Raw genomic sequence first — 57343 nt, forward strand, 5'->3', positions numbered from 1 at the left:
GATCGCGAGGTCAAACTTGTCGAGTGTTTCCATAATTGGCAATTTTAAGCAAGAATCTTGCTTAAGGCGAGTTAAACAAGGCATAAAAAGCAAAGACTTATCTGGCCATCGCGCCTACACTTTGCTCCTATATAGAGGCATCACCCTATCCGGGTGTGAGCCTCTTCGCGCTGCCCAAAAGGCGGTGTCAGCCCCACGACTGGAGACAAGATGAACGCACCCCTGCCCGAACACATCCGCAAGGCCCTGGAAACGGTGACCTTGGACGACAAATACTCGCTCGATTACGGTCAGGCCTTCATGAGCGGCGTGCAGGCCCTCGTCAAGCTGCCCATGCTGCAGCGCCAGCGCGACGCCCTGCAAGGCAAAAACACCGCCGGCTTCATCAGCGGGTATCGCGGTTCCCCGCTCGGTGGTTACGACCAGGCGCTGTGGAAAGCGTCCAGCTACCTGAAAGCGCAGAACATCGTGTTCCAGCCGGGCGTCAATGAAGAGCTCGCCGCCACCGCGCTGTGGGGCACGCAGCAGCTGGGCTTTTCGCCACCGGGCACCAACAAGTACGACGGCGTGTTCGGCATCTGGTACGGCAAGGGGCCGGGCGTGGATCGCTGCTCGGACGTGTTCAAACACGCCAACATGGCGGGCACCACCCCTTGGGGCGGCGTGATTGCGGTGGCCGGCGACGACCATGTGGCCAAGAGCTCCACCGCCGCGCACCAGAGCGACCATATTTTCAAGGCCTGCGGCTTGCCGGTGTTTTTCCCGACCAATGTGCAGGAAATTCTGGACCTGGGCGTGCACGCGTTTGCCATGAGCCGCTTCTCGGGCGTCTGGGCCGGCATGAAGACCATCCAGGAAATTGTCGAGTCCAGTGCCACGGCGATGATCGACCCTGAACGCGTGCAGATCAAGATCCCGCTTGATTTCCAGATGCCGCCGGGCGGTGTCCACATCCGCTGGCCGGATGCGGCGCTCGACCAGGAAGCGCGCCTGTTCGACTACAAGTGGTATGCCGCGCTGGCCTACATCCGCGCCAACCGGCTTAATTACAACGTCATCGAAGGCCCGAACGACCGCTTTGGCATCATCGCCAGCGGCAAGGCCTACAACGACACGCGCCAGGCCCTGATCGACCTCGGGCTGGACGATGCCACCTGCCGCCAGCTTGGCATCCGCCTGCACAAGGTGGGTGTGGTCTGGCCGCTGGAAGCGCAGGGCACGCGCGAATTTGCCACCGGCCTGCAGGAAATCCTGGTGGTCGAGGAAAAACGCCAGGTCATCGAGTACCAGCTCAAGGAAGAGCTCTACAACTGGCGCGCCGACGTGCGGCCCAACATCTACGGCAAGTTCAACGAGGTCGAGGGTGACTTCAGCGGCGGCGAATGGTCCATGCCGAACCCGACGGCCAACACCCTGTTGCGCGCCAACGCTGACCTGTCACCTTCGCTGATCGCCCGCGCGATTGCCCAGCGCGTGCGCAAGCTGGGCCTGGACAGCGACATGACGGCGCGCATCGACGCGCAGCTGGCCATCCTCGAAGCCAAGGAACGCTCGCTGCAGGTGCTGGAAGTCAAGGCCGACCGCCAGCCCTGGTTTTGCTCCGGCTGTCCGCACAACACCAGCACCAAGGTGCCCGAAGGCTCGCGCGCCATGGCCGGCATCGGTTGCCATTTCATGGCATTGTGGATGGACCGCAGCACGTCCGGTTTCACCCAGATGGGCGGCGAGGGCGTGCCCTGGGTCGGCCAGCAGCCGTTCACGACCGACCAGCATATCTTTGCCAACCTCGGTGACGGCACCTACTTCCACAGTGGCTCGCTGGCGGTGCGCCAGTCGATTGCCTCGGGCGTGAACATCACCTACAAGATTCTCTACAACGACGCGGTGGCCATGACCGGCGGCCAGCAGATCGGCGAGCGGCCGGAAGGCCTGTCGGTGGTGCAGATTGCCCAGTCCATGCGGGCCGAAGGGGCGGCCAAAATTGTGGTGGTCACCGACGAGCCGGAAAAATACGACGGTGTGGCACTGGCCGAAGGCGTGACGGTGCATCACCGCGACGAGCTCGACACCATCCAGCGGCAGTTCCGCGAGATCAAGGGCACGACGGTCATCATTTACGACCAGACCTGTGCCACCGAAAAGCGCCGGCGCCGCAAGCGCGGCACCATGGTCGACCCGGCGGTGCGCGTGGTCATCAACGAGCTGGTCTGTGAAGGCTGCGGTGACTGCAGCGTGCAGTCCAACTGCCTGAGCGTCGAACCGCTGGAGACCGAGTTCGGCCGCAAGCGCCAGATCAACCAGTCCACCTGCAACAAGGACATGTCCTGCCTGAAGGGCTTTTGCCCGAGTTTCGTGACCGTCGAGGGCGGACAACTCAAGAAGAAGGCCAAGGGCAAGGCGGCTTCACCGTTTGAGATGGACGCCCTGCCGCAGCCGCAGATCCCCGCGACACAAGGTGTCAACGGCGCTGTCTGGGGCATCGTGGTGGCCGGCGTCGGCGGCACCGGCGTCATCACCATCGGGCAGTTGCTGGGCATGGCCGGGCACATCGAAGGCAAGGGCATCGTCACGCAGGACGCCGGTGGCCTGGCACAGAAAGGCGGCGCCACCTGGAGCCATGTGCTGATAGGCGCGAGCCAGGACGATATCCGCACCACGCGTGTCGGCATGGCCGGCGCCGACCTGATCATCGGCTGCGACCCGATTGTGACGGCCGGCAAGGAAACGGTGCTGCGCATGCGCGAGGGCCGCACCCACGTGGCGCTCAATTCCCACAGCACGCCGACGGCGGCGTTTGTGCACAACGCGAACTGGCAGAACCCGGCCGAGGCCTGCGCCGCGGAGATCGCCAAAGCCGTGGGGCTGGCCGGTGTCGGTGCCTTCAATGCCGACGCAGCGTCCATCAAGCTGATGGGTGACAGCATTTACACCAACCCGATGATGCTGGGCTACGCCTGGCAAAAGGGGTGGATCCCGCTGGAATACGCGTCGCTGATGCGTGCCATCGAGCTCAATGCGGTCGCGGTGGACAACAACAAGACGGCTTTCGAATGGGGCCGCCGCGCGGCCCACGACCTGCCCTCGGTGGAAAAGCTGTTTGCCTCCGCGCAGGTCATCAGCATGCCGGCGCCGCGCCAGGGCCTGCCGGAGCTGGTGGCGCGCCGCGTGGCCTTTCTGACGGATTACCAGAATGCGGCGTATGCAAAGCGCTACGAAAGTTTCGTGAACCGCGTCCAGCAGGCGGAATCGGCACTCGGAAAAACGCTGCTCACGCAAGCGGTTGCGAAGTACCTGTTCAAGCTGATGGCCTACAAGGACGAATACGAAGTCGCGCGTCTGCACACCGACCGCAGTTTCCTGGACAAGGTCGACGCGATGTTTGAGGGCGACTTCAAGCTCAACTATCACCTGGCCCCGCCCATGATTGCGAAGCAAAACGACAGGGGCGAGCTGCAAAAGCAGAAATTCGGCCCCTGGATGCTGACGGGCTTCAAGCTGCTGGCCAGGCTCAAGGGCTTGCGCGGCACGGCGCTGGACCCGTTCGGACGCACCGAAGAACGCCGGATGGAGCGTGGACTGATTGCCCGGTACGAGGCCAGCATTGAGGAAGTGCTGCGCACGCTGGATGCGGACAACCATGCCGCTGCCCTTGACCTGGCCCGTATTCCGGAGCTCATCAAGGGGTATGGCCACGTCAAGGCGCGCCATGTCGAGGCTGCCCAGCAACCATGGAGCGCGGCGACGGCGGCATTCCGCCAGCCGGTCGCCGGCGAGCGCCAACTGGTTGCCTGAGGACCCGGCGGGCGGGGCTGGAGGTCGCGTCCGGCCTGAAAAAGCTCGGCTGGCCGCATTTGCCGGCCGACAATGGACGGTAAGGGCCTGCAAAGGGCGAAAACCGGTAGGGTTACAAGTCCTGACATCCACCCGCCCGCATACAATCGGCCTTCCGCGCCCCCGCTGTGACCAGTGGGAGCCTTACTTATTGTTGTGGAGTCTGCCGTGTTTATTTCTTCCGCGTTTGCCCAAACCGCCCCAGCCGCTGCTGCCGAAGGCGGCATGTTGTCTTCGCTCACCAGCATGCTGCCGCTGGTGCTGATGTTTGTGGTGCTGTATTTCGTGATGATCCGCCCGCAGATGAAAAAACAGAAAGAGCATCGCGCGATGATTGACGCACTGGCCAAAGGCGACGAAGTGGTCACCGCCGGTGGCCTGCTCGGCACGGTCACCAAGCTGGGCGAGGCCTACCTGAGCCTGGAGCTTGCCACGGGCGTCGAGGTCCAGCTGCAGCGCAGTGCCATCGTCCAGGTCCTGCCCAAAGGCAGCATCAAGTCCTAGTCGTTTCTCCCGGCCGGCCGGCATGGACCGGCTTTTTCAGCCCCTCAGTTTCCCAGGAACAGCACGCTCATGAATCGTTATCCGGTCTGGAAGTACGCGATCATCGTCGTCGCCCTGTTGATTGCCGCCCTTTACACGCTGCCCAACTTTTTTGGCGAGGCGCCTGCGGTGCAGGTTTCCGCTGCCAGGTCCAGCGTCAGGATCGACGAGACAACAGTCGCTCGCGTCGAGAAGGCGCTCAAGGATGTCAATATCGTTGCGGAGGCGGTGACTTTCGATGTCACGTCGGTCAAGGCACGTTTTGGCGACACGGACACCCAGCTCAAGGCCAAGGACGCGATTGAAAAAGCGCTGCTGCCCGATCCGGCCACACCGTCTTACATCGTGGCCCTCAATCTGCTGTCACGCTCACCCGCCTGGCTGACCGCCCTGAACGCCCGGCCCATGTACCTCGGCCTGGACTTGCGCGGCGGTGTGCATTTCATGCTGCAGGTGGACATGCAGGCGGCACTGACGAAAAAGGCCGAGTCGCTGGCCGGAGACATCCGCCTGGTGTTGCGGGAAAAGAACATCCGCCACGGCGGCATCAACCGCAACGGCCAGGTCATTGAGGTCAGGTTCCGTGACACGGCCACGCTGGACGCCGCCAAACGCCTGATCCAGGACCAGTTTGCCGACCTGCAACTGGCGGACGCGCCCGACGGAACCGAGTACAAGCTCAATGCCAGCATCAAGCCCGAGGCGGCCCGTCTGGTGCAGGAGCAGGCACTCAAGCAGAACATGGTGACGCTGCACAACCGCATCAACGAACTCGGTGTGGCCGAGCCGGTGATCCAGCAGCAGGGTCTGGACCGCATCGTGGTGCAGTTGCCCGGTGTGCAGGACACGGCCAAGGCCAAGGATATTCTGGGGCGCACGGCCACGCTGGAAATGCGGCTGGTCGATGAAAGCGCCGAAGGCCGCGCGGCCGAAAGCGGCGCCAGTGCCGTCCCTTTTGGCTCGGAGCGCTTCCTGGAACGCGACGGCCGACCTGTGATTGTCAAGAAGCAGGTGATCCTGACCGGCGAAAGCCTGACGGATGCCCAGCCGGGGTTTGACTCGCAGAGCCAGCAGCCCAAGGTGGACCTGACCGTGGACGCCAAGGGCGGACGCATCATGCGCGACGTGAGCCGCGAAAACGTCAAGAAGCGCATGGCGATCGTGCTGTTTGAAAAAGGCAAGGGCGAGGTGCTGACGGCCCCGGTGATCCAGAGTGAGCTCGGTAACCGCTTCCAGATTTCCGGCTCCATGAGCGTGACGGAAGCCAATGACCTGGCATTGCTGCTGCGTGCCGGATCGCTGGCTGCCCCCATGGAAATCATTGAAGAACGCACCATCGGCCCCAGCCTGGGCGCTGAAAACATCGCCAAGGGCTTTCACAGCGTGGCCTGGGGCTTTCTCGTGATCGTCGCTTTCATGGCCGTTTACTACATGCTGTTCGGGCTGTTCTCCGGTCTGGCTCTGGCGGTGAACCTGCTCCTGCTGGTGGCGGTGCTGTCCATGCTGCAGGCGACCCTGACACTGCCCGGCATGGCGGCCATGGCGCTGGCGCTCGGCATGGCGATTGACTCCAATGTCCTGATCAACGAGCGGGTGCGCGAGGAGTTGCGCAATGGCGTGGCACCGCAGGCCGCCATCCATAGCGGCTATGAGCGCGCCTGGGCCACCATTCTGGACTCGAACATCACCACGCTGATTGCCGGGCTGGCCTTGCTGGCCTTTGGTTCCGGACCCGTGCGCGGATTCGCCGTGGTGCACGTCATCGGCATTTTGACAAGCATGTTCTCGGCCGTGTTCTTCTCGCGCGGGCTGGTCAACCTCTGGTACGGACGGCAGAAGAAACTCAAATCGGTGTCCATTGGTACCGTCTGGCGACCCGCCGGAAACACTGCTGTGCCTGCCAAGCCTGCAGCGTCGGCCAACTAGACCACAGAACAACGGACAGAAAACGCCATGGAATTCTTCAAAATCCACAAAGACATCCCGTTCATGCGGCATGCCTTGATCTTCAATGTGATTTCATTCACGACCTTTGTGCTGGCCGTGGTTTTCCTGTTTTCGCGTGGCCTGCATCTGTCGGTGGAGTTCACCGGCGGCACGGTGATGGAGGTCAGCTATTCGCAGCCCGCCGATGTCGAAAAGGTCAGGGGTACCGTGGCGGGCCTGGGCTTTACCGATGTGCAGGTGCAGAATTTCGGCACGGCGCGTGAAGTGATGATCCGGCTGCCTGCACAAAAAGGCGTGACCACCGCCCAGCAGAGCGAGAAAGTGATGGCGGCGCTGAAGGCGGATGACCCGCAGATCGCCCTGCGGCGGACCGAGTTTGTCGGCCCCCAGGTGGGCGAAGAGCTGGCCCAGGATGGCCTGAAGGCGCTGGCCATGGTGGTGGTCGGCATCATGATTTACCTGGCGTTTCGCTTCGAATGGAAGTACGCGGTGGCGGCCATCATTGCCAACCTGCACGACGTCGTGATCATTCTTGGTTTCTTCGCATTTTTCCAGTGGGAGTTTTCGCTCTCCGTGCTGGCCGCCGTGCTGGCCGTGCTGGGCTACTCGGTCAACGAATCGGTGGTGATTTTCGACCGGATACGTGAAAATTTCCGCCGTTACCGCAAGATGAACACCGTGCAGATCATCGACAACGCGATCACCTCCACCATCAGCCGCACCATCATCACGCATGGTTCCACCCAGATCATGGTGTTGTCGATGCTGCTCTTTGGCGGACCGACCCTGTTTTACTTTGCGCTGGCCCTGACGATTGGCATCCTGTTTGGCATCTATTCTTCGGTGTTTGTGGCCGCAGCGATTGCGATGTGGCTGGGCATCAAGCGCGAAGACCTTGTCAAGCCATCGGGGAAAAAGGAAGAGGACCCCAACGACCCGAATGCCGGGGCAACGGTTTAGGCAAACCGCACCAACATCTATACGGACGTGGCCGCAAACACCAAAAGAGACCTTCTTCTTGCCCGGCAGGCGCGCGAACGGTTTGTGAGCCACGCCGCGCGCATCCTGCCCGAGCTGGCTGGCGCCATCCGGCAAAAACTGTCGACCCTGACCGAGCAGAGCGGCAGTGCCCGCGACATGCAGGATCGCCGTGACGCCTGGTTGTCCTTTCAGGATTCGGAAGCGGTCTGGGTCAACGCCACCATCGCTGCCTGGAAAAATGCACTGCTCCCGGCGGCCGCGCCAGCTGGCATGGCGGTGGATACCGGCAAGTTCGAGCTGATGGGCAACGAAGTGATGGAGAACAGGATTCTTGCCTCCCGCCTGGCTTTGCGCCTGCTGGACAGTGCCAGTTGGGAGCTCAACGACCTGCGTCTGCGCGTCCAGAGCCTTGAGGGAGTTTCCGAGCTCGCCAAGGAAGACATTCTCCGACCCGAAGTCCTCTCGCAAAAGATGGTGGAGCAATGGACCCTGGCTCCCCTGTCGCGCGAGGTGTGGCTGACGGTGCAGGACCTGATCCAGCAGCAGTTGACCGAGCATCTGCTGGAGGCCTACCGCGCCGCCAACGAGTTCCTGATCAAGGAAAACGTGATGGTGGACATCGATCTGCGGGCACTCGTCAAACGCACGCCCTCTGCAAACAGCCCGTCACCCGTGCGCGCCAAACCCAAGCCGGAGGGCCGTCGCGCCACGGCGCCGGTCGGGCAGGCGTCCGGTGAAGCTGGCGTTGAAGGGGGCTCTTCGGGCGTTGGGGCCGGGGGCGGCGGACGTTCAGGTTCAGGTTCAGGTTCAGGTTCAGGGCGTGGAGGTAGCGGTGGCGGTGGCAGCTCGTCGGGTGCTACGGGGGGGGCCGCAAACTCCGCCGCAGCCAGGGAAGCGATCCAGGACGAGACACGCATGCAGACCGGGACGTCGCCACTGGCACGGGCGCGCATGCGGGCGCAGGGGGTGATGGGGCATCTCAAGCGCCTGCTGTCCGACCACGCCGTTGATTTTGATCACACCCACGCCAATCAGCCCTCACCCCAGCTGGCGCAGGCCCTGTCCAGGGTGCAAACCCGCGCCGCGACGGGCAATGCCTACGAAGGCACCTTGATCGATGCACCCGGTCAGGTTTATGGTGCCGTCGATGTGGAGCAGGCGGCAGGCGCCTTGCGCCAGCGCACCAGCGACCTCAAGCAGGCGGCGAGCACATCCAGTGAAAAGGCCACCATCGAAATCGTGGCGCTGATGTTCCAGAGCATTCTGGCGGAAGACCGCATTCCGCCTGCCGTGCGGGTGTGGTTTGCCAGGCTGCAGATGCCGGTGCTGCGTGTTGCGATTTCAGAACCGGAATTTTTCGGTTCCCTGCAGCATCCGGCACGCCGGCTGATCGACCGCATGGGCTCCTGCGTGCTTGGTTTTGATGCGACGATCTCGGGCGGTGCGCTGGAGATTGAAATCAAGCGCATCGTGCAGGTCATCGAGCAATACCCGGAGACCGGCAGGCGGGTGTTCCAGCTGGTGTATGACGAGTTCCAGAAATTCCTTTCGAAATTCCTGTCCGGACAAGGCAGCGCCGCGCGCGTGGTCAGCGTGGCCCAGCAGATGGAACAGAAGGAAACCATGGCCATCCAGTACACCATCGAAATGCGCAACATGCTCAACGACATGCCTGTGCGCGAAGAGATCCGTGAATTCCTTTTCAAGATCTGGGCCGAGGTGCTGGCCATTGCAGCCATGAAAAACGGGCCCCAGCACAAGGACACGATCACGCTCAAGCAGGCGGCGGCCGATCTCGTCTGGGCCGCCAGCGCCAAGCCCAACCGGAATGACCGGGCCCGCGTCATTGCCGACCTGCCCAAGCTGCTGCACCTGCTGCGTCTGGGCATGTCCATGCTGGGCATGACCGCGCCGGTGCAGGACCAGCACCTGAAGATCATCAGCGATACGCTGGCGGACGCCTTCATGTCCAAGACCGATGCCATCTCCCTGGAGCGCATTGAGGAAATGTCCAGGCGGCTGGCGAATCTGGAGGACTACCTGTCGGACGAGGATGTCGGCGACCTGCCGCTGGACACCGAAAGCCTCGTCATGATGATCGGCATTGATGCCTCGGAAATCGAGGTGATTACCGACGGTGGCAGCCAGCCCAGCGAGGCCATGCGTTCCTGGGCGCAGGAGTTGCAGCTCGGGTCCTGGTTCACGCTGGACCACAACGGCCAGGTCAGCCATGTGCAGTTTGCCTGGCGCAGTGACCGCAAGCAGTTGAACCTGTTTGCATCGACCGACGGCCGCAACTTCCTGATCCAGGCGCGCCGTCTGGCGGCCTACCTGCAGGCCGGTCTGCTGGTGCCGACCGAAGACGAAGCCCTGACCGTGCGCGCCACCCGCGATGCGCTGGCCAAGCTCGATGCCAATCCGGAGCGCCTGCTGGGCTGATCGCCAGCGCGGTGAGGAGCCTTCTTTACCAGCAGGGGCCGCGGGTCCGGCTGTGCCGGCCCGCAGGCGCAGCGCCCCCTCGGGGGGCAGCGAGCTACACGCAGTGAGCGAACGTGGGGGCTCTAATGCGCCACGCGGAAGTCCGCGTCGTCGCAGAGTTCGTCCAGGACCAGTGCATCGGGCTCTTCGCCAAAGCTCCAGTACACCATCAGCACAATGATCTTGAGGTCGTCCAGCGCAAGGGGGTCTCCCGGTGCGGCCATTGCCCGGTCGATCACGATTTCCCGCATGTGGGATGGCAGCACACCCGAAGACTCCAGGAAACTGACGAAGCCCAGGGCCTGGGCGCCGAGGTGGTCCTGCTCTGCCACTGAATAAACACGCAGGCTGCCGGCCGACTGGGGCTGGAAGCCCGGCGGTGTGGTGGCCGTTGCGGGGACAGGGGGGGCGCTGGCCGGTGATGCGGCAGGCATACCAACCTGGGTGTTCTGCGCGGCGATGTTCAGGCCGTTGAGCCAGACCAGCGCCGCCTGGATCTCGTCGGCCTCAAAACCGACCGCCGTGAGTTTGCGGCTCAGCTGGTGCAACTCGGGGCAGGCGTCGCCTTGCCAGTAATTTTCGTAAACGTACACCAGTACTTCAAACATGCACTCAATATAACGCAGTTGGGAACGGTGTGACCGTTGTACGCCGCCGAAGGCCCTTGACCCGACGTAACCGTAGGCGTCAACCCCTCGCCATGCGCTGAAATAGCCCGCCCTGCAGCCTGGCAACCTCCCCGGCCATCTCCAGCGCCAGCAGACGGGCCTGTAATTCGGCGGTTGCCAACCCGGTGCGCGCCTGCAGGGCGTCGAGGCTGACGGGCTCGTACCCCATCGCCGCAAACAGCGGGTCGTCTGCAGGCTGTCCGTCCGCATCCGGTTCTGCGGTCAAGGCAGTCGAAAGCTGAGGCAGGTTCAACTCTTCCAGCACGTCCTGGGCGGACTCGACCAGCTTGGCGCCCTGTTTGATGAGGGCGTGGCAGCCCCGCGACTGGGGGGAGTGGATGGAGCCGGGGATGGCAAACACCTCCTTGCCCTGTTCCGCGGCCAGGCGCGCGGTGATGAGCGAGCCCGACTTGAGCGCCGCTTCGACGACCAGCGTGCCTTGGGACAGACCGGAGATCAGGCGGTTGCGCTTCGGGAAGTTGGCGGTGAGGGGCGGTGTGCCCAGCGGGAATTCGCTGATGACCAGGCCATTTTCAGCAATGCGGTGAGCCAGCGCCAGGTGCTGCTTCGGATACACCCGGTCCAGCCCGGTGCCGACCACGGCCAGGGTGGTGCCGCCGCCGAGCAGGGCGCCGTCGTGAGCTGCGCCGTCCACGCCGAGCGCCAGCCCCGACACCACACAGAGACCGGCTTCACCGAACACCCAGGCAAATTGCCGGGCATTGCTTTCCCCCTGCGGCGTCGGGTTCCGGCTGCCCACGATAGCGAGGCAGGGAGCTGCGCTATTGATAGCTGCCGGCGCCCAGGGATCGAGGGATCCAAGCATATAAAGCATGGAAGGTGGGTCTTCGATGTCGAGCAGCGCGGGCGGGTAGCCGGCATCGCCCAGCGTCACCACACGCCGGTTGTCGGCGCCCTGCAACCAGTCCAGGGTGGTTTGCAGTTGGGCGGCCAGGGTGGCGGGCTCGGTCAGTAGCGCATCGGCCAGGCGGTCGGAGCCGAGCTGCCGCAAGGTGCTTGCGTCCTGTTCAAAGATGGCCTGGGCTGACCCGAACGCGGCCAGCAGCTGGCGGGCTCCCGCGTTGCCGATACCCGGGGTCAGCGACAGGCGCAACCAGGCGCCGAGTTCAGCAACGTCCATGGAAGGGTCGGATTCAGGCGGAGGCGGCAACGCAATTCATGCAGACGGTCTGCACAAGCTGGCGCTGATGCTTAATTGGGATTTTCGAAGTGGTCGCCCACTTTTACGCCTTCGCTTACCTCCAGGACCAGCGCATAGGAGAGCTTTTCAAAAGTGCGGAAGACAATCAACAAGCCGTTGCGTTCGTTGGGCAGCTTGATCTGTGTTCTGGCAGAGTCCGTGCGGTCGGTGATCCGTTCCCCGCTTCGCAAAATTGCCATGACATGGCCCCGCTCCAGACCGTCCCGGATGCCGCGGTTGATCACAACAACCTGGTTGCCCGCCGCATAACGCACGGCACTGCCATAAATCGAGACAATCTGGCCCTCAATGGGGAGCTGTGGCGCGCGCGGTACATAACTGAGCAGTTCGCGCGGCGGTTCCGGCACCAGCCGGTCACCGACGCGCATTTCTTCCTTCGCGACGAGGATGTCGATGGTGGCCGGGATGATCTCATCGACGAGCTTGCCGTCCTTGCCCTTCACGCTGGCGGTGGACTCGCCGCGCACCAGCTCGGCCTTGCCAAGAAACTGTGCTTCGTAGCCGAGAATTTCGCCGGTGGTGGGGTCTTTCAGCGGTGTCGCATTGCGGAAGACCCGATAGTCCAGCGGCTCACCTTTGGCTGTGCTCAGCGGCTTGCCGGTGTCCTTGTTTGAGTAAACGCCGCGTGCGTAGGCGCGGTCGCCTCGGCTGAGCAAGACACGGCCTTCCTGGGCGGCCACAATGCGCGGGGCGGTCAAAAACGCGGCTTCATCAACGATCAGGGCTTCCGACAGAAAGGGCTCAATGGCCTGTGGCGACAACGTCGGGATGGCTGCGTCGGCCAGCGATTCGTAACGCGTGCGCGGCGATACCCGCACGGTGCCGGGCTGGCCGTCGCCGTCGCCCGCGCGCCGGGCCCGCAAAGTGGCGCGGCCGCCGGATTTGTCCAGATACAGCTGCTGGCCGGGATAAATCCGGTGCGGATTGCGGATGTCATCCAGATTCATGCCCCACAACTCGGGCCAGCGCCACGGGGTTTTCAGGAACATGCCCGAGATGGCCCACAAGGTGTCGCCGCGCTTGACGGTGTATTCGTCGGGGGCATTGGGGGCCAGATCGCTCAGCGGCACGCCGGTTTGGGCCACCTGGCTGGCCGTGGCTTTCTGGCCGGCGGTGATCGGGAAATTCTGTGCGTGCAGACCTGCGGTGGATGCCAGCAGAGCGGCCGCTATTGAAATCTGACTGAACCGACCAAAAATATGTTGCATCTTGAGGCCCTTGGGGCTGGCGCGGCCTTGGGCATCAAGGCCGGACGCCGCGTTTGTATCTTGATAAATCACTAGCGATTTTGTACTTAAGCCCTTGATTAGGCAACGAATATGCCATTTCGCGACAGCGGGGATGCTGAAAAATGGCGAAAATTAGCGAAAATAGCGACATCTGATTGCCTGCCACCATGACCCAACTGACCATCCTTCGTTACCCTGACCCGCGTCTGCACACCGTTGCCAAGCCCGTGGCGGCGGTGGACGCGCGTATCCGCACTTTGGTGGGGGACATGCTGAAAACCATGTATGCCGCCGAGGGGATCGGCCTGGCCGCCAGCCAGGTCAATGTTCACGAAAGAGTCGTTGTGATCGACGTCAGCGAGGGCCGCGACCAGCCGCTGGTACTGATCAACCCCGAAATCATCTGGTCCAGCCCGGAGACCCAGGTCAACGACGAAGGCTGCCTGTCAGTGCCCGGCGTGTATGACGGGGTGGAGCGCGCCAGCGCCATCAAGGTGCGGGCGCTGGACCTGCAGGGCCAGCTGCAGACCCACAGCGCCGAAGGCCTGCTGGCGGTGTGTGTCCAGCACGAGATGGACCACCTGATGGGCAAGGTGTTCGTCGAGTACCTGTCGCCGCTCAAGCGCAACCGCATCAAGACCAAGATGATCAAGCAGAAAAAGGACGAGGAACGGGTCTGAGTACAGTCCCCACGCTCGCTCACTGCGTGTAGCTCGCTGCCCCGAGGGGGCGCTGCGCCTGCGGCCCGGCAAAGCCGGTTCCGCGGCCCCGGCTGGTTTGAAGAGAAGTCACGGCGCATCTCCGCCAAGCAGGCCTCTGAAAAATTGGACGGTCCACTTTTCCAGGCCGGTACTCGGCGAAAATCCTCCGATGCGCATTATTTTTGCCGGTACCCCCGAATTCGCCCGTGTGGCCCTCGCGCAGCTGCATGCTGCGGGTTTTGAAATTCCCTTGGTCCTGACCCAGCCGGACCGTCCCGCCGGGCGCGGCATGAAGCTGCAGGCGTCCAGCGTCAAGCAGTTCGCCCTCGACCACCACATTCCCGTGGCGCAGCCGCGCAGCCTGCGGCTGGACGGCAAATATCCCGAAGACGCTGCCGCAGCACGCGCCGCCATCGAGTCGGCACAGGCCGACGCCATGGTGGTGGCGGCCTACGGCCTGATCCTGCCGCAGTGGGTGCTCGACACGCCCCGGCTGGGCTGCTTCAATATCCATGCATCCTTGCTGCCGCGCTGGCGCGGTGCGGCGCCCATTCACCGCGCCATCGAGGCCGGCGACAGCGAAACCGGCATCACCATCATGCAAATGGACGTCGGGCTGGACACCGGAAACATGCTGCTGGTGGAGAAAATCGCGATTCTGCCGACCGACACCACCGGCAGCCTGCACGACCGGCTGGCGGCCCTGGGTGGCCGGCTGATGGTCGAGGCGCTGGAGCTGGCGGCCTGCGGCGGGCTGACCCCCGTGCGCCAGCCTGAGCAGGGAATCAGCTACGCCCACAAGATTGAAAAACACGAGGCCACCATCGACTGGACGCAAAGTGCGGCGGTGATCGCACGGCGTATCCGCGCCTTCAATCCCTTCCCGGCCGCAGCCAGTCCGGTGGCCGGTGAAATCCTCAAGATCTGGGAGGCGGCCGTGTGGCCGGGGCCCGTGCCGGCCGGCGCCCGGCCGGGCGAAGTGCTGGCCGTCAGCGAGCAGGGGGTGGATGTCGCCGCGGCAGACGGCGTACTGCGCCTGACGCGCCTGCAGAAGGCGGGCGGCAAGGCGCTGGAAGCCGCGCAGTTCCTGCGTGGCTTCGCGCTGGCGCCTGGCATGGTGTTTGGTGCAGACCCGGAGGCCGCACCATGAATACCCCCAAAGAGCCGCTGTGGCGCCACCCCGAGTTCCGCCAGGGCGTGCGCGACATGGCGCCCATTGCTGCCGGCACCGCCGCCTGGGGCCTGATGACCGGCGTGGCCATGGTCAAGTCGGGGCTCAGTGTGTTCGAGTGCGTGCTGATGACGGTAGTCGTGTTTGCCGGCAGTTCGCAGCTGGCGGCGGTGCCGCTGATTGTGGCCGGCGCGCCCATGTGGGTGATTCTGGCGACCGCTGCCTGCGTGAACCTGCGCTTTGTCGTGTTCAGCGCCCACCTGCGCCCGTACATGATGCACCAGCCGCTGTGGCGCCGCATGGCCGGCGGGTACTTCACGACCGACCTCAGTTATGTGATGTTCACCGCCCGACATCCGAAGCCGGTGCCGCCCGATGATCTGCCGACCCTGCGCGCGCAGGAGGCCAGCCTGGCGGGCAACTGCGCCGTCACCTGGGTCGCCTGGGTGGTGCCCAGCCTGCTCGGCATCGCCATGGCCAACGCCGTGCCGCTGCACTGGGGCTTGGGGTTTGCGGGCATCCTGGCCTTGCTGGGCATCACGCTGTCACTGGCAAGCAGCCGGCTGCGCCTGATCTCGGCCGGTGTGGCCGGCGCCGCAGCGGTGGCGGCCTTTGCCCTGCCGCTCAAGCTCAACATCCTGGTCGGCATCGCAGCGGCCGTGGCGGTCTGCCTGATGCTCGAAAAGCCCGCCAGGCCAGACGCAGGCCGTCCCAAAGCCGGGGAGGCCGCATGATGCAGACCGATGGCTGGACTGTGGTGACCATCCTGGGCCTGGCGGTGGTCACCGTGATCACGCGCTCTTTCTTTTTCCTGTCGAGCAAACCCTGGACATTGCCGGATTGGGCCCAGCGCGGGCTGCACTATGCGCCGATTGCTGCGCTGGCGGCGGTGATCGTGCCCGAGATCGTGATGACGCAGGGATCTTTGATCAGCACCTGGCGGGACGCGCGCGTGTTTGCCGCGCTGGCGGGCGCTGCCTGGTTTTTCTGGCGCCGCACCGTGCTCGGCACCATCGTGGCCGGCATGGCGGTGTACCTGCCGCTGCATGTCTACCTCGGCTGGTAGGCTTCACCGGACCCGCTCCTACAATCACTGGCACACCGATTTTTACCTTCTGTTTCCTTGCGAGCCCCCATGAAATTCATCCGTTTCTCCGATCTGTGCGCCCAAGGCCTTGTCAAGGGCCGGCGTGTCTTCATTCGTGCCGACCTCAATGTGCCGCAGGACGATAGCGGCCACATCACCGAGGACACCCGCATCCGCGCCTCGATTCCCTGCATCCAGATGGCCCTCGACGCCGGCGCCGCGGTGATGGTGACCTCGCACCTGGGCCGGCCCACCGAAGGGCAGTTCAAACCCGAAGACTCCCTCGCGCCGGTGGCGCAGCGCCTGGGCGAACTGATGCAGCGTGAGGTGCCGCTGAAGTCCGGCTGGGTCGACGGCGTGGACGTCGCGCCTGGTGAACTCGTGCTGCTGGAGAACTGCCGCGTCAACCCCGGCGAAAAAAAGAACGACGAGGCGCTGGCGCGCAAGATGGCGGCGCTCTGCGATATTTTTGTGCACGATGCTTTCGGCACGGCGCACCGCGCCGAAGCCTCGACCTACGGCATCGCGCAGTTTGCCAAAACGGCCTGCGCCGGCCCGCTGCTGGCGGCCGAAATGGATGCGATTTCCAAGGCCCTGGCGAATCCGAAGCGCCCGCTGGTCGCCATCGTGGCCGGCAGCAAGGTATCGACCAAGCTGACCATTCTCCAGGCACTGGCCGGGAAGGTGGACCAGCTGATTGTGGGCGGCGGCATTGCCAACACCTTCATGCTGGCCAACGGCCTGCCCATCGGTAAAAGCCTGGCGGAACGCGAACTGCTCGACGAGGCCCGGGCGGTGATGGCGGCCATGAAGGCGCGCGGCGCCGAGGTGCCTGTTCCGACCGACGTGGTGACCGCCAAGACCTTCAGCGCCGATGCGCCCGCCACCGTCAAGGCAGCCACCGAGGTGGCGGACGACGACCTGATCCTGGACATCGGCCCACAAACCGCGAAAAAGCTGGCCGATCAGCTGATGGCCGCCGGCACCATTGTCTGGAACGGCCCGGTGGGCGTGTTCGAGTTTGCCGCCTTTGAGGGCGGCACGAAAGCCATTGCGCAGGCGATTGCCGCCAGTCCCGCTTTCAGCATTGCCGGCGGCGGCGATACGCTGGCCGCCATTGCCAAATACGGGATTGAAAAAGACGTGGGCTACATCTCCACCGGCGGCGGCGCCTTCCTCGAAGTGCTGGAAGGCAAGACCCTGCCGGCGTTCGAGATCCTGCAGAAGCGTGCAGCGGGCTGAGCCGGAGCGACATTTGCTATTAAAAATATAGCTCTCTGCGCAATCAGGGCAAGGGGTGGAGGCCGTTTTTGCTTGAATTTTTTCGGATCCACGGATAGCTGCCGGGAGTTTGCAGATGACGGATTTTCACGGTGTTTTTCCTTATCTGGTGTCGCCCATTGACGCCGACGGAGAGGTCAGCGCGCAGGTCCTGACGCGCCTTTGCCAGGACCTGATGGCGGCCGGTGTGCATGGCCTGACGCCTCTGGGGTCGACCGGCGAATTTGCCTACCTCAACCCGGCGCAGCGGCGCCGGGTGGTGGAGGTGGTGGTGCAGGCCGCCGGCCGCCGGGTTCCGGTGGTGGCCGGTGTGGCGGCCACCACCATCGTCGACGCCGTCGGTCAGGCCCGGGAGTACGAACGTATGGGCTGCGACGGCATCCTGGCGGTGCTGGAAGCGTATTTCCCTGTGGACGACGAAGGTGTCTACCAGTACTTCAAGGCAATTGCCGATGCCGTGTCGCTGCCAGTGGTGATCTACACCAATCCGAATTTCCAGCGCTCCGACCTCAAGCTGCCGGTCATCGAGCGGCTCAGCCACATTCCCAACATCCGTTATATCAAGGACGCTTCCTTCAACACCGGGCGCCTGCTGTCGATCATGAATGTGGTCGAGGGCCGAATGGAGGTTTTCGCCGCGTCGTCGCACGTGCCTGCGACCGTCATGCTGATGGGCGGCGCGGGCTGGATGGCCGGGCCTGCCTGCCTGGTTCCCCGGCAGAGCATCGCGCTGTACGAGCTGTGTCGGGCCGGCCGCTGGAGCGAGGCCATGGCCTTGCAGCGCAGGCTCTGGAGCATCAACCAGGTGTTTGCCACCTTCAACCTGGCGGCCTGCATCAAGGCCGGCCTTGTGCTGCAGGGGTATGAGGTCGGCCATCCCTTGGCCCCGCAAGCACCGTTGTCGCCGGAGGGTGTGGAAACCGTGCGTCGGGTCCTGCACGAACTGGGCGCGCTGTAGCCAGTGCAGTGCGCCGGTGTACCCGGCCTGTAACCGGTTCCGTGTGAGAATCGTCTACAAATTACAGGAGACACTCATGCCACGCCGCGCCACCAAAATTGTTGCCACCCTGGGCCCCGCCTCGAGCGATCCGGCGCTGCTTGAAAAAATGATACGTGCGGGCGTCAACGTGGTGCGCCTCAATTTCAGCCACGGCACGGCGCAGGACCACATCGACCGGGCCGGGCTGGTGCGCGAGGCGGCCCAGCGCGCCGGCCGTGAGGTGGCCATCATGGCCGATCTGCAGGGGCCGAAAATCCGCGTCGGCAAATTTGCCGAGGGCAAGGTCACACTGGTGCCCGGCGCCAAGTTCGTGCTCGATGCCTCGCGCACCGAGCCGGGCGACATCAAGGGTGTGGGTCTGGACTACAAGGAGCTGCCGCGCGACGTGAAAGCCGGCGACCTGCTGCTGCTCAACGACGGCCTGATTGTGCTGACCATCGACGCGGTGCGCGGCGAGGAGGTCCACACCACCGTCAAGCTGGGCGGCGAACTCTCCAACAACAAGGGCATCAACAAAAAGGGTGGCGGCCTGACCGCGCCCGCGTTGACCGCCAAGGACATGGAAGACATCCGGACCGCCATGAGTTTCCAGGCGGACTATGTCGCGGTGAGTTTTCCGAAAAACGCCACCGACATGGAAATGGCGCGCCAGCTGTGCAATGTGGCCGCCGCGCCCTACAAACACAAGCCCGGCCTGATTGCCAAGATCGAACGCGCCGAAGCCATTCCCAACCTGGAAGACATCCTGCGGGTCAGCGACGGCATCATGGTCGCGCGTGGCGACCTCGCGGTGGAAGTCGGCAACGCCGCCGTGCCGGCGCTGCAAAAACGCATGATCAAGATGGCCCGCGCCATGGACAAGGTGGTCATCACCGCCACGCAGATGATGGAAAGCATGATCCTCAACCCGGTGCCCACGCGCGCCGAGGTCAGCGACGTGGCCAATGCCGTGCTCGACGGGACCGACGCCGTGATGCTGAGCGCAGAAACGGCCGCAGGCAATTACCCGCTCGAGACCATCGAGGAAATGGCCAATATCTGCCTGGAAGCGGAAAAAGCCGAATACACGGCGCTGGACGCCGACTTCAGCGGCAAGACCTTCACGCGCATCGACCAGTCGATCGCCATGGGGGCGCTGTTCACGGCCCACCACCTGGGCGCCAAGGCCATCGTGGCGCTGACCGACAGCGGTTCCACGCCGCTGTGGATGAGTCGCCACGACATCCGCGTGCCGATCTACGCACTCACTCCGCGCCTGGCGACGCAGCGCAAGATGGCGCTGTACCGCAATGTGCGCCCGCTGTTGATGGACACCAGCGCCGACCGCGACACCGCGCTGGAACAGGCGGAAGGGCACCTGCTGCGCCGCAACATCGTGCAAAGCGGCGACGTGTATGCCATCACCTGCGGCGAACCCATGGGTGCCCCTGGCGGCACCAACATGCTCAAGATCTGCCGGGTGGCCTGAGCCAAACCTGTAAACCTGCCGGGCTGCGTCGCCCCGATGGCCGACGCCGGCCCCGGTCCTCAGTGACCAGGAACCTCTGCCTGAGGGCGTGCCGGCCTTTGTGACGTCTGGCGGGTGACCCAGGTGACGCCGAGGTCCAGGCCGGCGGCGGTGGTCCAGCAGAACCAGGCGGTCCAGAAGGTGTGACTCATGTAGTGGGCGCCGCGCACCTGTTGCGCCAGCCCCAGCAGCAGGCCGGCCAGCATGGAACCCAGCAACCAGCGGCGAGCCGTGGTCGGCAGGACATGCCGGAAGGCAAAAAAGCCGCCGACAAATGCAAAACCCGCCGAGGCATGACCGGCCGGAAAGCAGCCACCGTCCCCGCCGTCCCGCACGCCCCAGGCCCAGTGCGAGACATGGCTGGCCACACCGCCGAATTCCTGCAGGCTCCAGGGGCAACTGCTGTGGCTGTGCAGCTTGATGTCGGAAACCACCAGCAGCGCCGCCAGCGTGGTCAAGGCCAGCTGGACGCGGCGCGACACTGGCAAGCGCCGCAGGGTGCCGACAGGCCGGGCGATGCCAATCAGCAGTGCCCCTTCGAGCAACCAGGGCAGCGGTCGCATGTCGTCATGCAGCACGCCGCGCCAGAACCAGTGGTTTTCGAGGGCAAAGCCGCTGGCGGACCCGAACCAGCGCGCCAGGGTCAGGTCCAGTCCGGAAGCGTCCCAGGCCAGCAACAGAAGAAGGCTGGCCAGTGACCAGAAAAATAGACGCGACGGGCTGGAAATGGCTGGACTGCGGAAGGCGTGCATGGGGAGCGTGTTGGGCGCAAGGAAGGCTGGACGATAGCCCTGTACGCCTTAAATCAGGCTTAATGTCGGCGTCTGGCAAAGGTGCGCAACGGTCCGGGGCGGGCTTGTCCTACACCTTTGCCCCTTCAAGGCTGACGCAGGAAGGCTGTCCAGAGGCGGCCCGAGGGCTCCGTGGGTCGGCGCGGCGGGTAAAATGAAAGAAGTTACCGGTCAGTTACCGAATCCACCGAATCCGTTCAACCTTCCTGGGGATATCTCTTATGGCACTCGTTTCCATGCGCGAGCTGCTGGACCATGCGGCAGTCAATACCTACGGCATTCCAGCTTTCAACGTCAACAACCTGGAGCAGGTCCAGGCCGTGATGGCCGCCGCCGACGAGGTGGGGGCGCCCGTCATTCTGCAGGCCAGCGCAGGCGCGCGCAAATACGCCGGCGAAGCCTTCATCAAGCACCTGATCCTGGCGGCCGTCGAGGCCTACCCGCACATTCCCCTGGTCATGCACCAGGACCATGGTCAGAGCCCGGCCGTCTGCCAGGGTGCGATTGACCTGGGCTTCAGCTCGGTGATGATGGATGGCAGCCTGGAGGCCGACGGCAAGACCATCGCCAGCTTCGACTACAACGTCGAGGTCACCCGCAAGGTGGTGGACATGGCCCACGCCACCGGCGTGTCGGTGGAGGGCGAACTGGGCTGCCTGGGCAGCCTGGAAACCATGCAGGGCGACAAGGAAGACGGCCATGGCACCGACGCCGTCATGACCCACGACCAGCTGCTGACCGACCCCGAGCAGGCCGCCGACTTCGTCAAGCGCACCCAGCTCGACGCCCTGGCGATCGCCATCGGCACGAGCCACGGCGCCTACAAGTTCTCGCGCAAGCCCACGGGCGACATTCTGGCGATCGAACGTGTCAAGGAAATCAACCGCCGCATCCCCAACACCCACCTCGTCATGCACGGCTCCTCCAGCGTGCCACAGGACCTGCTGGCCATCATCAACCAGTATGGCGGCAAGATGAAGGAAACCTACGGCGTGCCGGTCGAGGAGATCCAGAAGGCCATCAAATTCGGTGTGCGCAAGATCAATATCGACACCGACATCCGCCTGGCCATGACCGGAGCGGTGCGCAAGTTCCTGGCCGAGAACCCCGACAAGTTTGATGCCAGAGAATGGCTCAAACCTGCGCGCGAGGCCGCCAAGGCCATCTGCAAGCAGCGCTACATCGAGTTCGGCTGCGAAGGCCAGGCCGGCAAGATCAAGGGTGAAGCACTGAGTGTTGTCGCCGCCAAATACGCCAGGGGCGATTTGGCCCAGGTGGTGCGTTAACCCGGAAAATCCTCGCCGTGTCGAACGGGCGATAATTCAAAGCTCGCCGCTACCGGCGGGCTTTTTTACTTTTGGCAAGCATCCCATGACCTCCGCTCTCCACACCTCGGCCCTGACCTCCCTGCCCCTGCTCGCGCGCGGCAAGGTTCGCGACAACTACGCTGTCGGCAAAGACCGGCTGCTGATGGTCGCCAGCGACCGGCTCAGCGCCTTCGACGTCATCATGGGCGAGCCGATTCCGGGCAAAGGCGTGTTGCTCACGCAGATGGCGCTGTTCTGGTTCGACAAGCTGGACCATATCTGTCCGAACCACCTGACCGGCGAAGCGCCCGAAAGCGTGGTGACAGCCGCCGAAGTGCCGCAGGTCACCGGCCGTTCCATGCTGGTCAAGCGTTTGAAGCCGATTCCGGTCGAGGCCGTGGTGCGCGGCTACCTGGCCGGCAGCGGCTGGAAGGAATACCAGGACAGCCAGTCGGTTTGCGGTGTGCCGCTGCCAGCCGGCCTGAAAAACGCCAGCAAGCTGCCCGAGCCGATTTTCACGCCGGCGGCCAAGGCGGCGGTGGGCGAGCATGACGAAAACATCAGCTACGAGCAGGTGGTCCAGGTCGTCGGCCCCGAACTGGCCGCGCAGATCCGCGACCTCAGCCTGCGCATCTACAAGGAGGCGGCGGCCTTTGCCCTGACCAAAGGCATCATCATTGCCGACACCAAGTTCGAGTTCGGCCTCGACGAAAACGGCACACTGACCTTGATGGACGAGGTGCTGACGCCCGACTCCTCGCGCTACTGGCCTATCGAAGGTTACGAGCAGGCCTTCGCCACGGGCACCAACCCGCCCAGCTACGACAAGCAGTTTGTGCGCGACTGGCTGGAACAGGCCCTGGTCAACGGCAAGCCTTGGGACAAGACGCCGCCAGCACCGCGCGTGCCGCAGGACGTGGTCGAGAAAACCGCGGCCAAGTACCAGGAAGCGCTGACCCGGCTGACGGCCTGACCGGCGCCTTGGTTTAAAATAGCTTCAACTCAAGGAGCGTTGCAGCGAAACCCGGTTTCGTCAGGCTTGGGTGACAGCAGGACCCCCACGGCCTGCCTTTGCAACGGCGCTCACCTCAGGGAGCTTGTTCAGAGCTTCCTCATCCAAGGTGAGTGAATGTCCGAAATCCAAGTTCCCCCCATGAAACTGTCCGGCTTGGAGCCGGTCGCCATCGGCGCGGGCAGCCTGTTCGTCAACATCGGCGAGCGCACCAACGTCACGGGCTCCAAGGCCTTTGCCCGCCTGATCCTCAATGGCGAGTACGAGCAGGCGCTCGTCGTGGCCCGCCAGCAGGTCGAAAACGGTGCTCAGATCATCGACATCAACATGGACGAAGCCATGCTGGACAGCCAGGCCGCCATGGTGCGTTTCCTGAACCTGATCGCCAGCGAGCCCGACATCGCCCGTGTGCCCATCATGATTGACAGCTCCAAATGGAGCGTGATCGAGGCCGGCCTGCGCTGCATCCAGGGCAAGGGCATCGTCAACTCCATCTCGATGAAGGAGGGGCTGGAACCTTTCAAACACCAGGCCAAGCTGCTCAAGCGGTACGGCGCCGCCGCCGTGGTCATGGCCTTCGACGAACAAGGCCAGGCCGACACCTACGAACGCAAGATCGAGATCTGCGAGCGCGCCTACCGCGTGCTTGTGGACGAGCTGGACTTTCCGCCAGAAGACATCATCTTCGACCCCAACATCTTTGCGATTGCCACCGGCATCGAGGAGCACAACAACTACGCGGTGGACTTCATCAACGCCACACGCTGGATCAAGGCCAACCTGCCCGGCGCCAAGGTGTCGGGCGGCGTGTCGAATGTGTCCTTCAGCTTCCGCGGCAACGACCCGGTGCGGGAAGCCATCCACACGGTGTTCCTGTACCACGCGATCCAGGCCGGCATGGACATGGGCATCGTCAACGCCGGCATGGTCGGCGTCTATGACGACCTCGAGCCGACCCTGCGTGAACGCGTCGAAGACGTGGTTCTCAATCGAACGCCCGTCTACAAGCCGGGCGAGCCTGAAGTCTCGCCGAGCGAACGCCTGATCGAAGTGGCCGAGACCGCGAAAAGCGGCGCCAAGGACGACAGCAAGCGCAATGAGTGGCGCGCGCTGCCGGTGCGCCAGCGCCTGTCGCACGCGCTGGTGCACGGCATGAACGAACACATCGTGACCGATACCGAAGAGGTCTGGCAGGCGATCAAAGCCGAGGGCGGGCGCCCGCTGCATGTGATCGAAGGCCCGCTGATGGATGGCATGAACGTGGTCGGCGACCTGTTCGGTCAGGGCAAGATGTTCCTGCCGCAGGTGGTGAAAAGCGCGCGTGTGATGAAGCAGGCCGTGGCCCATCTGCTGCCCTACATCGAGGCCGAAAAGCTGCTGCTCGAAGCGGCCGGTGGCGACGTCAAGACCAAGGGCAAGATCATCATCGCCACCGTCAAGGGCGACGTGCACGACATCGGCAAGAACATCGTCACTGTTGTGCTTCAGTGCAACAACTTCGACGTGGTCAACATGGGCGTGATGGTGCCCTGCCACGAAATCCTGGCGCGCGCCAAGGTCGAAGGTGCGGACATTGTCGGCCTGTCGGGCCTGATCACGCCCAGCCTGGAAGAAATGCAGTACGTGGCCGGCGAGATGCAGAAGGACGACCATTTCCGCATCAAGAAGATCCCGCTGATGATTGGCGGCGCCACCACCTCCCGGGTCCACACGGCCGTCAAGATTTCGCCGCATTATGAGGGCCCGGTGGTGTATGTGCCCGACGCGTCGCGCAGTGTCAGCGTGGCGCAAAGCCTGCTCTCCGACCAGGCGGCCAAATACATAGCCGAGCTCAATGCCGACTACGACAAGGTGCGCACCCAGCACGCCAACAAGAAGCAGACACCGATGTGGCCGCTGGCCAAGGCACGCGCCAATGCCACGCCGATTGACTGGGCGCATTACACGCCGCCTCAACCGAAATTCATCGGCCGTCGCGTCTTCAAGAACTTCGATCTGGCTGAACTGGCGAACTACATCGACTGGGGCCCCTTCTTCCAGACCTGGGACCTGGCCGGCCCTTTCCCGGCCATCCTGAAAGACGAGGTGGTGGGCACCGAGGCTGTACGTGTGTATGCCGACGCGCAGCGCATGCTCAAGCGCCTGATCGAAGGCCGCTGGCTCACGGCCAATGGTGTCATCGGTTTGTACCCGGCCAACAGCGTCGGTGACGACATCGAGATCTACACCGACGAGACGCGCAGCGAAGTGGCCATGACCTGGTATGGCCTGCGCCAGCAGGCCGAGAAAACCGCGCTCGACGGCGTGATGCGGCCCAGTCGTTGCCTGGCCGATTTTGTGGCGCCGAAAGTGCTGTCAGCCGAAACCAAGGCCGTGCGCGCCGGACATGCGGGCGCCGAGGGCCACAACACCTTCATGCTGCCTGACTACATCGGCCTGTTTGCCGTGACGGCCGGCCTGGGCGCCGAGAAGAAGGAAAAGTACTTCAACGACGACCACGACGACTACTCGTCCATCATGCTCAAGTCGCTGGCCGATCGGCTGGCCGAGGCCTTTGCCGAGGCCATGCACAAACGGGTGCGCGAGGATTTGTGGGGTTACGCCGCCGGCGAAACGCTGAGCACCGAGGACATGATTGCCGAGAAGTACCAGGGCATACGCCCGGCGCCCGGCTACCCGGCCTGCCCGGACCACAGCGTCAAAAAAGACATGTTCGAGCTGCTGCAGGCCGAGGACATCGGTATGGCACTCACCGAAAGCCTGGCCATGACCCCGGCCGCCAGTGTCAGCGGCTTTTACCTGAGCCATCCGCAAAGCGTGTATTTCAACGTTGGCAAGATCGGCGACGACCAGTTGCAGGACCTGGCCAAGCGGCGCGGCAAAAAGGCCGAAGACCTGCAGCGGCTGCTGGCGCCCAACCTTTGAACGGCCGCGAGGCGCTCCCTTCAAGCAGGGGCTGCGGAACCGGCTTTGCCGGGCCGCAGGCGCAGCGGCCCCCTCGGGGGGCAGGGAGCTACACGCAGTGAGCGACCGTGGGGGCCTTAATTTGCTTTGAGCGCCCGCCGGTACTGCACCGCCTCGGCCACGTGGGTGAGCTGCACCGACTGCGCACCGGCCAGGTCGGCGATGGTGCGTGCCACTTTCAGGCAGCGGTGGATGCTGCGTCCCGACCAGCCTAGGCGCGCGGCCGCCGTGTTCAGAAATTTCGCTGCGGCATCGTCGAGCTGGCACTGCGCATCAATGGCCTTGCCCTGCAAGGCCTGGTTGCTGCTGCCCTGGCGCGCCGTGGCGCGTTCACGCGCCGCAACTACCCGTTGCCGGATGCTGGCCGTGCTTTCGCCTGGTGCGGCGCCCAGCAATTCCTCGGCGGCCAGTGCTCCCACTTCCACATGCAGGTCAATCCGGTCCAGCAGCGGGCCGCTGAGTTTGCCCTGGTAACGCGAGACCTGGTCCGGCGAGCAGCGGCAGGCACGCAGGCTGGAGCCGAGGTAGCCGCAGGGGCAGGGGTTCATGGCAGCGATCAGCTGGAAGCGGGCCGGAAACTCGGCGCGCCGGGCGGCGCGCGAGATCGTGATGGTGCCCGACTCCAGCGGTTCGCGCAGGGCTTCCAGCGCGGCTCGCGGAAATTCCGGGAGTTCATCGAGGAATAAAACGCCATGGTGCGCCAGTGAAATTTCACCAGGCCGGGGCGGTGAGCCCCCGCCGACCAGGGCCACGGCGCTGGCGGTATGGTGCGGGGCGGCGGTGGGCCGGACTGCCCAGCTGTTCAGCGAAAAGCGGCCGCCGAGCGAGGCGACGGCTGCGCTTTCGAGCGCTTCGGCTGTGCTCATGGCCGGCAGCAGGCCGGCAAAACGCTGGGCCAGCATGGACTTGCCCGAACCCGGCGCGCCCACCATCAGCAGGCTGTGGCCGCCAGCGGCGGCAATCTCCAGTGCGCGCTTGGCCGCCGCCTGCCCCTTGACGTCGGACAGGTCCGGATAAGGGGTGGTGTCCTGCGGGGCGCTGGGCTGGAGCCGGACCCAGCCTTGCGTGTCCTCGGGAATCATGTCGCCCGGCAGAAATTGCCTGACCACGTCGAGCAGGTGGTGGGCCCGGTAGACCTCGGCATCCGGCACCAGCGCCGCTTCCTCGGCGCTGCCACCCGGCAACACCAGCCGGGGTCGGGGCTGACCGGTGTCCCGGCCTGGCAGGGCCAGGCTCATGGCCAGGGCGCCGCGTATGGGACGCAACTCCCCGCCCAGCGACAGCTCGCCGGCAAACTCGTAGCCTGCGAGCTTGGCGGTGTCGATCTGGCCACTGGCCGCCAGAATGCCCAGCGCAATAGGCAGATCGAATCGGCCAGAGTCCTTGGGCAGGTCGGCCGGTGCCAGGTTCACGGTGATGCGTTTGTTGCCGGGAAACTCCAGGCCGGTGTTCTGGATGGCAGACCGCACCCGCTCACGGGCTTCCTTGACCTCTGTCTCCGCAAGGCCCACGAGCGTGAAACTTGGCAGGCCGTTGGCCAGGTGCACTTCGACGCAGACCGGGTGCGCCTGCATACCCAGCAAGGCACGGCTCTGCACTAAAGATAAGCTCATTTGTCGATTTCTCCCTCATGCACCAAAAGCGAGCATATATTGATGCACTCGTTAGGTGCGCATCTTGTATTTATTCCAGTTCAAGTTAACGCGTCAGCCCTTCCTGACGACGACGAAGGAGCTTCAGGCCTACAAAATTTGGCACGCTCCATGCTAAGTGTTCATCGCGCCAAATTCCCTTTTCAACTATTTATGGAGTCCTCGATGAAATCAGCCGCCAAAAAATCAATGCTGGTGATGGTACTTGCCCTGGCAGGTTCGGCCTTTGCCCAGACCGCAGCCCCTGCGCCAGACTACACCCTGTCCTACAACGTCGGCGCCACCACCGACTACCGCTACCGCGGCATTTCGCAGACCGGCAAAAAACCAGCGCTCAATGGCGGCATCGACTACGCCCACAAAAGCGGCTTTTACCTCGGTACCTGGGCTTCGACCATCACCTGGCTGAAAGACTCCACCGCCAACCCCAACACCACCAAGGGTCCGATCGAGATCGACGTCTACGGCGGCTACAAAGGCGCGTTGTCCGATAGCGTGGGTTATGACGTCGGCGGCCTCTACTACTGGTATGCCGGCAACGACCTGAAAAAGACGGCAGGTTTCGTGAGCCCCAACACCTTCGAGCTGTACGGCGCGCTCACCTTCGGCATCGTTACTGCCAAATACTCGCACGCCACGACCAACCTGTTTGGCACGGCCAATAGCAAGAACAGCGGCTACCTCGACCTCAGTGCCAACTTTGACCTGGGTTCCGGCTGGTCCATCGTGCCGCACGTCGGCGCGCAGAAAATCAAGAACGGCAATTCCTACACGGACTACTCGGTGGCGGTCAACAAGGACATCGACGGTCTGGTGGTGAGCCTCGCGGTAGTGGGCACCAGCGGCCTGGGCGGCCCCTACACTCTGGTTGGTTCGGGCACCCGGGATCTTGCCAAGGATGGCCTGGTCCTGTCCGTCAAGAAAAGTTTCTGAAATAACACGGCTTAGAAGCTGAGGCAAAGGAGAACTCATGAAACTCGTAACGGCCATTATCAAACCGTTCAAGCTGGACGAAGTGCGCGAGGCGCTGTCCGGTATTGGTGTGCAGGGCATCACCGTGACCGAAGTCAAGGGCTTCGGCCGCCAGAAAGGCCACACGGAGCTGTACCGCGGCGCTGAATACGTCGTGGACTTCCTGCCCAAGGTCAAGATCGAGGCAGCGGTGTCCGACGAGCTGGTGGACCGCGTCATCGAAGCCGTCGAGGGCGCAGCCCGTACCGGCAAGATCGGCGACGGCAAGGTCTTCGTCTACAACCTCGAGCAGGTCGTGCGTATCCGCACCGGTGAAACCGGCAAGGAAGCGCTCTAAGCCTCAACCCTCAAAAAGAGAAATAGACATGAAAAAACTACTTGCCTCCCTGGCTCTGGGACTGAGCTTGCTGACTTCCGGCGCCGCCGTGCTGGCGCAGGCGCCAGCGGCTGCCCCCGCGGCGTCTGAAGCCGTTGCACCGGCGGCTGCTCCTGCCGCAGTGGCTGCACCGGCTGCGGCCGAAGCAGCGGCGCCTGCCGCACCTGTTGCCGTGCCCAACAAGGGCGATACCGCCTGGATGATGGTCTCGACCATGCTGGTGATCCTGATGACCATCCCCGGTCTGGCCCTGTTCTATGGCGGACTGGTCCGCAGCAAGAACATGCTGTCTGTGCTCATGCAGGTCATGGTCACCTTCTCGATGATCACCGTGTTGTGGTTCATCTACGGCTACAGCCTGGCTTTTACCGAGGGCAATGCGTTCTTCGGCGGCTTTGACCGGCTGTTCATGAAGGGTGTCTGGGACAACGTTGCGGGTACCTTCGCCAACGGCGCAACCTTCAGCAAGGGGGTTGTGATACCCGAGATCATCTTCGCAGCCTTCCAGGCCACCTTCGCCGGCATCACCTGCGCACTGATCGTCGGCGCCTTTGCCGAACGCATGAAGTTTTCCGCCGTGCTGATGTTCATGGTCATCTGGTTCACCTTCAGCTACGCACCGATGGCGCACATGGTGTGGTTCTGGATGGGCCCTGACGCCTACACCGCCAAGGAAGTTGTTGACGAGATGACCTCCAAAGCCGGTTACATCTGGCAGTCGGGTGCGCTTGATTTCGCCGGCGGTACCGTCGTGCACATCAACGCCGCTGTCGCCGGCCTGGTCGGTGCCTACATGGTGGGCAAACGCATTGGTTACGGCAAGGAAGCCATGGCGCCGCACAGCCTGACACTGACCATGGTCGGGTCCGCCCTGCTGTGGGTGGGCTGGTTCGGTTTCAACGCCGGTTCCGCCCTGGAAGCCAACGGCTTTGCCGCCCTGGCCTTCATCAACACCCTGGGTGCCACGGCAGCCGCGGTGCTGGCCTGGTGTGTCGGTGAAGCGCTGATGCGCGGCAAGGCGTCGATGCTGGGTGCAGCCTCCGGCGCAGTCGCTGGTCTGGTGGCGATCACGCCGGCAGCCGGCAACGTCGGCATCGGCGGCGGCCTGATCATTGGTCTGGTGGCTGGTTTTGCCTGCCTCTGGGGTGTCAATGGCCTGAAGAAAATGCTGGGTGCGGACGACTCGCTCGACGTGTTCGGCGTGCACGGCATCGGCGGTATCCTCGGCGCGCTGCTGACCGGCGTGTTCAACTCCCCAAGCCTGGGTGGCCCCGGCTACGTGGCAGACTGGGTCACGGCCACCATGGTGACGGCGGCGGATTACTCCATCGTTGCCCAGGTCTGGATCCAGCTCAAGGCTGTGTTGATCACGGTGGTCTGGTCCGGTGTGGTTTCCTTCATCGCCTACAAGGTGGTGGACCTGACCATCGGTCTGCGTGTCAGCGAAGAAGACGAGCGCGAAGGCCTCGACATCACGTCGCACGGCGAAACCGCCTACAGCCGCTGACCGGCACAAGCCGTGGCCGTCTCCGGGTGGCCACGGCGGCTTGAATGAATTTGGGATAAATAGCGAGAGTCTCCTTTGGATGTTGAGCCCGCAAGAACTCCGGTTCTGGCGGGCTTTTTTTTTGCCTGGGCGGTTTGTCCACCGTGCACAATGTCGGCAGGAGACTTGCCCATGACCGAGCCCATCACCTTGTCCAGCGCCAGCCTGCGTTGTGACATCAAGCCCGACCTGGGCGGTTGCATCACCGGCCTCTGGCTCGGCGACCTGCCTGTGCTGCGTTCGACGCCCGCCGGCGAGCTGATGTCGGTGCGCCTGGCCGGCAGTTATCCGCTGGTGCCGTTTTCCAACCGTGTCGGCCATGCCACGCTGAAGTGGCAGGGCACCAGCCATCCGCTGGTGCAGAACAACGGGCCGGAGCCGCATGCCATCCATGGCCTGGGCTGGCAGCGGCCCTGGCAGGTGCTCGACCAGGACGAGCAGCTGCTGATGCTCGCTTTCGAACACAGCGCCGACGCCGCCTGGCCGTTTGCCTTTGACGCCTCGCAGACTTTTCGCCTCAGTGGCAACACCCTCGAACTCACGCTGAGCATGACCAACCAGTCGGCCACACCGGCGCCGGCCGGTCTGGGCTGGCACCCCTACTTTGTCAAGCGCAACCGCAGCCGTATTGCGTTTGAAGCGACCGGGCGCAGGGAGATGAACGAGGAAAAACTGCCGACGCACCGCCTGCCGGCGCACGGACTCGACGTGGACTGCGCCGCGCTCGATGTGGACCACTGCTTTGACGGCTGGAACGGCGTGGTGCACCTGCGTGATGAAAAAATGCACACACGCATAGCGTCCAACCTCGGCCGCCTGGTGGTGTTCACCAACCCGAAGCGCGACTTTGTGGCGATCGAGCCGGTCAGCCATGTCAACAATGCCGTCAACCTGCTGCAGGCCGGGGCGGGCCAGGTCGATGAGCTGGGCATCCAGGTGCTGGCACCGGGCGAATCCATGAGTGCCCAGATGAGCATCCAAGTGGAGTCCGCCGCATGAGCTGGACGACCACGGTTGCGCAGCCCAGCGAACTGGGCGAATCGCCGTTCTGGCACCCCGACGAGCAGCTGCTTTACTGGGTCGATATTGCGGGTAAAAAAATTCACCGCAGCAATGTGTTCATGGGCACGGTGGAAAGCTGGGCCATGGCGGCGCCGCATGAGCTGGAGCCCGGCTGCATCGCACCGGCGCGCAGCGGCGGGCTTGTGGTTGCGCTGCGCGACGGCATCTATCGGGCGCGGACCTGGGGCGGTGCGCTGGAGAAGCTGGCTGATGCCGCGCACGACCCGCGAACCACCCGCTTCAACGACGGCAAATGTGATCCGCTGGGTCGCTTCTGGGCCGGCACGATCTACGAGCCGCGCGCTGCGCGCGAAGCGGCGCTGTATTGCCTGGACGGCCGGGCGGGCCACACACCGGCGCTGGTGCGCATGGCCGGCGACGCGACCGTGGGCAACGGCCTGGCCTGGTCGGCCGACAGCCGGACCCTGTACTGGGCCGACACGACCGGCCATGTCATCCGCGCCTGGGACTGGGACGCCGCCGGCAACACCCTGGCCCGGCAGCGCGTGTTCCGGCAGTTCCCGCCCAAGCCGCCCGGCTGGCAGGCCGGCATGCCGGGTTATGGCGGCCGACCCGACGGCGCAGCAGTGGACAGCCAGGGCAATTACTGGGTGGCCATGTACGAGGGCGGGCGCGTGCTCAAGCTGTCGCCGGGCGGCGAACTGCTGGCCGACATCCCCACCCCCGTGGTGTGCCCGACCATGGTGTGTTTTGGCGGCGACGACCTGCAGACGCTGTACCTGACCACGGCGCGTCACGGGCGACCCGCCGCCGAACTCGAAGTACTGCCGCAGTCCGGTTGCGTGTTTTCCATGCGTGTCGATGTGCCCGGTCTGCCCGTCCATTTTTTCGCGGACGCGGGTTGAAGCCCCCAAAAAAGCGAACAGCCGCCGTTCAAAAATATCAACCCCGGCCGACCGGCGTCCCCTTACCATCAGCACCATGGACTCAGCGCTTCAATTGATCATCGACCAGGTGCAGGCGGCAGCCGCCAGCGGCACGCCACTGCGCATCCGCGGCGGCGGCAGCAAGGACTTCTACGGCCAGACGCTGCAGGGCGAGGTGCTGGATGTCACGCCGCTGGCGGGCATCACCAGTTACGAGCCCACCGAACTGGTGGTCACCGCGCGGGCCGGCACGCCGCTGGCCGAGCTCGAGGCGGTGCTGGCGGAACGCGGCCAGTGCCTGCCTTTCGAGCCGCCCCACTTCGGGCCGGGCGCCACGGTGGGGGGCATGGTTGCAGCCGGCCTGAGCGGCCCGGCGCGCGCCAGTGTGGGTGCCGTGCGCGACTACGTGCTGGGCGTCACCCTGCTCAACGGCAAGGGCGAGTTGCTGACCTTCGGCGGTCAGGTCATGAAAAACGTGGCGGGTTACGACGTCTCCCGGCTGATGGCGGGTGCCATGGGCACACTGGGGCTGCTCACGGAAATCAGCCTCAAGGTGTTGCCGGTGGCGCCAGCCGAAGCCACGCTGAAGTTCGGAATGAGCCAGTCAGAGGCCCTGGCAAAGTTGAACAGCTGGGGCGGGCAGCCGCTGCCGCTCAACGCCAGCTGCTGGGTCGACGACGCCGGTGCCCCCACCCTGTACCTGCGTTTGCGCGGCGCCGTCGCAGCGGTCGAGGCCGCCTGCAAAACACTGGGCGGCGAGCGCCAGGACAATGCCGCGACGGCACCCGACTGGACCTTGTGCCGCGACCAGCAGTTGCCGTGGTTTCTGGAGCGCGGCGAGCAGGACTTGTGGCGGCTGTCGGTGCCGCAGACCGCACCGGTGCTGGACCTGCCCGAGCCGCCGCTGGTCGAATGGCACGGGGCGCAGCGCTGGGTGCGGGCTGCCGCCGGTGAGGCGCAGCGCCTGCGCGATGCTGCTGCGGCTGTTGGCGGAAGCGCTACGCTTTTCATAGCTGATGGCGCTCATGTGGAAAGGGCTGAGGGCCGATTTGACCCCTTGAAGCCACCTCTGGACCGGATTCACCGCCAGCTCAAGAAAGAGTTCGATCCCTCCGGGATTTTCAATCGCGGCCGCCTCTACCCGGACTTCTGATGCAAACCCACCTCGCCCCCGAATTCAAGAACACCGCCGACGGCCAGGCGGCCGAGGCGATTTTGCGCAAATGTGTGCACTGCGGTTTCTGCACTGCGACCTGCCCGACCTACCAGCTGCTCGGTGACGAACTCGACGGCCCGCGCGGGCGCATCTACCTGATCAAGCAGGTGCTCGAAGGCCAGGCGCCGACGCGCAAGACCCAGCTGCATCTGGACCGCTGCCTGACCTGCCGCAATTGCGAGACCACCTGCCCCAGCGGCGTGCAGTACGGCCACCTGATCGACATCGGCCGCAAGCTGGTCGATGAACGGGTGCCGCGGCCCACTTCCGAGAGCGTGGTGCGCTGGGCGCTGAAGGAAGGCTTGCCGTCACCGCTGTTTGCACCGGCCATGAAACTCGGTCAGGCCGTGCGTGGCCTGTTGCCGGCGGCGCTGAAGAACAAGGTGCCCGCGCGCCAGCCGGCGGGCCAGTGGCCGCAGCGTGAACACGCCCGCAAGATGCTGATGCTGGCCGGTTGCGTGCAGCCCGCCATGATGCCCAACATCAACACCGCGACGGCGCGTGTGCTCGACGCGGCGGGCATCCAGACCGTGGTGGCAGCCAAGGCCGGCTGCTGTGGCGCGGTGAAGTTTCACCTGAACGACCAGGACGGCGGCAAGGCCGAGATGCGCCGCAACATCGACGCCTGGTGGCCGCATGTGGAGGCTGGTGTCGAGGCCATCGTCATGAACGCCTCGGGCTGCGGCGTCACCGTCAAGGAGTACGGTTACCACTTGCAGGACGATGCGGCGTATGCGGCCAAGGCGGCGCGTATCAGCGAACTGACGCGCGACCTGAGCGAGCTGCTGCCCGAACTGGTGGCGTCGCTGCGCGGCCGGGTGGCCGCCAGCGCTGCGCCTATCGCGTTTCATCCGCCTTGCACGCTGCAGCACGGCCAGCAGCTGCGCGGCGGTGTTGAGCAACACCTGGGCGCCCTGGGTTTCGACGTGAAGGTCGCCAGCTGCGAAGCGCATCTGTGCTGCGGTTCGGCCGGCACCTACTCCGTGCTGAACCCGGAGATCGCCTTCCAGCTGCGCGACCGCAAGCTGGCGAATCTGGGCGAGATGGCGCCCGAGGTGATTGTGTCGGCCAACATCGGCTGCATCACGCACCTGCAAAGCGGCACGGCCACGCCGGTGCGGCACTGGATCGAAGTGCTCGACGAGGCGCTATCAAATAAATAGCTGCTTGCGCCCGTCCATCAAGGGCTGAAGGCAACTTTCTTCTGAAATCAGGCGGCCAGCGCAGCTTCCACGTCTTTCGCCAGGTCGGCCGGTTTGTCGGTCGGTGCATAACGCCGGATCACCTGACCGTCCTTGCCGACCAGGAACTTGGTGAAGTTCCACTTGATGGCCTTGCTGCCCAGCAGGCCGGGCGCTTCGGACGACAGCCACTTGTACAGCGGGTGCGCGGCCGGGCCGTTGACGTCGATCTTGCCCATCATTGGAAAACTCACGCCATAGTTGACCTGGCAGAACTCGGCAATCTCGCCGTCGGCGCCCGGGTCCTGGGAGCCGAACTGGTTGCAGGGGAAACCCAGCACCACCAGGCCCTTGCCGGTGTAGGCCTTGTGCAGCTCTTCAAGGCCGCCGAACTGCGGCGTGAAGCCGCATTGGCTGGCCGTGTTCACGATCAGCATGACCTTGCCCTTGAATTGCGAAAGCGCAATGTCCTGGCCGTTGATCTGCCGGGCTTCGAAGTCGTAAATGCTGCTCATGGCGCGCTCCTGGTTGGACCTGCCACTGTACTGCAGCGAATGAACGGAGGGGGGATGTTTTTCCGCCGGGCCGCCCCGAGGAAAAATGCGCCCCCTCGGGGGGCAGAGAGCTACGCGCAGCGAGCGAACGTGGGGGTTATTTCTGCGGCGCGGGAGCCAGCGCTGCCAGCGCGGCGGCCAGCACAATCAGGCTGCCGCCCAGCAGCGTGCGCGGGCTGAATTCCGCTGCGCCCAGTGCGGCCGCCGACAGGCTGGCAAACAGAATTTCGGTCAGCATCACGAGTGCGGTGGTGCTGGCCGCCAGGCGCGCCGCGCCATACTGCAGCGCCATGTTGCTGAGCAGGAAGGCCACAGCCAGGCCCAGCGCGACGCCGGCCCACGAGGTGCTCCAGACCGGCGCCGGCACGGTGTGCCAGGCCATGCCCAGCAATGCGGTGGCAGTGGCCATGAGGCCGCCACCGCCAAACATGGCCATCATGCGTGATTCACTGGGCGTGTACGCCAGCTTGCGCAGCAGCACGTTGGTGGCGGCAAAACTCAGGCCACCCATCAGGGCCAGCCAGTCGGCGGCACTGTGCGGCACCGGCCAGGGCGAGTCCGGCGATTTCAGCACGATCAGCACACCTGCCATCGCCAGCACCAGGCGCAGCAGCGAAGCGCGGGTCGGTTTTTCTCCCAGCAGGCCCCAGGCCAGCAGCACGGACCACGCCGGCATCAGGTAAAACAGCAGCACCACCCGAACCACGTCCCCGACGGTCACGGCCCAGTTGAAGCCGACGTTGGTCAGCCCGGCGGCGACGGCCAGCCACCAGAGCTGCGGATGCCGCGCGAAGCTGCGCCAGCCGCCGGGCCGCCATGCCGAGATGCAGGCCAGCGAAAAGAAGTAGATCAGCGCGGTGGACCACAGGGGGTGCAGCCCCTGCGACTGCAGCTCGCGAAACGGCCACCAGGACACGCCCCAGACAAAGGCGTTGAAGACCAGTGCCGATGCGGCCAGGGCGGCGCCACGGGGGGTCACGGCTTTCGGCTCCGCGGGACCACGGCCTGGCCGCATGTCCATGCCGGCCGCATCAGTGCAATTTGTCGCTGCGCGCGATGGTCATCAGATGATCGATCTGCTCTTTGTATTTGATGCAGTTGCTTTTGTGCCAGCGCTGGATCAGCCACATGAAGCCGGCCACCACCACGCCAAAGGCGGTGATCGCGCCGAAGGCCGACAGGCCCATGCCGGTGGACAGGCTGTAGCCGGCACCCAGCGCCAGGATGCAGGCCTGCTCGTTGAAGTTCTGCACGGCGATGGAGCGGCCGGCGCCCATCAGGTTGTGGCCGCGGTGCTGCAGCAGCGCGTTCATCGGCACCACCAGGAAGCCGCCCAGGCCGCCCAGCAGAATCAGGAAGGGCGCGGCCACCCAGACATTGGTGATGAAATTCATCAGGATCACCAGCACGCCCATGGCGATGCCCAGCGGCATCACGCTGGTGGCGTGCTCCAGCCGCATGCGCATGGACGCCAGGATGGCGCCAGCGGCGGTGCCAATGGCCACCACGCCCACCAGCGACGACGCCTGCGTGGTGCTGTAGCCCAGGGCCGCCGCGCTCCAGGCCAGCACGATGTAACGCAGGTTGCCCGACACGCCCCAGAACAGCGTGGTGGTCGCCAGCGAAATCTGGCCCAGCTTGTCGCGCCACAGCGCCGAGTTGCAGTTCCAGAAATCGGGCAGGAGTTCGAGCTTGTTGCGCGGCATCGGACGCATCTCCACGCCGGTCAGCGGAATGCGCGTATTGAACCAGGCGGCAATCGCATACAGGGTGATCAGCGCGCAGATGGCGGCTTCGGGCGGCGTGTCGATGCCGGTGCTGATGACGGGGAAGTCGAACGACAGCAGCAGGTGCGACACCGAATGGCCGACCAGCTGGCCGCCGAGCAGCACACCGAGGATGATGGAGGCAATCGTCAGGCCTTCGATCCAGCCGTTGGCCTTGACCAGCTGGGAGGCCGGCAACAACTCGGTGAGGATGCCGTATTTGGCCGGGGAGTAGGCGGCAGCACCCAGGCCGACAATCGCGTAGGCCATCAAGGGGTGTGTGCCGAACAGCATCATCAGGCAGCCCACCACCTTGATGGCGTTGCTGATGAACATGACCTTGCCCTTGGGCTGCGCATCGGCAAAAGCGCCGACAAAGGGCGCCAGCACCACATAAAACAGCGCAAACATCGGCACCAGCGCGGCCGGCTGCCATTTGGGCGCGCCACTGGTTCTGAGCAGCTCCACGGCGGCGACGAACAGCGCGTTATCAGCCAGCGAGCTGAAAAACTGGGCTGCCATGATGGTGTAAAAACCGCGCTTCAGCTTCATTGAACGGTGTTGATCACTGTGGCGAATGCATCAGGCAGTCTGATGCGGCACGATAAAAGTGAATGTCTCCTGACTATCAAGGTTTATAGCACGCGGCAGGATGGCAGAATCGACAAATAGGTCTTGACAAGCCTGCGTTAACCCCCGCCCCGTCCTGTTCCCCCACTACCACGAGCCGTTTCCTGACATGCCCCGTCCCATTCTTGCCACCGTTCATGCCGCCGCCCTCAGCCACAACCTGGCGCGCGCCCGCGCTGCTGCGCCGGACGCCCGGGTCTGGGCCGTCGTCAAGGCCAATGCCTACGGCCACGGCATCGAGCGCGTGTTTGATGCATTGCGCAGCGCCGACGGTTTCGCCCTGCTGGACCTGTCCGAGGCCCAGCGCCTGCGCGCGCTGGACTGGCGCGGCCCCATCCTGCTGCTGGAGGGTTGTTTTGACGCCCGCGACCTCGAGCTGTGCTCACGCCTGGGCCTGTGGCACGCCATCCATTGCGACGAGCAGATCGACATACTGGCGGCCCACAAGACCCAGGTGCCGCACCGTGTCTTCCTCAAGATGAACTCGGGCATGAACCGCCTGGGCTTCACGCCCGAGCGTTACCGCGCGGCCTGGACGCGGCTCAACGCCTTGCCGCAGGTGGAAGAAATTTCGCTGATGACCCATTTCAGCGACGCCGACGGCGCGCGCGGGATAACCCACCAGCTGCAGGTTTTCGAGGCGGTCACGCACGACCTGCCCGGCGAGCGCACGCTCAGCAACAGCGCGGCCACTCTGCGCCATGGCCTGGCCATCGGCGAGAAGTCCGACTGGGTGCGGCCCGGCATCGCGGTGTATGGCAGTTCGCCCGATTTCCCCGAGCACAGTGCCGCCGACTGGGGCTTGCTGCCGACCATGACGCTGGCGTCGAAAATCATTGGTGTGCAACAGCTGGTGGCGGGCGACACGGTGGGTTACGGCTCCAGCTTCACCGCCGACGGCCCCCTGCGCATCGGCGTCGTGGCCTGCGGTTATGCCGACGGCTACCCCCGGCACTGCACGACGGGCACACCGGTGCTGGTTCACGGCGTGCGCACACGCATGGTGGGCCGCGTCAGCATGGACATGATCACGGTGGACCTGACACCGGTGCCCGATGCCGGCATGGGGTCGGACATCACCTTGTGGGGGCGCGCGTCCAACGGCGCCTTGTTGTCGATCGACGAGATCGCAGCGGCTGCGGGCACGGTCGGTTATGAGTTGATGTGTGCCGTGGCAGCACGCGTGCCATTTCAGGTCGATTGAGCGGCAGCGCGTTGTCCGCTGAGCTGATGCTCAACGCTTGCGCAATCCCAGCACCATCACCGCGCCCACCACCAGCAGCGCGCCGGCCACCTGCACCGGCGCAATCGCCTGACCCAGAATCAGCCAGGCCAGCACCAGCGCAAACACCGGCTCCACATTCATGATGGCCGAGTTGCCGACCACGCCCAGTTTGGGCAGCACGGTGAACATGATGGTGAAGGCCGTGCCGTACAGAAAGGTCAGCGCAGCCAGGCCCCACCAGCCGATGGCCGCCTGCGGCAAATGGAAGCCGCCCTGCACGGCCACGCCCGCCAGCGCGAACAGGCCGACGATGCTCATGGTGGTCAGGGTGCGCACACGGCCATCGACGTCGCCGGCCTCGTGCTGGGTCAGCACCAGCGCCACGCCAAACGTGGCCGCCGCCGCCAGCGCAAAGGCCACGCCGGTGCCGATGCGGCCCCATTGCCCGGCCGCGCCCAGGCCCGAAGCGGCGCCCAGCACGTCGAGCGCCAGCGCCAGCCCGATCAGGATCACCGGCATGGCCAGCAGCAGGGCGCGTTCGGGCGAGCGGCGGTACAGCACCCAGTCCCACAGCGCCGTCCAGATCGGGTAGGTGTTGAAGGCCAGCAGCGCCAGCGCCACCGGCAGCCGCGCCACGGCCGAATACAGGCACAGGCTTTGCACGGCGATCAACAGGCCGATGACCGGCAGGATGCGTTTGTTGCGTGCGGTGAAGCGCAGCGGCACACGCTGGGTGGCCAGCAGGGCCGCCACCGCCAGGGCAGTGACCACGCTGCGGAAGGCCACCGCTGTGGCCACGTCCACGCCGTTGTTGAAGGCCAGGCGCGCCGCCACGTGGTTGGCGCCCATCATCAGCGCGATCAGCAGCAGGGTGGCAAAGGCGGCGCCGCTCAGGGCCCGGCGGGTGCTCATGGGTACAGCCCATGAACACGGGCGTGCAGGCGCGCCAGGCCGAGCAGCGCGTCGGTGAAGGGGGTGGGTACCTGCGTCAGTTTGCCCAGTTCCTTCACCACGGTGACCAGGGCGTCGAGCTCGACCGCCTTGCCGGCTTCCACGTCCTGCAGCATGGAGGTTTTGAAGGCGCCGAGCTTGAGTGTCACCGCGTGCCGGTCTTCCGGCTGCTGGGCGATCGGGATGCCGATGCGTGCGCCTATCTCTTTGGCTTCGAGCATGATCTTCGAGATGAAATCGCGCACCAGCTCGTCGCCGAGGATGCGGTCGGTGGTGGCGCCGGTGAAGGCGCTGATCGGATTGACCGTCATGTTGCCCCAGAGTTTGTACCAGGCGTCTTTCTGGATCTGCGCCGACACGCTGGCCGCAAAGCCGGCGCGCACCAGCAGCTCCGCCAGCGCCTGCACACGTGGGCTCTGCGCGCCCGAAGGCTCGCCGATGATGAGGCCGTTGCCGAAATGGTGGCGAATCACGCCGGGTGCATCGACCGAGCAACTCGCATGCACCACACAGCCGATGATGTTCGCCGCCGGAATGGCCGCGGCAATCTCGCCGGTGGCGTCCACCGCTTTCAGTTGTGTGCCGGCGTAGGGGCCGCCAAAACCCTGGAAGAACCACCAGGGCACGCCGTTCATCGCTGTCAGGACGAGGGTGTCGGGGCCGATGAGCGGTGCGATCTGGCGTGCCACGTCGAGCAGTGCGGGTGCTTTCACCGCGATGACCACCAGGTCCTGCACGCCCAGCGCGGCCGGGTCGGCGCTGGTTTGCACGGCCGCGGAGTGGATGTCTGTTCCGCTTGCCACACGCAGGCCGTGGCGGTTCAGCGCTTCCAGCGTTGCGCCACGCGCCACCACGCTAACGCTGCAGCCTGCCGCCGCGAGTCCGGCGCCTATCCAGCCACCGATGGCACCGGCGCCGTAGATACACGCTTTGTTGATGGTTTTATGAGTCATTTTGGCTTCCAGCCCTTTGTTGACGCGCGCAAGGCGCTCTAGTTTTGATAGCTGTTGTCGATCCGGTCGACCTGCCGCACCAGCGCGTCAAAGACATCCTGGCCGGCGCCGTAGGCCGGCTGGAACTGCAGCGCGTCGCGCGTGGATTTCTGCGCCACGGCTTCTGTCACCGCAATCGCCGGGCCCATGCTGAAGGTGGCCAGCTGGATTTCGCAGGCACGCTGCAACGTCCACAAAATGGCAAAGGTCTGCGGCAGGGCGTGGCCCCAGGTCAGCAGGCCGTGGTTGCGCAAGATCACTGCCTGCCGCGTGCCGATGTTGTTGACCAGGCGCGGGCCTTCCTCGGCGTGGATGGTGATGCCTTCGAAGTCGTGGTAGGCCACCTTGTCATGCAGCTGGGCCGTGTAGAAGTTGGTCTGCTGCAGGCCGCCCTGCAGGCAGGCGACCGCCACGCCGGCGGTGGTGTGGGTGTGCATCACGCAGTGCGCATCGGGCAGGCCGTCATGAATCGCCGCATGCACGGTGAAACCGGCCGGATTGACCCGGTGTGTCGAGCCGTCCAGCACCTTGCCCTGCAGGTCGATCTTCACCAGGTTGGAAGCGGTGACTTCGCTGTAGTGCAGGCCGAAGGGGTTGATCAGAAACTGCTTGTTCCCACCGGTGACGCTGTCCGGCAGCCGCACCGTGATGTGGTTGTAGATCATCTCGGTCCAGCCGAGCATGGCAAACACGCGGTAACAGGCGGCCAGCTCGACGCGGGTTTTCCATTCGTCGGGATGTATCCCGGGTTTTTGCAGGACGGCGTTCATGGGGAGTCTCCAGTCAATAGGTTTTGCTGACGGGCGCGGGCGCGACGGCTGCCCTGAAAGCGGCGGCCAGGGCGCTGGTGGCCCGGACCAGCAGATGGGTGTCCAGCCCCACGGCCACAAAGGTGGCACCCAGAGCCAGGTACTTGCGCGCCGTGGCTTCATCGGGCGTCAGGATGCCGGCGGCTTTGCCCGCCTTGTTGATGCGCGTGATGGCGTCGGCAATCGCTGCCTGCACCTCGGGATGGGCCGGGTTGCCCACATGGCCCATGGACGCAGACAGGTCGGCCGGGCCGATGAAGACACCATCCACACCGTCCACGGCGGCAATGGCGTCCAGGTTGTCCAGCGCCAGCTGTGTTTCTGCCTGCACCAGCAGGCAGACCTGTGCATTGGCTTCATGCGCGTACTGCGGGTAACGGCCCCAGCGCGAAGCGCGCGCGCCGCCCATGCCGCGTATGCCTTGCGGCGGGTAACGGCTAGCCCGGACCAGCGCAGCGGCTTGCGCGGGTGTGTCCACCATGGGCACCAGCAAGGTCTGCACGCCGATGTCCAGGTACTGCTTGATCAGCGCTTCGCCGACATGGCCGTGGCCCATGGGCACCCGTGCGATCGCGTGCGAGCCCGGGTAGCCGGCCATCACCTGCAGCTGGGCCAGGATGCTGTTGATGTCGTTGGGGGCATGTTCGCCGTCGATCAGCAGCCAGTCAAAACCGGCACCGGCGCAGATCTCGGTGCTGTAGGGGCTGGCCAGGCCCAGCCAGAGGCCGATCTGCGCGCGCTTGTCGGCCAGGGCCTGCTTGAAGGGATTCAGGGGTGTTTGCATGGGGTGTCTTTAAACAAAGTGAAATTCAAAACGACCGAGGGGTCCGTAGTCGGCGTCGAAACGGTCACCGGCTTTCGCGGCGACCGGCCGGGTGAAGGAGCCTGCCAGCACGACATCGCCGGCTTGCAGGCATTCGCCCCAGGGGGCGAGTTTCATGGCCAGCCAGGCGACACCAATGGCCGGGTGGCCCTGCACGCCGGCGGCCAGGCCGGTTTCCTCGACCACGCCATTCTGGCGCAGGATGGTGCCGACCCAGGGCAGGTCGACGTCGTGCGGCGACACCTTGCGGCCGCCCAGCACGATGCCGGCATTGGCGGCGTTGTCGCTGATGGTGTCCTGAACCTTGCGCATGGCTTTGCTGTGGCGGTCGAACTGCTCGATGCGTGCGTCGATGATCTCGATCGCGGGCTGCACATAATCGGTGGCGTCCAGCACATCGTCCACGGTGATGTGTGTGCCTTCCAGTTTTTTCTTCAGCACAAAGGCCAGCTCCACTTCCACGCGCGGCGCGATGAAGCGGGCTGCCGGAATGTCGCCGGGTTCGAAAAACATGTCGTCCAGCAGCGTGCCGTAGTCGGGCGAGTCGATCTGGCTGGAGATCTGCATCGCGCGCGAGGTCAGGCCGATCTTGTGGCCCCTCGCCACACGCCCCCCGGTGATTTTCATTTGCACCCAGGCGCGCGAAATCGCATAGCCGTCCTCGACGGTCATGCCGGGGTAACGTTTTGAAAAATGCTCGACCTGCACGCGGGTCTTCTCGCTGTGGTCCAGTTCGGCGGCCAGCTGGGCAATCAGTTCCGGGCTGAACATGGTCAGGTTTTCTGGAAGAGGGGATGGAGGTTGCTGTGTTTGCCGTCGTAGACCTGGCCGGGGCTTTCGTCCAGCTGCAGCGTGATGCCGATCAGCCGGTCCTTCATCAAGGGGTCAAAATGGGCCGTAGCGAGCGCCAGCAAAGCGTCTCCAGCTCTCTTTTTGGTAGCGTTCGAGCGGCCGGCAGCCATGCGCAGATTCAGGTAAACAAAGCCGTAGTCCCGCTTCCCGTCCGCCACCGCGTAATGCGCGGCCGGGTAGGCCAGCACCCGCGTGCCGCCGGTGGGGAAGACCTGTTTGCCCTCCTCGTCTTTCACGGCCAGCATGGTGCCCGCCAGCGCGCGGCACAGTGCCGTCATGTCGGTGGCGGTCTCGAGGTTGGGGGTGTAGAGGATGACGAGGTGTGGCATTGTCTTGTTTGGTCAGAGCCGGCTCACGGCCTGGTAGCCGTGCGCGGACGAGGCCTGCGCGGCGGGAATGGCGGCGCCGGTTTGCGGCGTGACCGGGAACACCGCGTTGATCTGCCCGGTGCCCGAAGCGCCGAAGTAGGGCGTGATGACCTCGGCCTGAGCGTCGTAGTCTGACCAGCCCAAGGCGCCCAGCAGCATGGCGGTGTCATGCATGAAACCTTCGCCGTGGCCTTTGGCCGCGTATTCGGGCAGCATCGCGCAGAACGCTTTCCAGTCGCCGCGCTGCCACATGCGCACCACCTCATGGTCCAGCGTTTCGAGGAAGGGGCTCCAGACCTTGAATGCGTAGTCGGGCGCCAGGCCGTTCTGCGCAAAACGGTGCGACAGCGAGCCGCTCGCAAAAAAGGCCACGGTGCCGTCGTACTCATCTTCAATCGCGCGGCGCATGGCCCAGCCCAGGCGCGCGCTGTCGTTGAGGTAATGCGCCTGGCACAGCGCCGAGACCGACACCACCTTGTAGTGCTGGTCGGCATTCATGTAACGCATGGGCACGAGCGTGCCGTACTCCGGGTTCAGCGTGGTGGCGTCGTGCGCCAGCGTTTCCACGCCATGCGCATTGCAGACCCTGGCCAGCAGCTGACCCAGCGCCGGGTTGCCCGGGAACTCGAAACCCATGTTGCTGATGAAGTGCGGCAGCTCGTTGCTGGTGTACAGGCCCTTGAAGTGCGGCGCGCAGTTGATGTGGTAATTCGCGTTGACCAGCCAGTGCGTGTCGAACACCACCAGGGTGTCCACGCCGAGAGCGCGGCAACGCCGGTCGATTTCCAGGTGGCCGTCAATCGCGTCCTGCCGCGTGCCTTTGCGCGGGCCGTCCAGCTCGCTGAGGTACATCGAAGGCACGTGCGTGATTTTGGCGGCGAGGGCCAGTGTTCCCATGCTCAGACTCCCCAATGCGGAATGTGATGGCTACCGAGCGAAACCGCCACGTTCTTCGGCTCGCAGAACACTTCGTAACTCCAGGTGCCGCCTTCGCGGCCGGTGCCCGAGGCCTTGGTGCCGCCGAAGGGCTGGCGCAGGTCGCGCACGTTCTGGCTGTTCACGAAACACATGCCAGCCTCGACCGCTGCGGCCACCCGGTGGGCGCGGCCGAGGTTCTCGGTCCAGACATAACTCGACAGGCCGTACTGGGTGTCGTTGGCCAGGCGGATTGCGTCGGCTTCATCCTTGAACGGGATCAGGCACGCCACCGGGCCGAAGATTTCTTCCTGCGCGATGCGCATGCGGTTGTCGACGTCGGCAAACACCGTGGGCAGCACGTAGTTGCCATTTTTCACCCGCTCCGGCAGGTCCGGTGTGCCCAGCCCGCCGCACAGCAAGGTGGCGCCTTCTTTCGGGCCGAGTTCGATGTAGCTGCGCACCTTGGCCAGATGGCCCTGCGAAATCATGGGGCCGATGGTGGTGGCTTCGTCGAGCGGGTCGCCGACCTTGATGCGTTTGGCGCGTTCCACGAATTTGGCTGCGAAGTCGGCGTAAATCGATTGCTGCACCAGGATGCGGCTGCCGGCGGTGCAGCGCTCGCCGTTGTTGGAGAAAATCATGAAGATCGCGGCGTCGAGTGCCCGCTCGAGGTTCGCGTCCTCAAAAATCACAAACGGTGATTTGCCGCCCAGCTCCATGCTGAATTTTTTCAGGCCGGCGGCCTGCACGATGCGGTTGCCGGTGGCAGTCGATCCGGTGAACGAGATGGCACGCACGTCAGGGTGGCGGCACAGCGGCTCGCCGGCGTCCTTGCCGTAGCCGTGCACGATGTTGAGCACGCCGGGCGGAATGCCGGCTTCCAGCGCCAGCTCCCCCAGGCGCGCGGCTGTCATCGGCGAGAGTTCGCTCATCTTCAGCACCGCGGTGTTGCCAAAAGCCAGGCAAGGCGCAACCTTCCAGGTGGCCGTCATGAAGGGCACGTTCCACGGCGAGATCAGTGCGCAGACGCCGGTCGGGTGGTACAGCGTGTAGTTCAGGTGCGTCTCGGTCGGGTAGGTGTGGCCATCGACCCGCGTGCACATCTCGGCAAAGTAATAGAAGTTGTCGGCCGCGCGCGGGATCAGCTGCTTGCCGGTCTGCGCAATCACCTGGCCACAGTCGTTGGTCTCCATCTGCGCGATCTCGGGCACATGTGCGGCGATCAGGTCGCCGAGCTTGCGGACCAGTTTGGCGCGCTGCGGTGCCGGCATGCCGGCCCACTTCGGAAAGGCCTCTTTCGCAGCGGCCACGGCGGCGTTGACTTCGGCTTCGCCGCCAGCAGCCACTTCGGCCAGCACGTCCTGAGTGGCGGGGTTGACGGTCTCGAAGTAGCTGCTGCCGGCGACGGCCCGGCCATTGATGAGGTGATCTATTTTTGTCATGGTCATTCAATCGTATTGATAAGCGAGCCCAGGCCCTCGATGCTGGTAACGACCACGTCGCCGGGCCGGCAGTCCACCACACCGTCGGGTGTACCGGTCAGGATCAGGTCGCCGGGTTGCAGTGTCATGAAGCTGCTGAAATATTCGATCAGGAAGGGCACGTCGAAAATCATGTCACGCGTGTTGCCCGTTTGCGTGATTTTTCCGTTGACGGTGGTCTGCAGCGCCAGCGCCATGGGGTCCGGCACATCGGCCGCGTCCACCAGCCAGGGGCCCAGTGGCGTGCAGGTGTCGCGGTTTTTCACGCGCAGATTGGGCCGGTACCAGTTTTCGAGATAGTCGCGGATCGCATAGTCGTTGGCGATGGTGTAGCCCGCGATGAAGTCGTACGCGTCGTCACGGCTGACCTTTTTGGAAGTCTTGCCGATGACCACCGTGAGTTCACACTCGTAATGCATGAACTGCACATCGGCCGGCCGGCGTGTCAGTTGGCGGTGGCCGGTCAGCGTGCCTTCGCCCTTGATGAACACCAGGGGCTCTTCGGGCGCCTTGAATTCCAGCTCTTTCGCGTGGTCAGCGTAGTTCAGGCCCAGCGCAAGAATGGTGCGCGGGCGCGGCGTGGGTGCCAGGGGCGGCAGCCAGGTCACCGCGTCTTCGGCGACGAGTTGTCCGTTGGCGAGCAGGAGCTGGCCGCCGCGTTCTGTGGCCGAATGCACCTGGCCTTGATGAACCACACGTGCGTGTTTCATGTGGCCTCCCGAACCAGCGTGTTGCTCAGCGTGCCGAAGCCGGGTGCCGTGATGTCAATCTGGTCACCGGCTCTGGCCAGTGGTCTGCCCAGGTCGCAACCGAGCATCAGCACATCACCAGCGCGCAGGGTCATGAACTCACCGACATCGGCCAGCAGTTGGTCGGCAGGGCGCACCAGCTGCGAAAAACTGACGGCCTGTTTCAGCTCGCCATTGATGCGCACTTCCAGTGTGAAGCTTGAAGGATCGCCAGCTTCGCTGGCAGGCACCAGTCGCTGGCCGATGCCGAGAAAACCGTCCAGGCATTTGAACTTGACGGGCGGCCGGAAAAAAGACGCATGGGGAATCGACAGGTCGTTCATCAGCACATAGCCCGCCACGACGCCGGCCTCACCCATCACCATGGCGATGCTGGCGCCGACTTCGACCTCGGGGACCCGAGCCGGCACGGGGATGCTGGCGCCGCTGGCGCTCCAGGTGTTGGCCGGCTTGACATACAGCACCGGCGCCTGGGGTGGCGCCTTGTAGGGCGGCTGGTTCATTTGCGGCGCCAGCGCCTCGACTTCGGCGCGGAAGTTCAGCAGCACGCCGTAGACCGTGCCCGACGGCATGAAACTCATGGCTGCTCCAGTTCAATCACCTTGTCGAGCAGTGCGTAAAGCTGCGACAAATTTTCTTTACCCAGGGACTGCTCCATCCACGCGTAATGCGTTTCTATGGTTTGCGACAGGGTGTTGACCAGTTGTGCGCCCTTGTCGGTGGCCTGAACCACCGTGCGCCGCTGGTCCACCGAATCGCGCGAGCGCTGGATCAGGCCGTCGCGCTCCATGCGGGTCAGCACGCCCGTCAGGCTGGGGCCGAGGATGAAGGCTTCGCGCGCGACCTTGCCGGTTTCGACCACGCCGTGTTCACCCAGCACCCGCAGCACCCGCCACTGCTGGTCGCTCAGTGCATGTTCGCGCAGGCGCGGCCGGGTGTGTGCCATCACGGATTCGCGTGCCTGCAGCAGCAGGCGGGGCAGGTTGCGGTGAATAAAAGGCGTGTTCATGGGCAAGGAGGATTTATTTAATATATTAAATGATTTGAAGCTTGCTGCCAGCCGCGCGAGGCCGGGACTAACCCGCACTGTGAATAAATACAGTAATATCGCCGGATGGCCAAAGACAAGACGATTTACACCTGCACCGAGTGCGGCGGCACCAGCCCCAAATGGCTGGGCAAATGCCCGCATTGCGGGGCCTGGAACACGCTGATCGAGTCGATTGCCGAAAGCCAGTCGCCGGTGAAAAACCGTTTTGCCTCGCTGGCCAAACCGTCGGAAGTGGCGACCCTGGCCGACATCGAGGCCACCGACATGGCGCGTACGCCCACCGGGCATGAGGAGCTGGACCGTGTTCTGGGCGGCGGCATTGTCGAAGGCGGCGTGGTGCTGATAGGCGGCGATCCCGGCATCGGCAAGTCCACGCTGCTGCTGCAGGCCCTCGATTCCCTGCAGCGCGCCGGCCTCGACACTCTGTATGTGACCGGCGAGGAAAGCGGCGCTCAGGTGGCGCTGCGCTCGCGCCGGCTCGGGCTGGACGGCTCTCAGGTCAAGGTGCTGGCCGAGATCCAGCTCGAAAAAATCCTCGCCACGCTGGAGGCCACGCGGCCGGCCGTGGCCGTGATCGATTCCATCCAGACCGTGTATTCCGAGCAACTCACGTCGGCGCCGGGCTCGGTCGCCCAGGTGCGCGAATGTGCTGCCCACCTGACGCGCGCCGCCAAGTCCAGCGGCGTCTGCATCATCCTGGTCGGTCACGTGACCAAGGAAGGCGCACTGGCCGGCCCGCGCGTGCTCGAACACATGGTCGATACCGTGCTCTATTTCGAGGGCGACACGCATTCGAGTTTTCGTCTGGTGCGCGCGATCAAGAACCGTTTCGGCGCGGTCAACGAGATCGGTGTGTTCGCCATGACCGAAAAAGGCCTCAAGGGCGTGAGCAACCCCAGCGCGATTTTTCTGAGCCAGCACGCCGAGCCGGTGCCGGGCAGCTGTGTGCTGGTCACGCTCGAAGGCACGCGCCCGCTGCTGGTGGAAATCCAGGCGCTGGTCGACAGCGGCGGCCCCAGCCCGCGTCGCCTGTCGGTGGGCCTGGACCGGGATCGGCTGGCGATGCTGCTGGCGGTGCTGCACCGCCACGCCGGCATTGCCTGCATGGACCAGGACGTATTTGTCAACGCGGTCGGCGGTGTGCGCATCAGCGAGCCGGCGGCCGATCTGTCGGTGATGCTGGCGATCACTTCCAGCCTGCGCGGCAAGCCGTTGCCCAAAGGCTTCATCGCTTTCGGCGAGGTCGGCCTGGCCGGCGAGGTGCGGCCCGCGCCGCGCGGCCAGGAGCGGCTCAAGGAAGCGGCCAAACTGGGCTTCAGTGTGGCCGTGGTGCCCAAGGCCAATGCGCCCAAGAAGCCGATCGAAGGTTTGACCATCCATGCGGTCGAACGCGTGGAGCAGGCGATCGAGGTGGTGCGAAGCCTCGCGTAGCGGGATTCACCTCGGTGCGGCGGATGGAGCGCTATTAAATCAGTAGCTGTTGGCGCCCTCTCCATCTGGGCTGAAGGCCGATTTTTCTTGAAAATAACAAGTGGCCATGGCTGTGTGGAAGCTCGTACGCACTCCCCGCAGCCGGGAGGTGGCCGGTGGCTGCGAAAATAGCGCCATGAACTTCCAGAAAATTTTTGTTCCGATCGCCGGCGTTGCCGTGGTGGTGCTGGCTTACCGCGGTTTCGGCTGGGCCGGTGTAGCGGCTGCGGTCGGCGGCCTGATGATGTGGCTGCTGCTCCACTTCACCCGCATGATGCAGGTGCTCAAGCGCGCGGCCAACCGGCCCATCGGTTATGTCGACAGCGCCGTCATGCTCAATGCCAGGCTCAAGCCGGGCATGACGCTGCTGCATGTGGTGGCCATGACCCGAAGCCTGGGCGCGCTGCAATCCGACAAGGACGCCCAGCCCGAGGTGTTTCGCTGGACCGATGGTAGCCAGTCGCATGTCACCTGCACCTTTGTCGGCGGCAAGCTGGCGCACCATGAACTTTTCAGGCCGCCGGTGACGGATTCGCCGCCGGCCGCCGCCGGCCCGTCGCCCGGCCCGTAAAATCAGCGTTTCGGGTTTTTCGGCAGGTTCTTCGGCCCCGCCTGCAGCAGGCCAGACTCCGGGAACCCTTTCACGACATTCATCACAGGATCAGTACCATGTCCCCAGTAGCACCCTCCATGGAAGACCGCGACGGCAAAATCTGGATGGATGGCCAGATGGTCGAATGGCGTGACGCCAAAATCCACGTCCTGAGCCATACCCTGCATTACGGCTGCGGCGCCTTCGAAGGCGTGCGCGCCTACAAGACGGCCGACGGCAGCACGGCCATCTTCCGGCTGGAAGAACACACCGAGCGCCTGTTCAACAGCGCCAAGATCCTGCGCATGAAAATTCCTTTCAGCAAGGAAGAGGTCATGGAAGCGCAAAAGGCCGTGGTGCGCGACAACAAGCTGGAAAGCTGCTACCTGCGGCCGCTGACCTGGATCGGCTCGCAGAGGCTGGGCGTCAGCCCCAAAGGCAATACCATTCACCTGATGGTGGCGGCCTGGGCCTGGGGCGCCTACCTCGGCGAAGAGGGCATGAAACGCGGCATCCGCGTGAAAACCTCCAGCTACACGCGCCACCACGTCAACATCACCATGACGCAGGCCAAGGCGGTCAGCAACTACACCAACTCCATTCTTGCCAACATGGAAGCGCTGGACGACGGTTACGACGAAGCGCTGTTGCTGGACGCCTCGGGCTTCGTCAGCGAAGGCGCGGGCGAGAACATTTTTGTGGTCAAGGGCGGCGTGGTCTACACGCCCGACCTGTCGGCCGGCGCGCTCAACGGCATCACGCGCAACACCATCCTGCACATCTGCAAGGACCTCGGCCTGGAGCTGGTGCAAAAGCGCATCACGCGCGACGAGGTGTATATCTCCGACGAAGCCTTCTTCACCGGCACCGCCGCCGAAGTCACGCCCATCCGCGAACTCGACCGCATCGAAATCGGCGCGGGCTCGCGTGGCCCCATCACCGAAAAAATCCAGAGCGCGTTTTTTGACATCGTCAACGGCCGCAACCCCAAATACGCCGGCTGGCTGGCCAAGGTCTGATCATGAGTACCTCTTTCACCGTCGAACTGCTCGCCAAGGACCTGAACCCGCAAGGCGGCGTGTTCTGTCCCAGCCCCAAGGCCGACATGGCCGTGTGGAACAGCCACCCCAAGGTCTACCTCGATGTGGCGCGCACCGGCGACGCGAAGTGCCCTTATTGCGGCACGACTTACGCGCTGAAAGCAGGCGAGCACGTCGGCGCTGGCCACTGAGATGGCCGCGCCTGGCCGTTCGGGCTGAGCCTGTCGAAGCCTTCTTCAGACATTGCGGTTTGCAAACACCCTTCGACAAGCTCAGGGCGAACGGAAGCCATGTCAGATAACTCGCACCGTTCCCTCGTCATTGCTCCCCAGTGGATAGGCGACGCAGTCATGACCGAGCCGCTGCTGCGGCGTCTGCATGCACGCGGCGAGCAACTCACGGTCGGCGCGCTGCCCTGGGTCGCACCGGTGTACCGTGCGATGCCGCAGGTGCACGAGGTCATCGAGTTTCCGTTTGCGCATGGCGGCCTGCAACTGAAGGCGCGGCGCGCGCTGGCCAAGCGGATCGCCGGCCAGTTCGACACCGCCTACGTGCTCCCCAACTCGCTGAAAAGCGCCTTGCTGCCCCTGCTGGCCGGCATTCCCAAACGTGTCGGCTACCTGGGTGAAGCGCGCATCGGCCTGCTCACCCATCGCCTGAAAAATCCGGCCAAAGGCCAGCGACCGCCCATGGTGGCGTTTTATTCGGCGCTCAGCGGCGACACGGATCTGGACACGGACCGGCCGCAGTTGCAGATGCCGGCGGCCGAGGTGACGCAGGCGCTGGCCGAGCTCGGCCTGGAGCGCGGCGCTTATGACGTCTTTGCACCGGGTGCGGAATACGGTCCGGCCAAGCGCTGGCCTGCGGCGCATTTTTCCGAACTGGCGCAACGCCTGGCCCTGCCGGTGCTGTTGCTGGGCTCGGGCAAGGAAGCGGCGCTGTGCGAAGAAATCGCCGGGCCGGCCAACGCGGTGCGACCCGGTGCCTGTATCAATCTGGCCGGCAAGACCACGCTGGTGCAGGCGCTGTGCGCCATCGCAGCGGCCCGCCAGGTGGTCAGCAACGACTCGGGCCTGATGCATGTGGCGGCGGCCTTTGGTGTGCCGCAGGTCGCCATCTTCGGCTCGTCGAGCCCGCTGCACACGCCGCCGCTGAGCGCGAAAGCCACGGTGCTCTGGCTGAAAAACGATGCGGCCTACCTGCCACCGCTCGATTGCGCGCCATGCTTCGAGCGCGAATGCCCGCTGGGCCACACCCGCTGCCTGAACGACATCAGCGCGGCGCGGGTGCTCGCGGCTTTGTCGCCCTGACGCTGAGGGAAGCGCTGAACAAGTCCCCTGCGGCGCGCGATCAGCCGGGCTCGGGCGGCCTGCTGCGTTGAATTTCTTGCCAATAGCCAGCTATTGGCTGCGAATCATCACCCAGCACACCATCACGAAATAGCCGACCAGCGTGGTCAGTTCCACCACGCCCTGCTCGCCGAAGAGCGCCAGGGCGGCGGCGTACGAACTGTCGCTGACGCCATGGTGCTGCAGCAGTTCGGTCACGAAGTCCACCATGGCTGCTTCGTCGGGGGCTGTGCTGTGCGGGTATCTGCCTTCGGCGATGGCCTCCAGGCTGGCCTGCGGCACGCCGGCCTTGAGCGCCAGCGGTGCATGCATCAGCCATTCAAACTGGTTGGACACATGGCGCGCGACCAGGCACATCGCCAACTCGCGGATGCGCACGTCCAGCATGCTGTCAAAACGCAGGTACTCGCCCACCTGGCCGACGCGCGCCATCAGTGCCGGACTGCGCAGCAGGGGAATGAAAGGACCGAACACCGCTTTGCGCGGGCCGGCGATCAGGGCGTCGGCCGCTTCGCGCTGCGCGGCGGACATCGCGTCGGCCGGCAGCATGGGAAGCCGTTCCGGGGCAGAAGTGGAGAAGCCCTGGCGGACAGGTGCCGCCGGTTGGTTGGTGTTCACGCGCAAACTCCCGCAATCAAGTAGCTGCCGATGGTAACGCGGGGAGAGCGGCTGTCCCGCAGATGTAACCGGGCAAAAAAAGGCCACCTTGCGGTGGCCTTGCCAAGTCCTTTGAGGGACGTCGTTGAGACTGATGATCTGTTGATCGATCTGGAGTCTTCTGCCTTTGTTTTCAGCGATCGATGTTGTCACAGCAACTGCGAGACTTTAAAGGGTAGATAGTTTTTGTGGCATCCCCTATTTGGGGGAGAGATGTCGTTTTTTCGCGTAACAGTATTTCAAATTGAGATTTTCTTCACGCCTGCGCCATCACGGCGGTTTCCTCAGAGCCCGGGGGGGCCGGTGAGAGCCTCTTTGAGGCCCTCCAAAAGCTTTTCTGCATCAGTTCCAGCCAAGGGGGCGTCCGCCGGTGTGGGCAGCTTGCTGGCCAGGTCGTTCAGGCCGGACTTGAGGGCCTCCGGGACCGGCGTGGCCGGTTTCGCGGAGGTGGCCTTGTCCAGCGCGTCTTGCAGAGGCCGGGGTGGGCGCAGCGGTGCCGGGTCGGGCATGGTCGCGCCGGGCTTCGGCAGGTCGGCGGGTGCTGCACCGCCAGGAGCGGGCGTGCCGGACGGCGCGACCGGTGGCAGATCTGCTGTTTCAGGCACTTCAGGCACCTCGGGCAGGCCCGGCCTTTCCGGTATTTCGGGCCCGGCTGCCGGTTTGCCGGGTGGCGCTGTCCCGGGTGGCTGCGACGGTGTGGCGGCGTCCCCGGGCAGGGGGGGGGCTGAAGGGGTCGGGGGCCTTGGGCCGGCATCGGTGTCCGGCAGGTCGGTCGCCGCCGGATGCGCCGCGTGCTCCGGAGTGCGCTGATCGGCGGGAACATCCGCCGTAGGCGCGGCAGGCGTGTCGCTGGCGCCGCTGTCTGTTGCTGCGGACGCGGCGGAACCCGGCGCTGCCTGGGCCTCGGCTGCGGGCTCGCCCGGGGCGGCGCTGGCGTCCGGTGCAGTGGCCCCTTGTTCCTCCTGTTGGGTCGGTGTGCCTTGGGCCGGCGCGGCGGCGGGCGCCGCCGCGCCATCGGTCGAAGCGCCGCCGCCTGGTGCGTTGCCTGGCGCGCCGGCACCGGATGCGCCGGCGGCTTGTCCCGCTTCGGTGGGGGACGCCGCACTGGCTGCGGGGGCGCCAGCTTGCGCAGGGGGCGCCTTGCGCGCCAGCGCTTCGCCGCCGTGTTTGACCACTTCGGCGTCCATCGTGGCCTCGGCACTGACCACATCGGCGCGTGCGACCTCGGTTTGCGCTTTGGCCGTTTCCACCTCTTTCATCGCTTCGTCGATCAGCGCCTGGCCCTTGTCGCGATGCTGGGTGACTTCCGCGCGCGCCTCAGCCGTGCGCTCGGCGACCTCTTTGGATGCTGCCTGCACCTGCTGTTTCAGCCCATCCACTTCACCCGCGACCGACGCCAGCCGCTCGTCCATCTTCTGCTGTTCTTCCCGGGCAGCGTCGCCGGGCGGCGCGACTGCGGCCAGTGCGTCATCCAGCATGGTGGCCAAGGCCTGCTGGGCGGCGGCCAGCTTTTCCAGCGGCCCGGCGCTGGCCTGGTTCGCCGCTTCGCCCTGGGCCGCGGCGTCCTGTTGCGCGGAGGCCAGTGCGCCTTGCAGGGGCTCTGCGGCGCTGAGCAGGGCGGCCATGCTGGCAGAGATGGCGTCGGGCTGGCGACTGGCCGACTGGCCCGCAGCCTCAAACTCCTGACGCAGGGCGAGGGCGCTGTCGCTGGCGCTTTGCACACTCGCCTGAATTTGCTGGAGAGCATCTTCGGCTTCAGTGCGAAAGCTGTCCAGCCTGGCACCGAGACCGTCCACCTGGCTGGTGGCATCGTCGGCAGCCGTTTGTATCCGGGTGACCAGACTGCCGGTTTCGCTGCTGGCCTGGCTGAAGCGGCCGGCCATTGCGGACAAGGCCTGGCTGGCGTCGCTTTCTGCCTGCGCCGCCGACTGCACAGCCTGCTGAGCCTGGCCGATCAGGCCATCGGCCTTGGCGAGCACGTCGTCAAGCACCTGGCGCGCGCGGCCCACCTGCTGGTCCAGCTGGGCCTTGAGATCTTCCATCAGGGCCTGAAGCTGGGCGGGCGGGCGCCGGATCTGTGCCTGCAGCGCTGACATCTGGTCGCGCAGCGCCTGCACTTTTTCCTTGAGCTGGTCCATGGGCGGCTGCATCTTTGCCTGCACGTCGCTGATGCCCTGGATGACGCGTGACTCGGCGCTTTCCACCTGCAGGCGAACCGGCGCCACGAAGCGGCCCTTGAAACCCAGCACCTGTGCATGCACGGCGTTGACTTTCTCACGCGGCTGCGTGGCGGCGACAAAACTGTCGCGCGCCTCGCGTACCTGGGCCACCAGCTTGTCGGGCTGGGCCTTGACCTGCTCGGCTGCCGCATGCATGTCGGTGGAGACCTGGGTCATGCGCTCCTGCGCCTGCACCAGGGCGGCGCGCACCTGGTCCAGCACGGCAAGCACTTGCGCAATGGCCTGGCGCACCTGTTCGATGGCCTGTTTGACCACGGCCCGCAACTGCTCGACAACCGCGATGGCCTGGTCCAGCAGGCCGATGGCGGTGTTGCCCGATGTTTTCACCGTGGCGCGCGCGCCGGCAATGGTTGTCCTGATGCCGGGGATCATGGCCTTGACGCCCATGAACAGCGTGCGCGCCGCCACCATGGCCAGCGAGCGCGTGATGTATTTGGTGCAGACGGCGATGGCGTTGTCGCACAGCGCGTCGGCCTGGTCCATCTCGCGGCTGGCCTGCGCCAGCGCACGGTCGGCACGGTCCATGAACTCGCGGATGCGCTGCTGGATGCTTTCAATCGTCTGCTGCGCTTCGTCGATTTGCGCCTCGACCGGCTGGAAGCGCTCGGGCAGGGCTTGCAGTGTGACCTTGAGTTCGTCGATCTCGGTGATGACTTCGCCCAGCGTGTCCTTCAGGACGGTCAGCGTGTCGTCCACGCCGGCGACCGCCGTGTCCATGGTTTGTTTGAGCGCAGCGATCACCGTTTCCAGGCGGGTGATCTGCGCCTCGATGCTGGTCAGGATGCCGTCAATCACCTGGCCCACGGCTTCAATCTGCGCAGCGACCGCGTCAATCGCCGCCTCCACCCCCAGCACCGGCGCGGCGATGGCCAGCGCCACCTCGTGGGTGCGGTCCTTGAAACCGCCGACCTGTCCGGTCAGTGCGGCGAGTTCTTCCTCCAGCACGGTGACGGCTGCATCGATCCGGCCCATGACCGTGTCAATGACACCGGACACGTCGGCCACGATCGCGTCAATCTGGGCCTGGAGCCCGTCCAGCACCGCTGCCAGGCTTTGCGCGGTGGCTTCAATTTCTGTCTGGATGCCTGTCGCAGCGCCGGCGACTTCCAGCCGGACGCTGCCGATCTCGCCGTTGATGCCGTCCAGCGCGCCCTGCACCTCGGCGCGTACGCCGGCCTGCGCACTCGCGAGGTCTGCGGGTTGCCTGATCTGCAGGTCGGCCAGGCGTTGCTGCAGGGGCGCGAGCGTGCCGGCAAACTGCGCCAGGCGCGGTTCCAGAGACAGTGCCCGGGCGCCCAGGTCCTGCGCGCTGCGGGCAATGCCGGTCAACCGTGGCGGAATGCCGGACACATCGGGGCGGATCGCCACCAGCCGGCCCGGCAAACCCGTGGCGACCGACACCGCGTCCTGGACATCGCTGACGATGCCGGCCAGATTCTGCCCCGCCGTGGCCAGGCGTGGCCCCAGACCAGCGAGCGAGTTCACCACGCCGCCCAGGTCCGATTGCAGGCGCGTCAGTGCCAGCGACAGCGGCCCAACCAGCGCTTGCGGATTGAGGGGCGGACTCAGCTGGGTGATCTGCGTGGCCACCGCGCTGACCTGCTGGGTCACGGTGCTGATGGCCGCGGTGGCTTCGGAAATGCCCGCGCCCAGTTCGGTCTGCAAGGTGCTGGAGGCCGTGGCCACCGACGCGATCACCTGCGTGGCGCCGGTGCTGATGGCCGTGCCGGCCCGCGTCACAAACTGCATGCGCGGGCTTTACAGATCGTCCAGCGTCCGGGTCACCGAACTGCTGGCGTCGGTCATGGCGGTCTCGATCAGCGGCACTTTCGACGGTGTCGGTTCCAGCGACACACCGGCCAGGTCGATGCTGCCCAGGGTCAGGTCAATCTGCTCCAGCGTCTGTTCGATTTCGGGCAGCACCTCGGCGCCTTCGATCTGCACTTCTTCGAGCACGGGCAGCAAGGGCGGCACCGGGGGCCGGTCGGGCAGGGTGTTGAGGTTGATCAGCGTACTGGAGGCCGGTACCGTCGCCTCGGTGGCGGGAACCAGCGGCCAGCCACCTGCGCCTGCACTTGCCTGGCGGTCTGTCAGTACCAGGGTGCCGCGCGCCAGTTTGGCAGCGAGCGCTTGCAGCACCTGTGCATCGGGCATGGCAAACACCGAGGGGGAATGTTCGCAGCGGTACAGGGCGTAACGCAGGGACGTGAGAGC

General features: G+C 64.7%; 51 protein-coding genes and 1 riboswitch (2 of these 52 running past the window's edge). Of the genes, 28 read left to right on the forward strand and 23 right to left on the reverse strand.

Annotated elements, in window-relative coordinates; all coding sequences use genetic code 11:
• Window positions 1-33, reverse strand: partial view of an Lrp/AsnC family transcriptional regulator gene (locus tag B7X65_RS04865; RefSeq protein ID WP_293593171.1) — the start only. 453 nt of this gene lie to the left of the window's left edge; the window shows 33 of its 486 coding nt (coding positions 1-33); the start codon lies at window positions 31-33; its stop codon lies beyond the left edge, outside the window.
• A gap of 177 nt (window positions 34-210) precedes the next feature.
• On the opposite strand from B7X65_RS04865, the gene B7X65_RS04870 reads away from it, so the two are divergent.
• The 5 genes from B7X65_RS04870 to B7X65_RS04890 all read left to right on the forward strand — a co-directional run bounded on the left by B7X65_RS04870 (window position 211) and on the right by B7X65_RS04890 (window position 9741).
• Window positions 211-3792: an indolepyruvate ferredoxin oxidoreductase family protein gene (locus B7X65_RS04870; RefSeq protein WP_293593172.1), complete on the forward strand. Its 3582-nt coding sequence runs from the start codon at window positions 211-213 to the stop codon at window positions 3790-3792.
• A 207-nt stretch (window positions 3793-3999) separates the two neighbouring features.
• The gene (gene yajC / locus B7X65_RS04875; RefSeq protein WP_096666202.1) at window positions 4000-4335 is read left to right on the forward strand and encodes a preprotein translocase subunit YajC; all 336 of its coding nucleotides are present in this window, start codon (window positions 4000-4002) and stop codon (window positions 4333-4335) included.
• Between the two features lie 69 nt (window positions 4336-4404).
• Entirely contained in the window at window positions 4405-6300 is a 1896-nt protein-coding gene (secD, locus tag B7X65_RS04880; protein WP_293593173.1) for a protein translocase subunit SecD, read from the forward strand.
• Window positions 6301-6327: 27 nt separating this feature from the next.
• Complete coding sequence (gene secF / locus B7X65_RS04885) at window positions 6328-7281, forward strand: protein translocase subunit SecF (RefSeq protein ID WP_293593174.1); 954 nt, start codon at window positions 6328-6330, stop codon at window positions 7279-7281.
• A gap of 27 nt (window positions 7282-7308) precedes the next feature.
• Window positions 7309-9741: a DUF1631 family protein gene (locus B7X65_RS04890; RefSeq protein ID WP_293593175.1), complete on the forward strand. Its 2433-nt coding sequence runs from the start codon at window positions 7309-7311 to the stop codon at window positions 9739-9741.
• A 122-nt stretch (window positions 9742-9863) separates the two neighbouring features.
• Here B7X65_RS04890 and B7X65_RS04895 read toward each other — a convergent pair whose 3' ends face one another.
• The 3 genes from B7X65_RS04895 to B7X65_RS04905 all read right to left on the reverse strand — a co-directional run bounded on the left by B7X65_RS04895 (window position 9864) and on the right by B7X65_RS04905 (window position 12878).
• On the reverse strand, window positions 9864-10388 hold the full coding sequence (locus B7X65_RS04895) for a DUF494 domain-containing protein (RefSeq protein WP_293593176.1): 525 nt from the start codon (window positions 10386-10388) through the stop codon (window positions 9864-9866).
• Window positions 10389-10467: 79 nt separating this feature from the next.
• Window positions 10468-11589 (reverse strand): DNA-processing protein DprA, encoded by a 1122-nt coding sequence (gene dprA / locus B7X65_RS04900; RefSeq protein ID WP_293593177.1) that lies wholly within the window; start codon window positions 11587-11589, stop codon window positions 10468-10470.
• A gap of 71 nt (window positions 11590-11660) precedes the next feature.
• On the reverse strand, window positions 11661-12878 hold the full coding sequence (locus B7X65_RS04905; RefSeq protein ID WP_293593178.1) for a LysM peptidoglycan-binding domain-containing protein: 1218 nt from the start codon (window positions 12876-12878) through the stop codon (window positions 11661-11663).
• 188 nt (window positions 12879-13066) lie between these two features.
• On the opposite strand from B7X65_RS04905, the gene def reads away from it, so the two are divergent.
• From def to pyk, 7 genes are all read left to right on the forward strand, one after another.
• Complete coding sequence (gene def / locus B7X65_RS04910; RefSeq protein WP_293593179.1) at window positions 13067-13579, forward strand: peptide deformylase; 513 nt, start codon at window positions 13067-13069, stop codon at window positions 13577-13579.
• A gap of 190 nt (window positions 13580-13769) precedes the next feature.
• The gene (fmt, locus tag B7X65_RS04915) at window positions 13770-14750 is read left to right on the forward strand and encodes a methionyl-tRNA formyltransferase (RefSeq protein WP_293593180.1); all 981 of its coding nucleotides are present in this window, start codon (window positions 13770-13772) and stop codon (window positions 14748-14750) included.
• Window positions 14747-15505 carry an AzlC family ABC transporter permease gene (locus B7X65_RS04920; protein WP_293593181.1) on the forward strand — a complete coding sequence of 253 codons (759 nt, stop codon included), beginning with the start codon at window positions 14747-14749 and terminating at the stop codon, window positions 15503-15505. Before fmt ends, B7X65_RS04920 begins: the two co-directional genes overlap by 4 nt.
• Window positions 15502-15837 (forward strand): AzlD domain-containing protein, encoded by a 336-nt coding sequence (locus B7X65_RS04925; protein ID WP_293593182.1) that lies wholly within the window; start codon window positions 15502-15504, stop codon window positions 15835-15837. The genes B7X65_RS04920 and B7X65_RS04925 overlap by 4 nt, the downstream gene beginning before the upstream one ends.
• 69 nt (window positions 15838-15906) lie before the next feature.
• A complete protein-coding gene (locus tag B7X65_RS04930; protein ID WP_293593183.1) occupies window positions 15907-17100 on the forward strand; it encodes a phosphoglycerate kinase in 1194 nt (397 codons plus the stop codon).
• A 115-nt stretch (window positions 17101-17215) separates the two neighbouring features.
• Window positions 17216-18097, forward strand: coding sequence for a dihydrodipicolinate synthase family protein (locus B7X65_RS04935; protein WP_293593184.1), 882 nt, complete (start codon window positions 17216-17218; stop codon window positions 18095-18097).
• A gap of 76 nt (window positions 18098-18173) precedes the next feature.
• Window positions 18174-19607, forward strand: coding sequence for a pyruvate kinase (gene pyk / locus B7X65_RS04940; protein WP_293593185.1), 1434 nt, complete (start codon window positions 18174-18176; stop codon window positions 19605-19607).
• A 59-nt stretch (window positions 19608-19666) separates the two neighbouring features.
• Here the strand turns inward: pyk and B7X65_RS04945 are convergent, their stop codons facing one another.
• Window positions 19667-20398 (reverse strand): phosphatase PAP2 family protein, encoded by a 732-nt coding sequence (locus tag B7X65_RS04945; protein ID WP_293593186.1) that lies wholly within the window; start codon window positions 20396-20398, stop codon window positions 19667-19669.
• A gap of 260 nt (window positions 20399-20658) precedes the next feature.
• Between B7X65_RS04945 and fba the strand changes: the two genes are divergently transcribed.
• The 3 genes from fba to metH all read left to right on the forward strand — a co-directional run bounded on the left by fba (window position 20659) and on the right by metH (window position 25681).
• Window positions 20659-21723 carry a class II fructose-bisphosphate aldolase gene (fba, locus tag B7X65_RS04950; protein WP_293593187.1) on the forward strand — a complete coding sequence of 355 codons (1065 nt, stop codon included), beginning with the start codon at window positions 20659-20661 and terminating at the stop codon, window positions 21721-21723.
• An 85-nt stretch (window positions 21724-21808) separates the two neighbouring features.
• Window positions 21809-22717: a phosphoribosylaminoimidazolesuccinocarboxamide synthase gene (locus tag B7X65_RS04955; RefSeq protein WP_293593188.1), complete on the forward strand. Its 909-nt coding sequence runs from the start codon at window positions 21809-21811 to the stop codon at window positions 22715-22717.
• A 25-nt stretch (window positions 22718-22742) separates the two neighbouring features.
• Window positions 22743-22836: riboswitch (S-adenosyl-L-homocysteine riboswitch) on the forward strand.
• 61 nt (window positions 22837-22897) lie between these two features.
• Window positions 22898-25681 carry a methionine synthase gene (gene metH, locus B7X65_RS04960; protein WP_293593189.1) on the forward strand — a complete coding sequence of 928 codons (2784 nt, stop codon included), beginning with the start codon at window positions 22898-22900 and terminating at the stop codon, window positions 25679-25681.
• A 116-nt stretch (window positions 25682-25797) separates the two neighbouring features.
• Here metH and B7X65_RS04965 read toward each other — a convergent pair whose 3' ends face one another.
• Window positions 25798-27333: a YifB family Mg chelatase-like AAA ATPase gene (locus tag B7X65_RS04965; RefSeq protein WP_293593190.1), complete on the reverse strand. Its 1536-nt coding sequence runs from the start codon at window positions 27331-27333 to the stop codon at window positions 25798-25800.
• A 204-nt stretch (window positions 27334-27537) separates the two neighbouring features.
• On the opposite strand from B7X65_RS04965, the gene B7X65_RS04970 reads away from it, so the two are divergent.
• From B7X65_RS04970 to glcF, 7 genes are all read left to right on the forward strand, one after another.
• Window positions 27538-28305, forward strand: coding sequence for a TorF family putative porin (locus B7X65_RS04970; RefSeq protein ID WP_293593191.1), 768 nt, complete (start codon window positions 27538-27540; stop codon window positions 28303-28305).
• A 37-nt stretch (window positions 28306-28342) separates the two neighbouring features.
• Window positions 28343-28681 carry a P-II family nitrogen regulator gene (gene glnK, locus B7X65_RS04975; RefSeq protein WP_077591625.1) on the forward strand — a complete coding sequence of 113 codons (339 nt, stop codon included), beginning with the start codon at window positions 28343-28345 and terminating at the stop codon, window positions 28679-28681.
• A gap of 28 nt (window positions 28682-28709) precedes the next feature.
• The gene (gene amt / locus B7X65_RS04980; protein WP_293593192.1) at window positions 28710-30227 is read left to right on the forward strand and encodes an ammonium transporter; all 1518 of its coding nucleotides are present in this window, start codon (window positions 28710-28712) and stop codon (window positions 30225-30227) included.
• A gap of 171 nt (window positions 30228-30398) precedes the next feature.
• The gene (locus B7X65_RS04985) at window positions 30399-31265 is read left to right on the forward strand and encodes an aldose 1-epimerase (RefSeq protein ID WP_293593193.1); all 867 of its coding nucleotides are present in this window, start codon (window positions 30399-30401) and stop codon (window positions 31263-31265) included.
• A complete protein-coding gene (locus B7X65_RS04990) occupies window positions 31262-32194 on the forward strand; it encodes an SMP-30/gluconolactonase/LRE family protein (protein ID WP_293593194.1) in 933 nt (310 codons plus the stop codon). Before B7X65_RS04985 ends, B7X65_RS04990 begins: the two co-directional genes overlap by 4 nt.
• Before the next feature lie 76 nt (window positions 32195-32270).
• Complete coding sequence (gene glcE, locus B7X65_RS04995; RefSeq protein ID WP_293593195.1) at window positions 32271-33368, forward strand: glycolate oxidase subunit GlcE; 1098 nt, start codon at window positions 32271-32273, stop codon at window positions 33366-33368.
• A complete protein-coding gene (gene glcF, locus B7X65_RS05000; protein WP_293593196.1) occupies window positions 33368-34594 on the forward strand; it encodes a glycolate oxidase subunit GlcF in 1227 nt (408 codons plus the stop codon). The genes glcE and glcF overlap by 1 nt, the downstream gene beginning before the upstream one ends.
• A 47-nt stretch (window positions 34595-34641) precedes the next feature.
• Here the strand turns inward: glcF and B7X65_RS05005 are convergent, their stop codons facing one another.
• The 3 genes from B7X65_RS05005 to lplT form a co-directional block, all read right to left on the reverse strand.
• Window positions 34642-35127, reverse strand: coding sequence for a glutathione peroxidase (locus tag B7X65_RS05005; protein ID WP_293593197.1), 486 nt, complete (start codon window positions 35125-35127; stop codon window positions 34642-34644).
• 136 nt (window positions 35128-35263) lie between these two features.
• Window positions 35264-36181, reverse strand: coding sequence for a DMT family transporter (locus tag B7X65_RS05010; protein ID WP_293593241.1), 918 nt, complete (start codon window positions 36179-36181; stop codon window positions 35264-35266).
• A 16-nt stretch (window positions 36182-36197) separates the two neighbouring features.
• A complete protein-coding gene (gene lplT / locus B7X65_RS05015; protein WP_293593242.1) occupies window positions 36198-37478 on the reverse strand; it encodes a lysophospholipid transporter LplT in 1281 nt (426 codons plus the stop codon).
• A gap of 193 nt (window positions 37479-37671) precedes the next feature.
• On the opposite strand from lplT, the gene alr reads away from it, so the two are divergent.
• Window positions 37672-38766, forward strand: coding sequence for an alanine racemase (alr, locus tag B7X65_RS05020; protein WP_293593198.1), 1095 nt, complete (start codon window positions 37672-37674; stop codon window positions 38764-38766).
• Between the two features lie 30 nt (window positions 38767-38796).
• Here the strand turns inward: alr and B7X65_RS05025 are convergent, their stop codons facing one another.
• From B7X65_RS05025 to hpaR, 11 genes are read right to left on the reverse strand one after another with little or no spacing between them, the layout of a single operon-like run.
• Window positions 38797-39699 carry a DMT family transporter gene (locus B7X65_RS05025; RefSeq protein ID WP_293593199.1) on the reverse strand — a complete coding sequence of 301 codons (903 nt, stop codon included), beginning with the start codon at window positions 39697-39699 and terminating at the stop codon, window positions 38797-38799.
• Window positions 39696-40691: a 2-dehydropantoate 2-reductase gene (locus tag B7X65_RS05030; protein ID WP_293593200.1), complete on the reverse strand. Its 996-nt coding sequence runs from the start codon at window positions 40689-40691 to the stop codon at window positions 39696-39698. Before B7X65_RS05030 ends, B7X65_RS05025 begins: the two co-directional genes overlap by 4 nt.
• Window positions 40692-40729: 38 nt before the next feature.
• Window positions 40730-41500, reverse strand: coding sequence for a class II aldolase/adducin family protein (locus B7X65_RS05035; RefSeq protein ID WP_293593201.1), 771 nt, complete (start codon window positions 41498-41500; stop codon window positions 40730-40732).
• A gap of 13 nt (window positions 41501-41513) precedes the next feature.
• Window positions 41514-42323 (reverse strand): 4-hydroxy-2-oxoheptanedioate aldolase, encoded by an 810-nt coding sequence (gene hpaI, locus B7X65_RS05040; protein WP_293593202.1) that lies wholly within the window; start codon window positions 42321-42323, stop codon window positions 41514-41516.
• 9 nt (window positions 42324-42332) lie between these two features.
• Window positions 42333-43133 (reverse strand): 2-oxo-hept-4-ene-1,7-dioate hydratase, encoded by an 801-nt coding sequence (hpaH, locus tag B7X65_RS05045; RefSeq protein ID WP_293593203.1) that lies wholly within the window; start codon window positions 43131-43133, stop codon window positions 42333-42335.
• Window positions 43134-43135: 2 nt separating this feature from the next.
• Complete coding sequence (locus B7X65_RS05050; RefSeq protein WP_293593204.1) at window positions 43136-43543, reverse strand: 5-carboxymethyl-2-hydroxymuconate Delta-isomerase; 408 nt, start codon at window positions 43541-43543, stop codon at window positions 43136-43138.
• 12 nt (window positions 43544-43555) lie between these two features.
• Window positions 43556-44479 carry a 3,4-dihydroxyphenylacetate 2,3-dioxygenase gene (gene hpaD / locus B7X65_RS05055; RefSeq protein ID WP_293593205.1) on the reverse strand — a complete coding sequence of 308 codons (924 nt, stop codon included), beginning with the start codon at window positions 44477-44479 and terminating at the stop codon, window positions 43556-43558.
• A 2-nt stretch (window positions 44480-44481) separates the two neighbouring features.
• On the reverse strand, window positions 44482-45942 hold the full coding sequence (gene hpaE, locus B7X65_RS05060) for a 5-carboxymethyl-2-hydroxymuconate semialdehyde dehydrogenase (RefSeq protein WP_293593206.1): 1461 nt from the start codon (window positions 45940-45942) through the stop codon (window positions 44482-44484).
• 2 nt (window positions 45943-45944) lie between these two features.
• Entirely contained in the window at window positions 45945-46691 is a 747-nt protein-coding gene (locus B7X65_RS05065; protein ID WP_293593207.1) for a fumarylacetoacetate hydrolase family protein, read from the reverse strand.
• Window positions 46688-47311, reverse strand: a complete 624-nt coding sequence (locus B7X65_RS05070; protein ID WP_293593208.1) for a fumarylacetoacetate hydrolase family protein — start codon at window positions 47309-47311, stop codon at window positions 46688-46690. Before B7X65_RS05070 ends, B7X65_RS05065 begins: the two co-directional genes overlap by 4 nt.
• Window positions 47308-47739: a homoprotocatechuate degradation operon regulator HpaR gene (gene hpaR, locus B7X65_RS05075; protein WP_293593209.1), complete on the reverse strand. Its 432-nt coding sequence runs from the start codon at window positions 47737-47739 to the stop codon at window positions 47308-47310. The genes B7X65_RS05070 and hpaR overlap by 4 nt, the downstream gene beginning before the upstream one ends.
• A 105-nt stretch (window positions 47740-47844) precedes the next feature.
• Here hpaR and radA point away from each other — a divergent pair, with 105 nt between their 5' ends.
• From radA to waaF, 5 genes are all read left to right on the forward strand, one after another.
• Window positions 47845-49212 (forward strand): DNA repair protein RadA, encoded by a 1368-nt coding sequence (gene radA, locus B7X65_RS05080; protein ID WP_293593210.1) that lies wholly within the window; start codon window positions 47845-47847, stop codon window positions 49210-49212.
• Between the two features lie 175 nt (window positions 49213-49387).
• Entirely contained in the window at window positions 49388-49822 is a 435-nt protein-coding gene (locus B7X65_RS05085) for a glycerate kinase (protein ID WP_293593211.1), read from the forward strand.
• Between the two features lie 98 nt (window positions 49823-49920).
• Window positions 49921-50862, forward strand: coding sequence for a branched-chain amino acid transaminase (locus B7X65_RS05090; protein WP_293593212.1), 942 nt, complete (start codon window positions 49921-49923; stop codon window positions 50860-50862).
• Between the two features lie 2 nt (window positions 50863-50864).
• Entirely contained in the window at window positions 50865-51074 is a 210-nt protein-coding gene (locus B7X65_RS05095) for a zinc-finger domain-containing protein (protein ID WP_293593213.1), read from the forward strand.
• Between the two features lie 99 nt (window positions 51075-51173).
• A complete protein-coding gene (waaF, locus tag B7X65_RS05100) occupies window positions 51174-52193 on the forward strand; it encodes a lipopolysaccharide heptosyltransferase II (protein ID WP_293593214.1) in 1020 nt (339 codons plus the stop codon).
• 90 nt (window positions 52194-52283) lie between these two features.
• On the opposite strand, the gene B7X65_RS05105 is transcribed toward waaF, so the two are convergent.
• From B7X65_RS05105 to B7X65_RS05115, 3 genes are all read right to left on the reverse strand, one after another.
• Entirely contained in the window at window positions 52284-52850 is a 567-nt protein-coding gene (locus B7X65_RS05105; RefSeq protein ID WP_293593215.1) for a carboxymuconolactone decarboxylase family protein, read from the reverse strand.
• A gap of 323 nt (window positions 52851-53173) precedes the next feature.
• On the reverse strand, window positions 53174-56878 hold the full coding sequence (locus tag B7X65_RS05110) for a hypothetical protein (protein WP_293593216.1): 3705 nt from the start codon (window positions 56876-56878) through the stop codon (window positions 53174-53176).
• A gap of 9 nt (window positions 56879-56887) precedes the next feature.
• Window positions 56888-57343, reverse strand: partial view of a hypothetical protein gene (locus B7X65_RS05115; protein ID WP_293593217.1) — the 3' portion only. 159 nt of this gene lie beyond the right edge of the window; the window shows 456 of its 615 coding nt (coding positions 160-615); its start codon lies beyond the right edge, outside the window; the stop codon is at window positions 56888-56890.

Origin of the sequence: Polaromonas sp. 39-63-25, assembly GCF_002278925.1 — a bacterium.
GTDB lineage: Bacteria > Pseudomonadota > Gammaproteobacteria > Burkholderiales > Burkholderiaceae_C > Polaromonas.

Coding starts and splice junctions, on each gene's coding strand:
- B7X65_RS05070 (WP_293593208.1), bottom strand. CDS start 47,311: ATGAGTTTCATGCCGTCGGGCACGGTCTACGGCGTGCTGCTGAACTTC.
- B7X65_RS04925 (WP_293593182.1), top strand. CDS start 15,502: ATGATGCAGACCGATGGCTGGACTGTGGTGACCATCCTGGGCCTGGCG.
- B7X65_RS04920 (WP_293593181.1), top strand. CDS start 14,747: ATGAATACCCCCAAAGAGCCGCTGTGGCGCCACCCCGAGTTCCGCCAG.
- B7X65_RS04970 (WP_293593191.1), top strand. CDS start 27,538: ATGAAATCAGCCGCCAAAAAATCAATGCTGGTGATGGTACTTGCCCTG.
- secD (WP_293593173.1), top strand. CDS start 4,405: ATGAATCGTTATCCGGTCTGGAAGTACGCGATCATCGTCGTCGCCCTG.
- secF (WP_293593174.1), top strand. CDS start 6,328: ATGGAATTCTTCAAAATCCACAAAGACATCCCGTTCATGCGGCATGCC.
- dprA (WP_293593177.1), bottom strand. CDS start 11,589: ATGGACGTTGCTGAACTCGGCGCCTGGTTGCGCCTGTCGCTGACCCCG.
- B7X65_RS05085 (WP_293593211.1), top strand. CDS start 49,388: ATGAACTTCCAGAAAATTTTTGTTCCGATCGCCGGCGTTGCCGTGGTG.
- waaF (WP_293593214.1), top strand. CDS start 51,174: ATGTCAGATAACTCGCACCGTTCCCTCGTCATTGCTCCCCAGTGGATA.
- alr (WP_293593198.1), top strand. CDS start 37,672: ATGCCCCGTCCCATTCTTGCCACCGTTCATGCCGCCGCCCTCAGCCAC.
- B7X65_RS04985 (WP_293593193.1), top strand. CDS start 30,399: ATGACCGAGCCCATCACCTTGTCCAGCGCCAGCCTGCGTTGTGACATC.
- pyk (WP_293593185.1), top strand. CDS start 18,174: ATGCCACGCCGCGCCACCAAAATTGTTGCCACCCTGGGCCCCGCCTCG.
- B7X65_RS05005 (WP_293593197.1), bottom strand. CDS start 35,127: ATGAGCAGCATTTACGACTTCGAAGCCCGGCAGATCAACGGCCAGGAC.
- amt (WP_293593192.1), top strand. CDS start 28,710: ATGAAAAAACTACTTGCCTCCCTGGCTCTGGGACTGAGCTTGCTGACT.
- B7X65_RS04955 (WP_293593188.1), top strand. CDS start 21,809: ATGACCTCCGCTCTCCACACCTCGGCCCTGACCTCCCTGCCCCTGCTC.
- B7X65_RS04965 (WP_293593190.1), bottom strand. CDS start 27,333: ATGAGCTTATCTTTAGTGCAGAGCCGTGCCTTGCTGGGTATGCAGGCG.
- B7X65_RS05065 (WP_293593207.1), bottom strand. CDS start 46,691: ATGAAACACGCACGTGTGGTTCATCAAGGCCAGGTGCATTCGGCCACA.
- hpaR (WP_293593209.1), bottom strand. CDS start 47,739: ATGAACACGCCTTTTATTCACCGCAACCTGCCCCGCCTGCTGCTGCAG.
- def (WP_293593179.1), top strand. CDS start 13,067: ATGACCCAACTGACCATCCTTCGTTACCCTGACCCGCGTCTGCACACC.
- B7X65_RS05050 (WP_293593204.1), bottom strand. CDS start 43,543: ATGCCACACCTCGTCATCCTCTACACCCCCAACCTCGAGACCGCCACC.
- B7X65_RS04945 (WP_293593186.1), bottom strand. CDS start 20,398: ATGCACGCCTTCCGCAGTCCAGCCATTTCCAGCCCGTCGCGTCTATTT.
- hpaE (WP_293593206.1), bottom strand. CDS start 45,942: ATGACAAAAATAGATCACCTCATCAATGGCCGGGCCGTCGCCGGCAGC.
- B7X65_RS04905 (WP_293593178.1), bottom strand. CDS start 12,878: ATGCAACATATTTTTGGTCGGTTCAGTCAGATTTCAATAGCGGCCGCT.
- glcF (WP_293593196.1), top strand. CDS start 33,368: ATGCAAACCCACCTCGCCCCCGAATTCAAGAACACCGCCGACGGCCAG.
- B7X65_RS05025 (WP_293593199.1), bottom strand. CDS start 39,699: ATGAGCACCCGCCGGGCCCTGAGCGGCGCCGCCTTTGCCACCCTGCTG.
- glcE (WP_293593195.1), top strand. CDS start 32,271: ATGGACTCAGCGCTTCAATTGATCATCGACCAGGTGCAGGCGGCAGCC.
- B7X65_RS05030 (WP_293593200.1), bottom strand. CDS start 40,691: ATGACTCATAAAACCATCAACAAAGCGTGTATCTACGGCGCCGGTGCC.
- B7X65_RS04935 (WP_293593184.1), top strand. CDS start 17,216: ATGACGGATTTTCACGGTGTTTTTCCTTATCTGGTGTCGCCCATTGAC.
- B7X65_RS05010 (WP_293593241.1), bottom strand. CDS start 36,181: ATGCGGCCAGGCCGTGGTCCCGCGGAGCCGAAAGCCGTGACCCCCCGT.
- fba (WP_293593187.1), top strand. CDS start 20,659: ATGGCACTCGTTTCCATGCGCGAGCTGCTGGACCATGCGGCAGTCAAT.
- B7X65_RS05110 (WP_293593216.1), bottom strand. CDS start 56,878: ATGCAGTTTGTGACGCGGGCCGGCACGGCCATCAGCACCGGCGCCACG.
- B7X65_RS04990 (WP_293593194.1), top strand. CDS start 31,262: ATGAGCTGGACGACCACGGTTGCGCAGCCCAGCGAACTGGGCGAATCG.
- hpaI (WP_293593202.1), bottom strand. CDS start 42,323: ATGCAAACACCCCTGAATCCCTTCAAGCAGGCCCTGGCCGACAAGCGC.
- hpaD (WP_293593205.1), bottom strand. CDS start 44,479: ATGGGAACACTGGCCCTCGCCGCCAAAATCACGCACGTGCCTTCGATG.
- glnK (WP_077591625.1), top strand. CDS start 28,343: ATGAAACTCGTAACGGCCATTATCAAACCGTTCAAGCTGGACGAAGTG.
- radA (WP_293593210.1), top strand. CDS start 47,845: ATGGCCAAAGACAAGACGATTTACACCTGCACCGAGTGCGGCGGCACC.
- B7X65_RS05090 (WP_293593212.1), top strand. CDS start 49,921: ATGTCCCCAGTAGCACCCTCCATGGAAGACCGCGACGGCAAAATCTGG.
- fmt (WP_293593180.1), top strand. CDS start 13,770: ATGCGCATTATTTTTGCCGGTACCCCCGAATTCGCCCGTGTGGCCCTC.
- hpaH (WP_293593203.1), bottom strand. CDS start 43,133: ATGTTCAGCCCGGAACTGATTGCCCAGCTGGCCGCCGAACTGGACCAC.
- B7X65_RS04930 (WP_293593183.1), top strand. CDS start 15,907: ATGAAATTCATCCGTTTCTCCGATCTGTGCGCCCAAGGCCTTGTCAAG.
- B7X65_RS04895 (WP_293593176.1), bottom strand. CDS start 10,388: ATGTTTGAAGTACTGGTGTACGTTTACGAAAATTACTGGCAAGGCGAC.
- B7X65_RS05095 (WP_293593213.1), top strand. CDS start 50,865: ATGAGTACCTCTTTCACCGTCGAACTGCTCGCCAAGGACCTGAACCCG.
- metH (WP_293593189.1), top strand. CDS start 22,898: ATGAAACTGTCCGGCTTGGAGCCGGTCGCCATCGGCGCGGGCAGCCTG.
- B7X65_RS04870 (WP_293593172.1), top strand. CDS start 211: ATGAACGCACCCCTGCCCGAACACATCCGCAAGGCCCTGGAAACGGTG.
- B7X65_RS05035 (WP_293593201.1), bottom strand. CDS start 41,500: ATGAACGCCGTCCTGCAAAAACCCGGGATACATCCCGACGAATGGAAA.